Origin of the sequence: Pseudoalteromonas citrea (assembly GCF_000238375.3) — a bacterium.
Classification (GTDB): Bacteria; Pseudomonadota; Gammaproteobacteria; order Enterobacterales; family Alteromonadaceae; genus Pseudoalteromonas; species Pseudoalteromonas citrea.
Genome location: NZ_AHBZ03000023.1, coordinates 346,029 through 387,644, shown reverse-complemented (window position 1 = coordinate 387,644; position 41,616 = coordinate 346,029). Strand labels below are relative to the sequence as shown.

Here is a 41,616-nt window from a genome sequence, read left to right as displayed (position 1 = left end):
TGGGGTCGCATTATAGGGAGATGCAGAAAAAGCGCAAGCGTTTATTTGAAGAAAAGTGATAAAAATAACGTGTTCGAGCAAAATTACATCGAAAGCTTCATTTTTGCTACTTTTATGCACGATATACGCTGTTTAAATCACCGGTGGCCTAACAACGCAGTTAGTTTTACACTAACCCCATTAGAATACTCTCTCAAACTGGGGCATTAAAATGCTAAGAAGCTATAAAGGGATCACACCCACTCTTCATGAATCTACTTATATAGATGAGTCAGCAGTACTCGTTGGTAACATCACGATTGGTAAAGACAGCAGTGTTTGGCCTCTTGTTGCCGCAAGGGGTGATGTTAACTATATAAAGATAGGTGAAAGAACTAACGTACAAGATGGTTCGGTATTACATTTAACCCGCGCAACAACCAATAACCCAAGTGGCTACCCGTTAATCATTGGTGATGACGTCACCGTTGGTCATAAAGTTATGTTACACGGATGCACATTAGGAAATAGAATTCTGGTGGGGATGGGTGCAATTGTTATGGATAATGTCACCGTAGAAGATGACGTGATCATTGGTGGAGGTTCATTAGTGCCACCAAACAAAACCCTAGAAGCAGGCTTTCTCTATGTTGGTAGCCCTGTAAAGCAAGCTCGACCGTTGAACCCTGAGGAACTTGCCTTTTTAAACGTATCAGCACAAAACTATGTACAACTTAAAAATGAATACTTACAAGAAAGCTAATTTAATACTGCCATCGAGTTGATACGCTTCATCCTCGATTAGTTGCTCAGCTTGAATTTCATAGTCAAATTGATGCTGAGCAAAATGGGCCAATGCCTTACTTTGCTCATTTATAGGTGTAGTAATAATGCAAGGTACTATCATACCGGAGACCATCGCATTAAACGTTAGCGTACATGACACCACATCAAACTCTATTTGATCATTAAACAAAACACCTTGATTCATTATTAACTCGCTTCTCTCATCACTTGGTACACTATTTCTGTATCTGGCAGTGTATCTCGCCATAACAGGTAGGCCTCAGCCGCTTGCCCGACCAACATCCCTAGACCATCAACTAACTTACACTGCGCATTATATTGCGATACCCACTTTAAAAAGCTCGTAGTCTCATCAGCATAAAACATATCGTACGCAAATTGACACTGCGCAATCAGGTGAGCATCGATGTTTGGCACTTGCCCTGACACACTCAACGATGTGCTGTTAATCACGATGTCAAAGCGCTCATTCGGAATGTCATCAAGTGCATAACTACTAACGGCGCCATAAGAGTGAAACTCTTTGGCTAAAATAGAGGCTTTCTCAACAGAGCGATTGGCAATTACTATTTCCTTTACACCCGCGCAAAGTAAAGGGTAAATACAGCCTCGTGCCGCGCCACCCGCACCCAACAATAATAACCGAGCGCCATTAAGCTGTGCGCCTTGGTCAATTAAGTCTTTAACTAACCCAGCGCCATCGGTATTGTCGCCCAACAATCGGCCATCCTCTAAGCGTTTGAACGTATTTACAGCGCCGGCTAATTTCGCCCGCTGTGTGAGCGTATCAGCTAACGCATAAGCCTGCTCTTTAAAGGGCAAGGTTATATTAGCGCCACACCCTCCGCTAGAAAAAAATGCTTCAACACTTGATTGAAAGCCGTCTAATGGTGCTAAAATCGCTTCATAACTCAGCGTATCACCACATTGCTTTGCAAATTGCTGATGAATAGCCGGTGATTTCGAATGTTTTATGGGGTGCCCAAACACCGCGTATTTATCCATTTATTTTTAGCCTAGAAGTTAGCAACAATCATGAAGCAGTTAATTAAACGCATCTTTGATAAAGATGCAAGTAAAGTTGCAGCGCAAACCGCTCCAACACCAGAGAAAACCCCTTATGAAATCATTGGTGGTGAACAAGGCGCACGCGCTTTAGCCAATCGTTTTTACGACATAATGGCATCAGACCCTTACGCCAAATCGCTTTATGATATGCACCCGCAACCCTTAGATAGGATCAGGCTGGTATTTTTTGAGTTTCTTTCTGGTTGGTTAGGCGGGCCAGATTTGTTTGCTGAGAAATATGGTCACCCAAGATTACGTCAAAGGCATATGCCCTTCCCTATTGATACGGCACTCAAAGATCAATGGATGTACTGCATGAATAAAAGTTTAGATATGGAAATAGATAACCCTCTATTACGTGAAGGGTTGCGTAACTCGCTTGATCAACTAGCAAGCCATATGATCAATCAACACTAAACATATTATTAATCTGTAAATTAGCGCAATGCTTATTGCGCTAAGTCAAATTTAGTTCGGATAAAAACACGCATAATACCCCTCTGTTTCGATCGAATGAGCGGTGCGTGTGAAATCTATTCAACATAAAATTTATGCTTTACTAGCAATTACCGGCCTTTTGGTCCTAATCGCAAGTATATTAAGTAATAGCCACCAGCAACAAACCCTTGCTCAAGATACTGTTGAAAGCAATATTCGTTTATTAGCAGATAATTATTTCGACTCCATAAATACCATGATGCTTACAGGCACCATGGCAAATCGAGAGATACTCAGTAACAAATTGCGCGATCACCCCAATATTGAAGATGCCCATATTATCCGCTCTACACAGGTCAATAAACTGTATGGACCGGGAAATACAAATCAGTCTCCAGCGAATGATGCTGAAATTGCTGCGCTAAAGGGCGTTGAAACATTAGTTATCGAGCAACGAAACGATGACCGGATCATGACTTATTTGAAACCGATGGTCGCAAGTAGTGATTACAAAGGCACAAATTGCCTTGGCTGCCATCAGGCCAAGGAGGGCGATGTGCTAGGCGTGGTCCGTATCAGTTACTCCTTAACAGAAATAGACAGCACGGTTCATCAAAACACCCTGCTCAGTACCGGTTTGCTCTCAAGTATTTTCTTGTTTACCTTTATCATTCTGGGTGGTTTATTTAGAAAGCTCTTCATTGTTAGATTAAAAAATCTTGGTAAAACCATGCGCCTAGCAACCCAACATAAAGATTTAAGCCTGCGTATTAACGATACGGTAGATGATGAATTGGGCCGCTTAGCCAACAACTTTAATAAAATGATGGCGTCGTTTACTGACAATATTGCACAAGTTTCACACTCGGCTAAAATCCTCATCCAATCGGCTGAAACTATTTATACCTCCGCCGATACCACCGAGCGCGCTATCTTGGAGCAAAAACAAGGTACTGATTCAGTGGCAGCTGCCATTAATGAACTCGAAAGTTCATCGAGTGAAGTAAAAAATACCACACACTTTGCCTCAGAAAAATCAGAGAGCAGTAATCACCTTGCAGAACAAAGCATGGCAATCGCCAACCATACAGAACACAGTATTAATCAACTTGCGATGGATGTGCGCCAAGCGAGTGAACAAGTAAGTCAGTTACAGTCACAAACACTGGAGGTTGGTAAAGTGTTAGAAGTGATCAGCAGTATTGCTGAGCAAACCAACCTGCTTGCGCTCAATGCTGCGATTGAAGCTGCACGAGCTGGTGAAGCAGGCCGCGGATTTGCCGTAGTGGCCGATGAGGTCAGAACCCTTGCGACTCGTACTCATGACTCGACTGATGAAATAAAACGCACCATCGAAAAATTACAAAGTGAAGCCACACAGACTGTACAAGCAATGAATGCATCCTGTGAGGAAGCTGACGAACGTGCACAACAAGTGAAACAGGTTGCGCAGGCGCTTAAAGATATCTCTGCACAGATGCATGAAATTAATGATTTAAACGTACAAATTGCAGATGCTACAGAGCAGCAAAACTTAGCCGCTGAAGAGATAAACCAAAGTGTAGTGGCTATTCGCGATAATGCTGAACAGTCATTGGTTGATGCGCATGCCAGTAAAAATGTCAGTGAAGAGCTGCTAAATCTCGCTCGTTCATTGGATGAGCAAGTTCGAAGTTTCAAGCTCGATTAACTCAGTTCTGATCTATGTTAAGCAAAAAGGCACCATCACTGGTGCCTTTTTTATCTCTTGGTATAATTGAGTTTAGTTTTGCTGACCCAACCAATCTTGGGGTTTTAGGTAGTGATCGTACAACGCAAACTCAGCACTGCCTGGTTCCGGCGTAAAGTTATACTCCCAGCGCGCTAACGGTGGCATAGACATTAAAATAGATTCTGTACGGCCCCCGGTTTGCAAACCGAATAAAGTACCTCTATCCCAGACTAAGTTAAACTCAACATAACGACCACGACGATACAACTGGAATTGGCGTTCATGATCGCCATACGGTGTCTCTTTACGACGTTCAATCAATGGCACATACGCATCTAAAAAACCATTCCCGACAGCCTGCATAAAGGCAAAGCTTTTATCGAAGCCCCATTTATTTAAATCATCAAAAAATAGGCCACCTACACCACGAGTTTCTTGGCGGTGCTTTAAATAAAAATAATCATCACACCATTTTTTATAATCATCATAAATCGTGTCACCAAACGGTTGGCATAAATCTTTTGCAACTTGATGCCAATGCTCCACGTCCTCCAGCACCGGGTAAAATGGCGTTAAGTCAAATCCTCCACCAAACCACCAAATCGGTGCTTCGCCTTCCTTTTCAGCGATAAAAAATCGTACGTTGGCATGACTGGTCGGTATATGTGGATTTTTTGGGTGAATAACCAAAGACACCCCACATGCATGAAAGCTTCTACCAGCCAATTCAGGCCTGTGCGCAGTGGCAGATGCTGGCATTGATTTACCAAACACATGAGAGTAATTGACCCCACCTTGTTCTATTACCGCACCATCACGAATGACCCGTGTTCTTCCGCCACCGCCTTCTTCACGTTGCCACTGATCTTCCACAAATGTAGCTTGTCCATCCGCTTGCTCTAAGCCTGCACAAATGTGGTCTTGTAATGACAATAAAAAAGCCTTTACCGTCTCTAAATTAACATTGGCCATAAACTATTGGTTCCCTCTCAATACCGCACCGGTCAGTGCATGCTTTATTTGACTCGGTGCACTTGCTCCACCTAACGGTGCATCAACATAAAAACCGACTTGCGTCATAAAGACCCGTTTTGCTTCGTCTAAACTTGCCACAGGTTCTTGGCCTGATAAGTTTGCACTGGTTGACACCAACGGCTTACCAAATTGCTGACATAGCGCTTTTACGGTTGGATGAGCCGTCACTCGTACCGCAATCGTACTGTGTGCTCCGGTTAACCATTTAGGCGTGCTCGGTTTTGCTGGTAATACCCACGTCACACCACCAGGCCAAGAAGAGAATATATCTGCGCGTTTATCCATAGGAATTTGCGTATCATCAACGTAAGGCAGGCATTGGCTGTAATTATCAGCTATTAAGATAAGCCCCTTAGCAACATCTCTTTGCTTAATGGCTAATAATGCTTCAACAGCGTGCTGATTATCGGGGTCACAACCTAGACCAAATACGGCTTCAGTTGGATAACATATCACTTGGCCTTGCTGTAGAGCATGAACTGCACTGGCAGGCTCAGTTGATGTGGCATTTTCAGGTGTATTACTCACTGCGGTTTCTCTATTTTGTGCTGGCAGGATTTTTGTGGACATTGTAACACAGCTTTTCCTGCCCTTTGCTTTTCTAACATCACGCCCCAACCGCACTCTGGACAAGTATGTGCAACCGGCTGCTGATTCAAACTATATTTACATTTCGGGTAGCAGTCGCAAGAATAAAAGAACTTACCAAATTTGTTTTTACGTTTCGCTAATTGGCCTTTTTTACACTTAGGACAGCCAACTTCTGCGGGTTGCTCTTCTTGTTCTTCATGCACAATATAGTCACATTGCGGATATCCTGTACATCCGATAAACATGCCATAACGACCGTTACGGATCACTAAAGGGTTTCCACACTTGGGGCAAGGCGACTCATCTAGAACCTTGATATCATGATTGTCGTGTTGAACTAGCGGTGTAATGTGTTCACAAGCAGGATAACTTATGCAGCCTAAGAAAGGGCCATTCTTACTATGCTTCATGACTAATTCAGAACCACACTCAGGGCACGCTTCATGTTCTTTACTTAATGCATGCTGTGAGGCATTGAATAATGAAGAGTCAATTTTGGTCATAGTATCTACCGAGGCTGCACATATTTGCGCCTAATATAACTCCATGACATTTTAGGTCAAGAAGTTATATCCATTAAGCACCCTAAGCCCATCGAGATTAATGCAAATACTCCGTCGGCTCATCAAAAATGAGGTCCTCCATTTGCGCATAAGCGTGTTCTTTACCTGGTACATTAAACAGCACCATTAGAATCACCCATTTTAAATCATCCAGCCCAATGTATGCTTTCTCAAGCGCAAACAACCTATCAATGATCATTTCTCGTGTCACACTGTCAATCACACCGACCTGCTCTACAAACATAATGAACCCTCGACACTCGATGTCTAACATTTGACATTCTTTTTCAGTGTAAATACGAATAGCTTGATCTGCAGTAGCATTCAAATATGGGATTTCATCACTATGTTGTAAATCAGCCAGTTGCTCTAACCAATCCAGTGCTTTGTATATTTCGTCTTGATTAAACCCTGCCCGTAACAACTCGTCAGTTAACTCGTTTTGTTCAACAAAAATATCCGCTTCGCTGTGGATATAGTTTTCAAATAAGTACATTAAAATATCAAACATAACTAGCCCCTCGCTAATTTGATATAGCCGTTCAATACACGCTCTACTTTATCTTCAAGTTCTAAGTCCAGTAATCGCGCGACGACTTGTTCAACTGGCCATTGTGTTCTTTGCGTCAAGGTATCTACGCTGGTTACCTCGAAGCCAAGGTTTTTCAGTATCGGACACGTCTCTTTTGGTACCTCTTTTTCTATTACACTCTCTATACTATATAGACTGTTTTCAGACAAAAAGCTCACTTCTTCAAGAATATCACTCACATGTTCTGTAAGCTTCGCTCCTTGTTTCAACAAGAAATGACAGCCTTGTGATAGTGGGTTTTTTATCGAACCTGGGATAGCAAATACCTCTCTATCTTGCTCTAGCGCATACCGCGCGGTGATCAACGATCCGCTTTTAATCTCAGCTTCGACCAGTAGCACCCCTAATGCCAATCCAGATATAATCCGGTTTCTACGCGGAAAATTATTCGCGTTAGCCAGTGTTCCTGGTAAAAACTCACTTACAATCAAGCCTCGTTCAACTATTTGCTGGTACAGTAAATGGTGACGCTTTGGGTAAATGACATCAGCCCCGGTACCCAGGACCGCAATGGTCTCTCCTGAATTAGCCAGTACTCCTTTGTGTGCAGCACCATCAATACCGCGTGCTAATCCCGATGTCACAACCAAACCCGATTGTGTTAATTGATAAGCAAATTCAGAGGCTATTTCTAATCCAGTGGGTGTTGCGCTGCGGCTACCGACAATCGCAATTTGAGGGCGTCTCAGTAACTCTATATTCCCTTTGCAAAACAATAAAAGCGGGGCTGTAGATATCTGTTTTAATGACAAAGGATAGCGATTATCGAAATATGACACGATAGTGAGCGATAAGTCAGTACAGCGTTGAAGAACATCATCAATATAATGCCAATCAACCTGAGTGAGCTGCTCAATAATAGAATCATTTAGGCCTAATACTTTTAGCTCTTTGGCCGTTGCATCAAACAACGTATTCAAATCGACTTGTTCCATTAAAACTTTAATGCTGGCCAAGCCTAAGCCTTTACATAGATAAAGCGCCAAACAGCGCTTTAATGATAGTTGCGACATGCTCCCTCCTTAGAGCATTCGAGTTTAATCTGCGCTAACAGTATCTCCCACTCGAATCGGTCGTATTGATTTCATCACCATGGCGTAACTAATGTTGTCATATACCTTAAAGACCATCAGTTCACCTGCCTTCTCCTTGGGCATAGTCCAAACGACGCTATTCTCTGTGTTATCTTTACCAAAAAGCTCTCTTACATCCTTCATAAACTTTTCTAAACTATTGGCATCTTCCACATAACGAGGACCATAATCACCTTCGATAACTGTAGGTGATTGCTTCATAATATCAAGGATATACCCTTCTTTTAACTGTGATTTACTCCCTAAATTAAGAACAACTACCGCCGTTGTGCCAAACTCTCTTAATTTATTGGTACTCGCAATAATAGTACCTTCACTGATTTTTTCTGGCCGCTCCATATTGAATTGCACTGTATAACTTTGACCTTGGGAGATAGGCAAAAGTACATCACCGGACTTTATTTCTTGCTTGATCATCTCAACTTCAACAGAGGATGGGGTACCCTGGTCAAGATTTCCTGCACGAGTAACTCGACCCGCACCCACCAGTCGCGTTTCATAAGCCAGTGTTTCACCAGTCGCGGGGTCTATATACGGCTCTCCTTGTCGATAAATTCCATAGCTTGCAGCCTGAGTTAAATTACCTTTTATATATAGAGTATGTCCTAATGTCGTCATTTTTACATTGTGACTTGCGCCCAGTACCATCGGGCTTTGTTGCAAAGCATCTTTGTCGAGTGCTTGCTCATATTCTAAAAAAGGCGCAATCATTGCTAACGGCAGTGTTGGGATTGCTGTATTTTTTTGTACTACAACACGCCCACTAGGTGATAACTTTTTAATGCCTTTATCAAGCACTAATATAGGCCGACCTTGTTGATCATACTTCAACACCAGAACATCCCCCGGATAAATTTTATCTGGGTTGCTCACTTGAGGATTCCACTGCCATAACTGACGCCATTCCCAAGGTGTTTTTAAATATAGGTTAGAAATATCCCATAATGTGTCACCTTTTTTTACCGTGTACTGTGCAGGTGCATTATTTTTCAAATCTAACGACTCTGCCAAAACAGAGAAAGAGGCACTCATGGCCAGTAGTAGCGCAGCAATTGGGTATTTCATTACGGCTTCCTTGAGTTATTTTTAGATATTATCAACCAAAACCTGTTAAAGGGGAACGTGAATGGCTAAAATAAGAACATACAATATCGCATTTTTTGCTCAACTGTAAAAGGTAACCATGGCAAAGTTAGAAGTACTTAGATTTCCAGATGAACGCTTGCGCACTGTGGCGCAACCAGTCACCGATGTAAATGATGAAATTCGTCAGATAATAAACGACATGAAAGAAACCATGTATGACGAAAATGGCATTGGCTTAGCCGCCACGCAAGTTAATATTCATCAACGTATTGTTGTGATTGACGTCTCTGAAGAGCGCAACGAAGCAATGGTATTGATCAATCCTGAAATCATTGAAAAAGAAGGCTCTACAGTTAGTGAAGAAGGCTGTTTATCGGTCCCCTACTCTTATGCAAAAGTCGATCGTGCCGAAAGCGTTAAAGTAAAAGCGCTAGATGAAAATGGCAAGGAGTTTCAGTATGAAGCTGACGGGCTATTGGCGATTTGTACACAGCATGAACTCGACCATTTGCTTGGCAAACTCTTCATCGATTATTTGTCGCCACTAAAGCGCCAGCGTATTCGTAAAAAGCTAGAAAAAGAAGCCAAGCTTGCTTCTCGCGCTTAATTCATATTAATCATTTTTGCATTGGATAATTCAGTGACCTCACCACTACGCATCGTTTTTGCCGGTACGCCCGATTTTGCTGCGCGCCACTTAAGTGCCCTTATTAACTCTCAACATGATGTTGTGGGTGTTTATAGCATGCCTGACCGCCCAGCTGGCCGCGGAAAAAAATTAAAAGCCAGTGAAGTAAAAACATTGGCACTTGAACATGATTTACCCGTTTTTCAACCAGACACATTTAAGTCTGATGAGGCTCAAGCGGAATTGGCCTCATTAAATGCCGATGTGATGATTGTTGTCGCATATGGTTTATTACTGCCTAAAGCTGTATTAGATACACCTAAGCTTGGTTGCTTAAATGTACATGGTTCAATTTTACCGCGCTGGCGCGGTGCTGCACCGATTCAACGTGCTTTATGGGCAGGCGATGCTGAAACTGGCGTGACAATTATGCAAATGGATGAAGGGTTAGACACCGGCGATATGCTGCATATTGCAACTTGCCCAATCACCGCACAAGATACCAGTGCGAGCCTTTATGATAAATTAGCTGAGTTAGGCCCCTCGGCTTTATTAGACACTCTTGATTTATTGGTGACAAATACTGCTCAGCCTGAAAAGCAAAATGATGATTTAGCTAACTATGCTAAAAAGCTTAGTAAAGAAGAAGCTGATATTGATTGGACTATGCCCGCCACACAAATTGAACGAAATATTCGTGCGTTTAATCCGTGGCCCGTCTGCTTTACTTCTATGCAAGCGCAAACCGTCAAAATTTGGCAAGCAACCGTCATAGATGAACAAGGTGAAGCAGGAACAGTACTGCGTAGCGATAAGCATGGCGTTGTTATCGCATGTGGCGAACACGCGTTAGCTATCACTCAGTTGCAACCACAAGGTAAAAAACCGATGTCAGCGCAAGATTTTCTAAATGGTCGTGCTGAGTGGGTTACCGCCGGTACTAAGGTAGGTCAATAATGGCGAACGTACGCGCACTAGCGGCAGAAGTACTTTACCAAGTTGTTGATAAAGGCCAATCACTTAATACTCAATTACCTTTAGCGGCAAACAAAGTACATGGCAAAGACAAAGCACTGTTACAGCAGATCTGTTACGGTGTATTGCGCTACTTACCTACGCTCGAGCACTACTGCCAGCAACTTTTAGAACAACCTCTAAAAGGGAAAAGACGTGTTTATCAATTTGTTCTATATGTGGGTATGTATCAATTACAATATATGCGGGTGCCAGAGCATGCCGCAGTAGCAGAGACGGTTGCTGCTGTAGAATCAATGCGAGCACCAGGCTTAAAAGGGTTGATCAATGCAATTCTACGTACCTTTCAGCGTCAGCAGGAAGAGTTAGAAGCCAGTGCCAATTTAATTCCAGTATGCCAATTTAATCACCCTGGGTGGTTTATTAAAAAACTCCAAGCTGCGTACCCAGATACATGGCAAGATATTTTACATGAGAACCAACAGCAAGCGCCAATGTGGCTGCGTGTCAATCAGCATCATTATACCACCGCTGAATATAGTGAAATGCTTGATGAAGATGGCATAGAGCACAGTGTAGAGTCTGCTTACCCTGATGGTATTTTACTTGATAAGCCTTGTGATGTGTTCACCTTACCTGGATTCAGAGAAGGCGCTTGTTCGGTACAAGACGCTGCCGCACAAATGGCCGCAAGACTTCTAGAGCCACAAGCAGATGAACTTATTTTAGACGCCTGTGCCGCACCAGGTGGAAAAACATGTCATATTCTTGAGTTAGCTGATGCACAGGTACACGCATTAGATGCTGACGACCAACGTCTAGAAAGAGTAGAACAAAACTTAAAGCGCATCGGGTTACGTGCAGAGTGTATTCACGCCGACGCTTCAACCCCTGACACATGGTGGGATAACACCCCTTATGATCGTATTTTGTTAGATGTGCCATGTTCTGCGACAGGCGTGATCCGCCGTCACCCAGATATTAAATGGTTACGTCGCAAAACAGACATTGACGACCTTGCGACATTACAAGCATCGATACTCAACAATATTTGGCCGCTACTCAAGCCGGGTGGCACATTAATTTATGCAACCTGCTCGGTATTACCAGAAGAAAATACCCAGCAAGTCGCTAAGTTTTTAGCCAATAATAGCGATGCAATCCATCACCCGCTTCATGACAATGACACGCCTGAACACCCTGGTTTGCAATTGTTACCAGGCCTCAGTGATGGCTTTTACTATGCCAAGCTAACTAAACAACAATAATTATAAGTAAACCAATATGAAGATCATTATCTTAGGGGCCGGACAAGTTGGTGGCACACTCGCAGAGAACCTCGTGGGTGAACAAAATGAAATCACCGTCGTAGATATCGACGGTAACAGATTGCGTGAGCTACAAGATAAATACGACTTGCAAGGTGTCACAGGTCATAGTGCGCACCCCGATATTTTGCGTCAAGCGGGCGCAGAAGACGCTGATATGATCATCGCAGTAACCAGTTCAGATGAAGTGAACATGGTTGCTTGTCAGGTTGCTTATAGTATTTTTAATACGCCGACTAAGATTGCTCGGATCCGTTCTGAGCAATACTTAAAATACCGTGAAAAGCTATTTCACAATGACGACTTACCAGTAGATCACTATATTGCACCAGAGCAATTGGTAACCAAGTATATTCGTCGCCTCATTGATTACCCCGGAGCTCTACAAGTATTACAGTTTGCTGAAGGCATGCTGTCATTGGTGGCGGTAAAAGCCTATTACGGTGGGCTATTGGTTGGCTACGCACTTTCAGCACTTAAAGAGCATATTCCGAACGTCGATACCCGTGTTGCGGCAATTTACCGTCAAGGCAAAGCCATTAAACCACTCGGTACTACTGTTATTGAAGCCGATGACGAAATCTTCTTCATCGCGGCAACAAAACACATTCGTGCCGTTATGAATGAGCTGCAAAAACTTGAACAGTCTTATCGTAAAATCATGATTGCGGGCGGTGGTAATATTGGTGCCGGACTGGCGCGTTCACTGGAAAAAAATCATAGCGTTAAGCTCATTGAAAGAAACCATACTCGTGCTGCTCAATTATCTGAAATGCTTGATAATACTGTGGTGTTTTGTGGTGACGCCTCTGATCAAGAATTGCTCTCGGAAGAGCATATTGAACAAGTCGATGCGTTTATTGCTGTCACCAATGACGATGAAGCGAACATCATGGCAGCCATGCTTGCAAAGCGCATGGGGGCACAAAAAACCATGGTGCTTATTCAACGTGGTGCTTACGTCGACCTTGTGCAAGGTGGAGAAATTGATATTGCTATTTCTCCGCAGCAGGCCACCATTTCAGCCCTGCTCACACACGTACGCCGTGGCGATATTGTTAACGTGTATTCATTGCGAAAAGGTGCTGCTGAAGCCATTGAAGCGGTGGCACATGGCGATGAAACCACCTCCAAAGTTGTCGGTCGTGCTATCAGAGAAATAAAACTCCCTGTAGGAACTACCATTGGTGCGATTGTTAGAGATGACGATGTGCTGATAGCCCATGACGATACGGTGATTATGTCAGGGGATCACGTCATTATGTTTTTAATCGACAAGCGCCAGATAAGTGTTGTTGAGAAGCTATTCCAAGTCAGTGCGCTATTTGTATAGCGCACTGTGATCTGCACGTTACGAACTTTCTTCGTGCAGTATTGATAAATCAATTAAATACTCTTTCAGAATATTTTCCATCACATGCTGTTCATCAGTCAACCGAATACCCAGCGCAACGGTATCATCTTGCGGGTGCAAGCTGCAAATCGACCCCGACAACGTAATTTGCTGATTGTTTTTACCTTCTAGTAGGACCTTGCAGTCCTGCTCTTTCATACTCGCAGTATCATTACTGTCTTCATGATGAATATCAAACTGTAGGCCAGATAAAGAAATATCCTTAATCACGCCCACGCAGGAGTGATCAGCTAAATTAATAACCGCAGGAATAAGCGTCGGTACGCGAGTTTGCGCGCGTAAACAATAAGTTTGTACTTGAGCTGGCGGCGTTAAAAAAATAAGCCGAGCTGGGTGAGAGGTTATCGATTGAATTGAGGTTTTAAAAGCAATAACCTGACCTTCACCATGCTCTAAGAGCGCTCGAACGATCACCGTACACCCTTCTTTAACATGATCAATTGCAGCACCGAGGCGTTTGGAGCTAGGGTGCTTCAATACTAAGAACTGCCCATCAAGTTGGCCAATATATTCCGTTTTTAAACGCTTTGAGCCTGCAGGCATAACCACTTCAATATCAATTACGCTCCCTGCAGGGATCTGCGCAAGATGGTGTCCGCTTCCTGCGGCACTGGTCTTTAACATCACTAAACCTTAATAATGTAATTATTGGACGGGACTATGCCGTCATAAATAACAAGTACAAACTTGCTTATGTAATTGTCAATTAAAAACCTATATGCCTGTAATTGCAAGCCAGCCTATTCAGTGAGCCCACCGTAAAAACAATAAATTAGAGAGGATTATACGCTCAGTAACCACGGCGCTTAGGCCGTAATTTAAAATGGTGAACCACTATACAGACTATAGATTAGGTCGATTAAGTGACGAAGATATGAACGGGCTAAGAAGATAATAAAAAATGAAACAGAAGCGGTGCCTCTGACCCAGAGGCACCAAAAGAACGGATATTTAACCGCGCCAAAAAGTCGGAGTAAATAACACTAACAGGGTAAATATTTCTAAACGACCAAATACCATCGCGATTGTAAGTATCCACTTGGCCGTATCAGTAATATCACCATAATGCGCAGCCACTTCTCCCAGCCCAGGACCCAAGTTATTTAAACATGCTGCGGTTGCCGAAAAGGCAGTAATGTTATCCATACCCGTGCCTAATAACGCAAGCATGATAATCACAAAGACGAGCGCGTAAGCCGAAAAGAATCCCCATACTGCTTCAACAACTTTATCTGGTAATGCTTTACGACCTAATTTAATAGAGTAAATAGCACGTGGATGTACCAAACGGTTAAGCTCTCTCACTCCTTGTAAATAAAGTAAGAAAACCCGCACGACCTTCATGCCACCGCCCGTTGAGCCAGCACAGCCCCCAATAAAGCTAGAAAAAATAAGTAAAATGGGCAAAAACAATGGCCACGCAGAAAAGTTGTCTGTTGCAAAACCTGCTGTGGTACTAATAGACACCGCTTGGAATAGCGCCTGATCTAAGGTTTCATCACCATTTGGATACACTTGATTTGAAGACAAAACAGCAAAGCACAGTACCACCAATGCCAATTGAATGAATAAAAAGACTTTAAACTCTGGGTCTCGCAAATAGACGCGTACATTTCGGCTCGACACAGCCGCATAATGTAATGAAAAATTCACCGCCGCAATGATCAAAAACACCACACAAATAATGTTTATAAGCGGGCTGTCAAAGTGCCCCATCGACGCATCGTAAGTCGAGAAGCCACCAATGGCGATGGTTGAGAAAGCATGACAAATGGCATCAAACCAGCCCATACCTGCAGCCCAATACGACACCGTACACGCTACCGTCAGCGACACATAAATATACCAAAGGTGCTTGGCGGTATCTGCAATACGCGGGGTCATTTTAGAGTCTTTAACGGGCCCGGGTGTTTCAGCACGATACAACTGCATACCACCCACACCGAGCATGGGTAATACCGCAACGGCAAGTACGATGATCCCCATACCACCAAGCCATTGTAATTGCTGACGGTAGAATAAAACTGACTTAGGTAAATGCTCAATACCAGTCAGCACCGTGGCACCTGTGGTAGTCAAACCCGAAAAGGCTTCAAACACGGCATCGGCAAGAGAGAGGCTTGGGGTTTGTAAAAATATCAACGGCACCGATGCAAAAGACCCCAGTACCAACCAGAACAGCACCACAATTAAAAAGCCTTCTCTGGCTTTCAAGTCTCCTTTTTCTTTACGGTTGGGATAATAAGCAAGCATCCCGATCACAATGCTAAATACGAAAGCCAAAACGAATGGTACACCACCACCGTCTTTATAGATCAATGACACCAATGCTGGCGGTACCATAGTAATACTAAATAATGCCACCAGTTGGCCGAGAATTTTAATGATGGTACGAAATTGCATGCTGCTTTTCGCTTTTTATGGTTATTAAGACTAATTTAGCACCAATTGTCTTATTCTTTGATGGTTAACTCAACCACACCGTTACTTAAATCAAAAATTTCTTGCCGAGCCTGTTGTGCTTGACGGTGATCAAGACTAATTTGCCAACTCACCACAGCCCCATAGTCTTTCTCAATAGATAAAATCGTAAAGTGTGAGTGTAAATACTGCTCAATCACTCCTTGCAAAGCATAATCAGACACACCCGCGAGTGTCAGCGCGGGAATTTTTAAGCTCGTTTGGAGTTGTGCCAAGGCGTTATTTAATGAGCCGCCATACGCACGCACCAACCCGCCGGTGCCTAACTTTATGCCGCCAAAATAACGTGTTGTAACCGCCGTTATCTCACCGAGCCCGGATCCAGTGAGTACATTTAACATGGGCTTGCCTGCCGTGCCGTTTGGTTCGCCATCATCAGAAAACCCATAAACATGACTCCCCCCGGGTTGCCCTGCCACATGCGCCCAACAGTTATGGCGTGCGTCAGGGTAATCCTCATTTATTTTTTTTATGAAGGCTTTAGCATCATCAAGTGTTGGGGTATGGGCAATATGCACGATAAACGTGCTCTTTTTAATTTCTTCATGAAATTTTAGGGTTTCACTCGGAATGTAATATTCTGACATACAAATATTGTGTACCTTAAAAACAAAAGGGAGCATCACGCTCCCTCATTTTAGTTCAAACTCATCGTGTCTTAGTCTAAGTTCAAATCTCGTGTCATATTCTCAAGCCTATCATCATGCACAATGATGTTATCTTCTATTCGAATACCACCGTAAGGCTTAAACTCAGCCACTTTATCCCAATTGATATACTGCTTATTGTCCGTTTCAGCTAAATCACCGAGCAATGAATCAATGAAATACAGCCCAGGTTCAATGGTAAATACTTGTCCCGCTTCAATACGGCGCGTACAACGTAAGAATGGGTGCCCTTCTGGCGGATCTTGATGTGTACCAGACTCATCAGCCATAAACCCACCCATGTCATGTACTTGCAAACCTAAATGGTGACCTAAGCCATGTGGGAAGAACGTTGACGTGATCCCTTTAGCAACAATCTCTTCTGCTGGTAGCTTTACGATATTAAAATCAGCTAACACTTGTGCTACACGGTTATGGCAATCAATATGTAGTTCGCCATACAGTTTACCAGGTTGCAATGCCTTACCTAACGCAATCTGATGCTCATTCATAACAGACACTAAATCGGCAAACTGACCTTGTTTCGCAAAATCATAAGTACGGGTGATATCAGACGCATAGCCATGAAAGTTTGCACCCGCATCAATTAAAAATGAACGATGTTGTGCCGGTGCCTGACGATCAAAATGCGTATAATGCAAAATTGCACAGTTGTCATTTAAGGCCACAATATTGCCATAAGGCGTATCATTTTCCATATGTGATGTGGCATTCAAATAAGCTTGTTGAATGCCAAACTCTGACGCACCAGCATAAAATGCATCACGCGCAGCAGTATGACCAAGCACAGCCAAGCGGTTTGCTTCACGTAAACACACTAACTCATACTGTGTTTTATAGGCACGATGAAAGTGTAAGTAGTTCATCACCGGCTCTGGATTCATTTGTGTAAAACCAAGGGCTTGCGCTACTTCTAAGTACTCACCAATGTAACCATATCCCGCTTTATCGTAAGGCAGAAACTTTTCAACTTGATCTGGTTTTAATAATAATTGGATATCAAAATAATCAGCCCAAAAATCACTTGGCTCATCCGGCACTTTATGCCAAAAATCAACCGGGCGATAAAATATTAACTTAGGCTTGTCTGTGCCATTTACCACTAACCAGCAATGCGGATTATCAATCACTGGCAGCCATGCCTTAAACTGTGGGTTTACCTTGAACGGGTAATACATATCATCTAAGAATTGACGTTTAGCCTGACCTGAGTGGATCACAAGCCCTTCAAGCCCTTCACGTTCTACGATGGTTTTTGTGCGTTGCTGTAACGTTGCAATATGCTCAGCATAATATTGTGCTAGTTGTTCCATGGTGTACCCATTAAGTTTAATCTACCAATAAATCCAGTCTATCATAAGCGCTGAAAGCCAATCCAGCGAAGTCGCTAGATTGACTCAGTGATAACACCAGACTCAGCTCACCCACCAATTTTCATATCCAAAATTGGTGCCAATACATTGCCATCGCGACCCATTTTAGTATGGTAAACTTGGCGATACGCAAAGACATTTTTAACGTAATCACGGGTTTCTTTATAGGGGATCAATTCAATCCACAGCTCCGCAGGTATGGCTTCATCAGGCAACCACTTTTTAATGCGGTGGTAACCTGCATTGTATGACGCGGTCGCCAGGATTTCATTCCCCTGATTTTTCTTTTTCAAATACTCTAAATAATCAGTCCCTAACCGAATGTTCGTAACTGGCTGAAAGAGCTTTTTCTTCGACACTCGCTGTTTACTCACATACCGTGCGGTGCTTGGTAACAACTGCATTAATCCATACGCGTTGGCGTGTGACCTTGCATCTGGTGCAAAAGAGCTTTCACGACGTGCAACCGCAATACTCCACGCCATATCAATATGGTTTTTCTTACTGTAGCGCGTGAATAATTCCTCGTAGGCCATCGGAAAACGCAAATCAACATAATCCCATGCCTTAATTTCAGCAAGCGTAAATATCGTACTGTCGTACCACTGTAAGTCAGCCGCTAACATAGAGGCAGCCAGCTTTTCTGCTGTACTCGAGGTATTGGTTAAATAGTTCCACTCTCTGCGCGCTTGCGTATATCGTTTCATCTCATACAACGCTTTAGCACGTTTAAAACCCGGTGCTTGTGATACTTTTTCTAATAATGAAGGCGGTACATCTAGCGACTTGGTATTCAGTGACACAGGTAAACCAAGCCGTCCGGCGGCTAAAAAGCCATAGTAATCTCGCTTTATTGCAATACTTTGCCACAACTCCCGAGCTTGACCCATATCGCCCCGACGAGCATGGCTGTATGCCAACCAATAGGTTTGTCCATTACTTAAATCATTCATGGGGGCAAATAGCGCAGTGATCCCAGCCCAATCTTGCTCTTTGAGCATATTGCTCATCATCCATTGCTTTAACTTACTATCTTGTTGTGCTGGCGGAACTTTATTAAGCCAAAATTTAGCCTGAGGGTGCCCTTTTGATGCTAGCGCCAAAGCAAACCTGTAAGCCACACTGTCTTTTTGTGCTTGTGTAAAAGCAAACATGGTTTGTAACTTGTCCCATGCTCGAAGCGCCAATTTCTGATCACGCCAAATTAAACGACGCACCCCATACACCGCAATTTCAGCTTCTTTAGCTGAGCGGTTTTTATAACGATATAAACCTGCAGACGCGCTCGGGTCTTGCCGTACCTTGGTATATAAATCAGCCAAATAAGCTTGATTCTTAGGCAGCAGCTTTTTTAAGTAGCGTAACAAAGACGTTTGCCCGCCCTGGGCCGCCTTGGTGATCCGTTGCCACACCAATGCCTCACTCATATAGTTGGCACTCTGCCACTGCTTAAACAAACCATTACATGCACGCGGTTGAGATTTACCCACCACCCATAAAGGTGCTACCTGATCTAAAATCGCTTTTTTAGGTGCGCCCAAATCAAGTTGATATTGCAAATAACTACAGTGTAATTCAGCGTCTTTCGTCGGTTGGTAATATTCTATGAATAGTGCTTTTTTGCCACGCTTTTTCAAATACTTTAACCAGCTTGACCGCACGGGCCACTCTAACGGAGTCCCGTCATATACCGATAAATAATGGGCAATATCAGCTTGATACTTTAGTTTGCTATTGCGCTTATAAAAGGCCATTTCAACATACGGCTTGAGGGGGTGATCTAGCGCTTTTAATGAGTGTTGAAAGGCATTATATTGCCCTGACCACGCGACTCGCTCTGCCGCTTTAAATGTTTTATGGGTGTCTTGTGCACAAGAAAACCAGCTAAATAGCCCAATGCTGGTAGCAGCAACACCTAAGATCCATGCTTTCATAGTGACCTTAATTCAAATTATTTAAGTAACGTGTGGATGCACCACACCAATTGTGTACTACAGTTGTTATCTAAGAAAACGCCTCAGCATAGTGACTTACCTTATCTATACTGAAGGTGAATAAAATCAACACCCCCACCATAGCATCAAAATTTATGCTTTTTAATAATATGAGAAATGCAGCACAAATTTTTCATTGCAATTTTTATTTAAAGCGGCCAAACTGGGTGAAATAGCAACTCATCGTACCAGTGTTACCACACGGGAGAACAAGCATGTTATATAAGAGTGAGTCCTTTGTTGTTGATTTCTGCAAAGGCAAAATCGCTGAATTCAAGTTTTGTATGCCAGGTTCGGTTAATAAACTGTCTCAGCAAACCCTATCAGAATGCGCTAAAGCATTTGCCGAATTACGCCAACGTGACGATATTGATGCGATGGTATTCACCAGTGATAAAGATCACTTCATCATTGGTGCTGATATATTTGAATTTTTACCGACTTTCCAGCGCCCAGAAGAAGAACTTATTGGCTGGATAAAAGACGCAACCGACGTATTTGATGCCATCGAAGATTTACCTTTCCCTACTGCATCAGCAATCAATGGTTTAGCGCTTGGCGGTGGGTGTGAGTGGTTACTTGCTACTGACTACCGCTTAGCCAGTACCTCAGCCAAAATAGGCTTACCTGAAGTCAAACTTGGGATCATGCCAGGGTTTGGTGGCACCGTTCGTTTACCAAGAATTATTGGTGCCGACAACGCCATGACCTGGATCACCACAGGTAAAGAAAACCGCGCTAACGATGCACTTAAAGTTGGGGCTGTTGATGGGGTTGTTGCACCAGAAAAACTATTCGATGCGGCGGTACGCGTATTAGAGCAAGCCGTTGAAGGTAAACTCGACTGGCAAACAAAACGCCAAGTGAAACTTTCACCATTGAAGCTAAATAAAGTAGAGCAAGGCATGAGCTTTGCGATGGCTGAAGGCATGGTCATGGGTAAAACCAAAGGCCACTACCCAGCACCAGTTATGGCGGTAAGAACCATCAAAGCAGCCGCAAATAGCACTCGTGATGAAGCAATGGCCATTGAAAATGCCAATTTTGCCAAGCTTGCGAAAACAGCAGAGGCTGCCGCACAAACCGGTATTTTTTTAGCCGACCAATACATCAAAGGCGTTGCTAAAAAGCAGGCTAAAGCATCACAGCTTGAGATCAAACAAGCAGCGGTACTTGGTGCGGGCATTATGGGCGGAGGCATTGCTTATCAGTCTGCTTATAAAGGCACGCCGATTGTCATGAAAGACATCAACCAAGCTGCGCTTGATTTAGGCATGAATGAAGCAGCCACCATTCTTGGCAAAAAAGTAAAACGTGGTCATATGGCCATGGATAAAATGGTCGCAACACTGGGTAAAATAAAACCAACGCTTGAAGATCGTGATTTAGCCAATTCGGATATTGTGGTTGAAGCAGTCGTAGAACACCCGAAGGTAAAACAGACGGTGCTAGCAGGCCTTGAAGAACAGCTGCCAGAAGGCACTATATTAACGTCAAATACATCCACAATTTGTATTGATGAATTAGCAACTGCGCTAAAACGTCCTGAAGATTTCTGTGGTATGCACTTTTTCAATCCAGTGCCAAAGATGCCATTGGTTGAAATTATTCGCGGTAGCAAAACCTCTGATGCAACCATTAACGCAGTGGTTGATTACGCCTTAAAGCTTGGTAAATCTCCTATTGTTGTCAATGATTGCCCTGGCTTCTTTGTTAACCGAGTTTTATTTCCTTACTTTGCAGGCTTCAGTCAACTTGTGGTTGAAGGCGCTGACTTTAGTAAAATAGATAAAGTAATGGAAAACGTATTTGGTTGGCCTATGGGCCCCGCTTACTTACTCGATGTAGTAGGTATTGATACAGCTAATCACTGTACTAGTGTAATGGCAGATGGGTTCCCTGAACGCATGGCACGCCAAGACAAAGATCCGGTTGCTGTATTAGCGAATGCAGAACGTTATGGTCAGAAAAATAAAGTCGGGTTTTATCAATACGCACCAGACAGAAAAGGCCGCCTGAAAAAATCTCAAGATGCAGCAAGCCTTGAGTTATTGGCAAGTATTTGTGGGTCAAGCCAAGAGTTTGATAAACAAACCATCATTGAGCGCTGTATGGTGCCGATGCTAAATGAAGTCCTGTTATGCTTACAAGAAGGGGTGGTTGCCTCAGCACAAGAAGCAGATATGGCGTTGATTTACGGCATTGGTTTCCCTCCATTTAGAGGCGGTGCATTCCGTTACTTGGATCAAGTTGGACTGGCTAACTTTGTGGCTATGGCAGATAAATATGCGCACCTAGGTGCTATTTACCAAGTATCTGAACAAACCCGAGAGTGGGCAAAACAAGGTAAAGTGTTCTATTCAGTGGAGGGTCAATAATATGTCTGCAATGCAACAAGCTGTAATCGTCGATTGTCTGCGTACCCCGATGGGTCGATCTAAAAATGGCGTATTTAAACATCGTCGTGCTGAAGATTTAAGTGCACATTTAATGAAGGGCTTACTTGAACGTAACCCGGCTGTAGATCCTGCATCTATTGATGATATTTACTGGGGCTGTGTACAACAAACATTAGAGCAAGGCTTTAATGTTGCTCGTAACGCAGCGCTACTGGCTGGTATTCCCCATTCAGTACCGGCTGTTACCGTAAACCGTTTGTGTGGTTCTTCAATGCAAGCTTTGCATGATGCTGCAAGGGCAATTATGACCGGTGCTGGTGATACCTACCTTATTGGTGGCGTTGAGCACATGGGTCATGTTCCTATGACGCATGGCGTCGACTTTCATGCCGGATTATCAACATCAATTGCCCAAGCCTCTGGTGTCATGGGTCTCACCGCAGAATACCTAGCGACACTGCATGGTATCAGCCGTGAACAGCAAGATAACTTTGCATATCGCTCACACCAGCGCGCGCATGCAGCGACGGTTGAAGGCCGTTTTAGCCGTGAAATTTTACCGATGCAAGGTCACGATGATGACGGCGTGCCAGTCCTTGTCGAGCATGATGAAGTGATTCGCCCTGAAACAACCGTAGAAGGTTTGAGTCAATTACGTCCTGTTTTCAATCCAGCCTCAGGCACTGTGACAGCGGGTACTTCATCTGCCTTGTCAGATGGAGCTTCCGCCATGTTGGTAATGAGCGAAGAAAAAGCCAAAGAACTTGGTTTGCCTATTCGCGCACGGATAAAGTCAATGGCGGTGGCTGGATGTGATCCATCCATCATGGGTTATGGTCCTGTCCCTGCGAGTAAAAAGGCGCTAAAGCAGGCTGGAATAAGCATTGACGATATTGACGTAGCCGAATTAAACGAAGCATTTGCTGCGCAATCGTTACCGGTATTAAAAGACTTAGGTCTATTAGACGTCGCAGACGAAAAAGTAAACCTTAATGGCGGCGCCATTGCCTTAGGTCACCCACTTGGCTGTTCTGGTTCACGCATTAGTACTTCCCTAATTCATATTATGGAAGACAAAAACGCTAAGTATGGTTTAGCCACAATGTGTATTGGTTTAGGCCAAGGCATTGCAACCGTATTTGAGCGAGTCGAGTAGACAATACCGACAGACCCTTTCAACTTGGTGACAAAGGCAAAGTGAACACATCGCTTTGCCTTTTTTCGTGCTGATGTAATGCTAAATCCATTTATTTTCAGCTTTTTCTCAGGGGTGGTTTATTTGTCTAAACACACTGGTTAAAATAGCCGACACAATTATTCCGCATCAGCTAAGCGAGTTAACCCATGCCATTCTCAAACCCAGACCACACGTTAGATGCAATTGGCTTACGTTGCCCTGAACCTGTGATGATGATCCGCGGCATGGTCAGAAAAATGAATACCGGTGAAACACTATTAATTGTTGCTGATGACCCATCAACGACCCGAGATATTCCCAGCTTTTGTGCGTTTATGGATCATACCTTAATCGCCCAAGAAACTGCCGAAGCCCCCTATAAATACCTAGTAAAGAAAGGCGTTTAAAACCTAGTCCTTGGTCACCATGACCTTCGGTGATCGGCTATCAGAATAGTCGAGCGTAATTTTATACCAGCCTTTTTGTTTTGGCATAAAGCTAAAATAATTGTAAACCGTATCGCAATCGGCTAGTTCAGGTTGGTTTAATTGTAATACCCCCTGCACTTTATATCCGCAGTTAAATCCTTTAGACCATGCTTCATCCGCGAGTTTAAATTCATACACCTTTCCCGGTGTCATAAACTTTGCTTTAACAGAGTACACTCCCGGCGTAGAGGCTTTTAGCCTATAGTGTGACTCGGCATCCCACAAGGTAAAATCACCTCGTAAATACATTGGTCGATTTAGCTCTTTGGCTACTGTGGTCGTCGTTTGCTGTGTGTCTGTAACATGTACCTGACTGGAGCAAGCCGATAATAACAGTGCCAATACAACTGCACTGAGCTTTTTCATTATACAACTCCCCTATATTTATTTTTCGTCATGAGTAACCATATCAATAGTCTACATAGTAATAAAAAAGCCAGCTCTGGGCTGGCTTTTAACGTAACTAAGTACTTACTTTTGTAACACCGAGATATCTGCGGTATTTAAGAATAATCGACTCAACTGGCTTAATAATGCTAAACGATTATTTTTAACCGCTTCATCATCAGCCATTACCATGACATTATCAAAGAAGCTGTCTACGGCTTCACGTAGGCTTGCAAGACGACTTAGCGCTTGCTGATAATCACCCGCCGCGTACACCGGCGCTAGCTCGGCAGTTAACGCACTCACTTGCTGGGCTAAAACTTGCTCCGCAGGTTCAGCTAACAATGCCTCATTAACTTGCGCATCACTGGTAACATTATTTTTCGCCAAAATATTATTCACACGCTTGTTAGCTGCTGCTAACGCGTCTGCCTCAGCGAGTGTTCTAAAGTGACTAACCGCTTTCACACGTCGATCAAAATCAATCGGTGCGGTTGGCTTGCGTACCAATACAGCTTGAATTACATCAACACTAATGCCTTCATCTTGATACCATGCACGGAAACGACCGAGCATAAATTCAAGTACATCGTCAGCAACTTGATCGTTGCTTAGCTTGTCACCAAACAATGTTTTTGCTTTCGCTACAATGTCGTTAATATCTAACGTTAACTCTTTTTCGACCATGATGCGCAATGCACCAATAGCAGCACGACGCAGTGCAAATGGGTCTTTGTCACCTTTTGGTGCTTGGCCAATACCAAAGATACCCACAAGTGTATCGAACTTATCAGCCAGTGCCACCGCATAGCTAATTGGATTTGATGGTAAGTCGTCCCCCGCAAAGCGCGGCATGTACTGCTCGTTCTGCGCCAATGCAACGTCTTCTGCTTCCCCATCAATACGTGCGTAATGCATTCCCATTACACCCTGTACATCCGTAAACTCCATGACCATTTCAGTCATTAAATCTGTTTTACTCAACAGGCCAGCGCGCTCTGCCAATGCCTTATCCGCACCGACTTGCTCAGCAATATAACCTGCCAATGCCGCAATACGCTCAGATTTATCTTTTAACGTACCAAGCTGCTTTTGAAATAATACTGACTCTAAAGACGTTAACCTGCTTTCAAGTGTTTTCTTCTTGTCTGTTTCAAAGAAGAACTGCGCATCCGCTAAGCGAGGGCGAACTACTTTCTCATTGCCTGCAATGACCACATTTGGATCTTTACTTTCAATGTTAGACACAAACAAGAACTTGTTTATTAAGTTGCCGTCTTGGTCTAACAACGGAAAGTATTTTTGATCGTCTTTCATGGTGTAGATCAGAGCTTCTGATGGTACATCCAAAAAGGCTTCTTCAAATGATGCCGTTAGCGTCACCGGCCATTCAACCAATGAAGTGACTTCATCCAGTAAATCTTCATCCATCGCAACTTGTGCATTGACGGCGTTCGCTGCCGCTGCAATTTGCTCACGAATTAAATTTTTACGCTTATCATAATCTGCAATAACGTAGGCACCTTTTAATACTTCAAAGGCGTCATCCGCATGCTTAATAGTAACGCGTGCTGGATGATGGAAACGGTGACCTTGTAGTTCATTGCTAATAGATTTACCAAGCACTTCACCTGTCACTTGAGTGCTACCAAGTAATGCAGCCACGGTATGTACTGGGCGAATAAATTGTGTTTTATTCGCACCCCAGCGCATTGGCTTGGGAATAGGAAGTTTCGCTAATGCCTTCGCAATTACATCAGCCAATAGTTCAACAGATTGCTTTCCGGATACGGTCGCACGATGTAATAACCATGCACCTTTATCTGTTTCTAATGTTTCTGCTTCACTGACGTCAATACCACACCCTCGCGCCCAACCCTGGGCTGCTTTCGTTGGATTGCCTTCTGCGTCAAATGCAGCCTTAGTAGCAGGACCTCGTTTCTCAACGACTTTATCTTGTTGTTGTATTTCTAATGCCGAAACTTGTACACCCAAGCGACGTGGTGATGCGTACCAATTTACTGATTGAAAGCCTAACTCTAATGACGTTAACTCTGCAGACATGTTGTCTGCAAAAGCTTGTGCAAGCTTACGCAATGCTTTTGGTGGTAACTCTTCAGTACCAATTTCTACTAATAAGTTTTCAGTCGACATTGCTTAATCCTTACAAAGCGGGAAACCAAGGGCTTCACGTGCATCATAATATGCTTGTGCACAGGCTTTAGACAAAGCACGTACACGTAAAATATAACGTTGACGTTCAGTCACCGAGATCGCATGGCGCGCATCTAATAAATTAAAAGCATGTGATGCTTTCATTACTTGCTCATAAGCAGGTAGTGGTAAACTTGCTTCAATCAACTTCTGGCTTTCTTTTTCACAATGGTCGAATTGCGCAAACAACGCATCCACATCTGCATGTTCGAAGTTGTACTTAGATTGCTCGACTTCATTCTGATGGAATACATCACCATAGGTGACTTTACCCATAGGACCATCTGTCCATACTAGGTCGTAGATACTGTCTACACCTTGTATATACATGGCTAAACGTTCTAGACCATAAGTGATTTCACCCGTTACAGGTGCACATTCAATACCACCAACTTGCTGGAAGTAAGTGAACTGAGTCACTTCCATACCATTAAGCCAAATTTCCCAGCCTAATCCCCAAGCACCAAGCGTTGGAGACTCCCAGTTATCTTCAACAAAGCGTACTTCATGGGTTAGTGTATCGATACCCACTGCTTCTAATGATCCTAGATATAGCTCTTGGATATTTTCAGGTGACGGCTTTAACACAACTTGGAATTGGTAGTAGTGCTGTAGTCGATTTGGGTTTTCGCCATAGCGACCATCCGTTGGGCGACGACATGGCTGTACGTACGCACTCGACATTGGCTCAGGGCCAATCGATTTTAAAAATGTAAGCGGATGAAACGTTCCCGCACCTACTTCCATATCCAAAGGCTGAGCAATGATACAGCCTTGCTGTGCCCAGTAATCCTGTAAAGCCAGGATCAAACCTTGAAAGGTTTTAACGTCGTATTTTTGCATAGTTGGCTTAATTATATATTTAGTTCATGACTAAACCCGTATTGCACTGTTTTGGCTTACATCAGTGAAGGGTTTCAAATGTGTGAAAATTATGCTCAGTATACCGCGAGCGCAGCGTGGTTTTAAGCGTTAGACACAAAAAAAGGAGGGAAAACCCTCCTTTTTTTAAATTATTTATGACTTAGATTTATACATCTAAGTTGACTACACGCAGTGCGTTTGTCTCAATAAACTCACGACGCGGTTCAACTTGGTCACCCATGAGTGTTGCGAATAATTGGTCAGCAGCAATCGCATCTTCAATGGTAACTCGTAGCATACGACGAGCACCTGGATCCATGGTTGTTTCCCACAACTGGTTAGGGTTCATCTCACCCAATCCTTTATAACGTTGTGTATACAAGCCACGTTTAGATTCATTGATCAACCAATCTAGACCCTCGACAAAACTACCGACTTCAAAGGTTTTTTCACCGCGTTGAATGTAGCCACCGTCACCCATTAAGTTTGCAATGCCCTTACCTGTTTTGGCAATACGGACATAGTCTTTAGAAGTAATAAAGCTATGATCGAGTGTATAGGCTTTGTCTACCCCATGCTGACGGATCTTAATAACGGGGTAATATAAGCTGCGCTCTTCATCAAACTTAACATCGGCTTCAAATATAGTCGCATCTTCATCACGTGCCACAAGATCTGCAATGAATGACTCTGTCCACTGAGTTACTTTAGTTTGGTCAGCTAACTCTGCTTCCGTGATCTCAGGCTGATAAATCAAGCGATTCGTTACAGACGCTGGGAACTTACGGTTTAAGCGTTCTATGATTTTAACCGTACTTTGATAGTCACTTACCATATCGGCTAACGCTTCGCCTTCAATTGCGGTTGCACCAGCAGTTGGGTAAAGCGCAGCACCATTCAATGCTAGTGCAGTAAGGTAGACAGTAAGAGCTGCATCATCTTTGATGTATTGCTCTTGCTTACCTTTTTTCACTTTATATAACGGCGGCTGTGCAATATACACATAACCACGTTCAATGATTTCTGGCATTTGACGATAGAAGAATGTCAGTAATAAAGTACGAATGTGAGACCCATCCACGTCCGCATCGGTCATGATGATGATACGGTGATAACGCAGTTTTTCAGGGTTATATTCATCACGACCAATACCACAACCCAGTGCGGTGATCAGTGTTGCGACTTCTTGTGAAGATAGCATTTTATCAAAGCGCGCTTTTTCAACATTCAAGATCTTACCTTTAAGCGGCAAGATTGCTTGGTTTTTACGGTTACGGCCTTGCTTTGCCGATCCGCCTGCTGAGTCACCCTCCACTATATATAGTTCAGATAGTGCAGGATCACGTTCTTGGCAATCCGCTAATTTACCTGGTAAACCAGCTAAATCCATCACCCCTTTACGACGTGTCATTTCACGGGCTTTACGTGCAGCTTCTCGAGCACGCGCGGCATCAATAATTTTACTTACAACAATCTTGGCATCACCTGGATTTTCAAGTAAGAATTCACTTAGCTTTTCACCCATGGCTTGCTCAACTGCCGTCTTCACTTCACTTGAAACCAACTTATCTTTAGTTTGAGAAGAGAACTTTGGATCTGGTACTTTAACACTGACAACTGCAGTAAGGCCTTCACGCGCATCATCGCCAGTCGCATTGCTATTGGTTTTGGCTTTTTTGTTAAAGCCTTCTTTTTCCATATATGTGTTTAACGTACGCGTTAACGCAGAACGGAAACCGGCTAAGTGAGTACCGCCATCACGCTGTGGAATATTGTTGGTGAAACAATAGATATTCTCTTGGAAACCATCATTCCACTGCATTGACACTTCAACACTTGTGCCATCTTCACGTTCACTTGTGAAGTGAAAAACACTCTGATGAACAGGTGTTTTTTTACGGTTTAAGTATTCGACAAACGCTTGAATACCACCGTCATATTTAAAGTGGTCACGTTTATTATCTTCACGCTCATCACTTAAGATGATGCTAACCCCTGAGTTTAGGAATGAAAGCTCACGTAAGCGTTTAGCAAGAATATCAAAGTGAAAATTAATATCAGTGAAAGTTTCTGAACTTGGCCAAAAACGTAATTCAGTTCCCGTTGTTTCAGACTCACCAACTGCAGCCAGTGGTGCATCTGGTACACCCATTGAATAGGTTTGCTGATGCACTTTGCCTTCACGGCGTATTGTTAATTGTAGTTTTTCAGAAAGTGCGTTTACAACAGAAACACCTACACCGTGTAAGCCACCCGATACTTTATATGAATTATCATCAAACTTACCGCCGGCATGCAATACCGTCATGATAACTTCGGCTGCAGATACGCCTTCTTCTTCATGAATAGAGGTTGGAATACCACGACCGTTATCGCGTACTGATACAGAGCCATCAAGGTGAATAGTTACAAAGATATCATCACAATGACCAGCTAACGCTTCATCAATTGAGTTATCAACAACTTCGAATACCATATGATGCAGACCGGTGCCATCATCTGTATCCCCTATATACATTCCAGGACGCTTTCGTACTGCGTCCAATCCTTTCAGTACTTTAATACTGGATGAATCGTAATTTTCAGACATGGTTTCTTCCAATTATTTTGTTATTAAGCTGCCATGTTTCACGTGGAACATTCGTAGTTCACGTTTCATCGGTTCCACGACAGCAGAAATACTTTCAGCGGTAATTGCAGTAATAAACAGTTGAGACTGACACTGCGACAATAATGCAGACACATGCTGCATTGTTTCTTCACCTAACTCTGAAGGTAAGTCGTCGATAAGCAGTATCGACTGCTTATCGGTTTCAGATTCAATCAAACTATTCTGCGCAATTTTCAATGCATACAGAAGGAGTTTTAATTGACCCCGAGATAGAATACTTTCAACACTATGGCCATGAATATAAAAACTGAAGTCAGCTTTATGCGGCCCTTTACTTGTATAGCCAAGCTTTGTATCACGCTGAAACTGTTGTTTCAGCGTATCAGCGAGGCTTTCTTTCCACCCTTCATCATAGCGCAATTCAAGCCCTGAGAATACGGGTATTTGACTAACTATTTTATCAAAAAAATGGGCGTTAAACCTACTTATATACTCTTCTCGGTGTTTATTTATTTTCTCTGCTAATCGAACAAACTCTTTGTCCCAATATTGAATTTGTTCGGCATAGTTATTAGGCCTTAACTTTAACAGCGCATTACGCTGTTTGAGTACTTTGTTGAAATCTTTCCACTCTTGAAAAAATTCATGTTCCACGTGGAACACTCCTAAATCCATAAACTTTCTGCGCTCTTTAGGACCGCCAAAAAACAAATCATAGCTTTCTGGTGTGATCACTTGAACTGGGATCAACTGAGCAAGTTCAGAGACCTTTCGACTAGACTGCCCTTGGATCCGTAAAGAGGTCTCTCCTGACGTGTCTTTACCGATTCCAACTGGTATAGACAAGCTAAGGTGCTGTTTTTTAGCATGCACTGCACACCGAGTCTGTTCATGGCGGATCAACAATTTATGCTTATTAGTACGAAAAGACTTACCGTGGGAAAGAAAATATATGGCTTCTAACAGGCTTGTTTTACCACTGCCATTAGCGCCAATGATGACATTTATGTCGGGACTGGGTTCTAAAGAAATCGCCTCGATGTTGCGAAAATCACCGAGGCTTATATGGGTCAAACTCATTTTATAAACGCATTGGCATCACAACATACATCGCTTCATCATCACCAGCACCTTCAATTAACGCACTGCTATTAGAGTCAGCTAAAGTAAACTGCACGTCTTCTGTTTTTAGTGTGTTCAGCACATCCAGTACATATGACACATTAAAGCCGATTTCTAAATCGTCCCCTTCATAGCCCACTTCAACCACTTCTTCGGCTTGTTCTTGCTCTGGGTTATTGGCACTGATCTTTAATAATCCACTAGATAGATTTAACCGTACACCACGAAACTTCTCATTAGATAAAATAGACACTCGCTGAAAAGCGCTGCGTAACCACTCTCGGTTAGCGGTAACTAATTTATCACCACCACGTGGCAGTACGCGTCTATAATCGGGAAAACGTCCATCAACCAGTTTACTGGTAAAAGTAAACTCGGTATCGATGATACGAACATGATTTGCGCCAAATTGAATACTTAGCAGCTCGTCATCTGCAGGTAATAAACGCATTATTTCCTGTACGCCCTTGCGTGGAATAATAAGCTGACGCTGCATATCAACAGATTCAGATAATTTCTTCTGCGCAATCGCCAGCCTGTGTCCATCTGTGGCCACAGTTTTAATTTCACTGTTATCCACTTCGAACGACATGCCGTTTAAATAATAGCGTACATCTTGATTCGCCATTGAAAAATGCGTGCTTTCAAGCAGCTTACGTAACTCTAAACGAGTTAGCTGAAATTCAACCTCACCATCCCACTGCTCTAGATTAGGAAAGTCTTCTGCTGCCAGCGTCGTCAAAGAAAAGCGACTTTTACCGCTTGTCAGTAATAATTGGTGCTCTTGGCTCGCTAACTTTATATCAGACCCATCTGGCAAACTTTTACAAATATCTAATAGTTTCTTTGCTGGCAGCGTAATTTTAGCGTCACTCACAGACCCTTCCAATTGTATAGCTGCGACCAACTCAATTTCCAAATCGGTTCCTGTCATCGCTAACGTACCGTCTTTAATTTCGAGTAATACATTAGATAAAATAGGTAGAGTATGTTTGCGCTCAATCGCACCGGAAACCTGTGTTAACGGTTTTAAAAACTGCTCTCTTGAAATGGTTATTTGCATAATAAAAACGAGCCCTTAAGACGACAATGTTCTGATCAAATTTTGATAATCTTCTTTTACTTCGTGTGATTCATCACGAAGTGCCTTCACTTTACGACATGCATGCAACACAGTTGTATGATCTCGGCCACCAAATGCATCACCAATCTCCGGCAAGCTATGATTGGTAAGTTCTTTTGACAACGCCATCGCAACTTGGCGCGGACGAGCTACGGAACGGCTACGGCGCTTTGATAATAAATCAGACACACGGATACGATAATATTCTGCAACAGTACGCTGAATATTATCTATCGTGACTAATTTATCTTGCAATGCCAATAAATCACGCAGTGCTTCTTTTACGAAATCGATAGAGATCGGACGGCCAGTGAAATTTGCGTTAGCAATAACCCGGTTTAATGCCCCTTCTAACTCACGTACATTCGAGCGCAATTTTTTCGCAATAAAAAATGCCACTTCATGGGGCAAATTAATATTACTTTGCTGTGCCTTCTTCATTAAAATCGCTACGCGCGTTTCCAATTCAGGCGGCTCAATTGCAATGGTTAAGCCCCAACCAAAGCGAGATTTAAGACGGTCTTCTACCCCTTCAATTTCTTTAGGGTAACGATCTGATGTCAAAATAATCTGCTGATTACCTTCAAGCAATGCATTAAAGGTATGAAAGAACTCTTCTTGAGAGCGTTCTTTATTTGCAAAGAATTGAATGTCATCGATCATCAACGCATCCACACTGCGGTAGTAACGTTTAAATTCTTCTATCGCATTATTTTGTAACGCTTTCACCATATCTTGCACAAAACGCTCTGAATGCATATAAACAATTTTTGCGTCTGGCTTTTTCGCCAAAATGCCATTACCAACAGCGTGTAACAAATGCGTTTTACCTAAACCCGTTCCACCATAAATAAAAACGGGATTAAATGCCGATCCAGGGTTATCAGACACCTGAGTCGCAGCAGCCTTCGCTAATTGGTTAGACTTACCCTCAACAAAATTATCAAAGGTATAGTTTTCTTTGATATTGGGGCGATATGCTGACTTTGGAGCCGGCTCAACCTTTTCAACAATCGGCGCGGCAACACTCTGCGTACTTGCTGCGGAGTGTGCACTTACAGCCGGAGCTTGTTGACTATCAACAATCGGTTGTTGGCCTAAAATCGGTTTACTGCCTACATCAAAATGCAATTTTGGTGCTTCATCACCACAAATCTCAATCAGTAATTCATTAATTCGATTTAAATACTTTTCTCTCACCCAATCCAATACAAACCGGTTAGGCGCATAAATCGTTAAGGTATCATCGGTACTTTCTGCTTGTAGTGGTCTAACCCACATACTAAATTGCTGAGATGGCAGTTCATCTTGCAACACATATAAACAACTTTGCCAAACCGACAGATACACGCTGAACTCCAGTACACAGTTAATATTCCCGGGCATCAATAAAGATGTAAATTCACCCAGAAATTTTCGTTTATTATCATTAAATTAATAATGGAAGCCGAGTATTATGAATGGATCTTATCCACAACTTCAATATTGACTTTTCAAAAAATGAGGATCCTGTTGATAAAAAATATTAAACACCTGTTTTAAAAGCGTTTTTATTTTAGATCCAAGAGTTAGATCATAGCAAAAAATAGACAAGATCTCACTGCTAATTTACGATCATTTTTAGTTTTCCCAAGGTTTTTGCCATATTCCCCCCATAGCCTGTGGAAAACTTCAATTAGATCAGATCGATCGAGATCTACTGGTGTGATCGAAAGATCGCCTTTATAATGCGGCAGCTTTATATAATAGCGACTATTACTAATTACCCTATGTAACCTTATATTAGGTATTAGTTAAAAAACCACCAGCGCCTGAGATTATTATTGACTTTCTTGGCTATGGGCATTACTATCTCGCGCTCGCAATGGCACCTGTGCCAGGATCGCGACCTGCATAGGATGTTTTAAACTTAACCGATCGGACGGAATTGTTATGAAAAGAACTTTTCAACCTAGCGTTCTTAAACGCAAACGTGCTCACGGTTTCCGTGCTCGCATGGCAACTGTAAATGGCCGTAAAGTACTAGCACGTCGTCGTGCTAAAGGCCGTAAAGTACTTTCTGCTTAATATAAGTGGAAAGCTTTAGCTTTGGCAGGGAGTTACGTCTGTTAACTCCCTCGCATTACTCTCGAATATTCCAAGAACCTGCTCGTGCAGCAACTCCTTATTTTACTCTTCTCGCTAAGCCAAATGATATTGGACGTCCTCGTCTAGGTCTTACTGTCGCTAAAAAACGCTGTAAACTGGCTTGCCAACGTAATCGCATTAAACGACTTGCTCGCGAAAGTTTTCGTTTAAATCAACACAAGCTCGATAACATTGATATTGTATTAATGGTTAAAAGTGGTGTTGATGAACAAAGTAATGCAGAGTTAACGCAACAACTTAATAAGATGTGGCGAAAACTCAATGAACGTTGTAAACCTGGCGCGCCAAAGCCTAAACCGTTTAAAAAGCGCCCAGCAAAGAATGTAAAAAAAGCAAACACGCCGCAAAAGCGCGATAATACACCCCGTTCATAGCTTTAACCCTTGATTTAGGGTATCTTTAGCTCACCTTTTGAACATTAATAGTGTGGCAATGATAATTAAAGTGCTTAAGCCTTGGTTCACCGTATTACTCAGTGCTCCAAAGCACACCTTGATACTTTTGATTAAAGGTTACCAACACTTTATTAGTCCTATGCTAGGTCCACACTGTCGTTTTAATCCAACTTGCTCTAGTTATGCCATACAAGCAATTAATTGCCACGGTTTGCTAAAAGGGAGTTGGTTCGCGGTCAAACGCATATTAAAATGTCACCCTTTAAGTGCAGGCGGGGATGACCCCGTACCTGAGAAATCAACCCAAGTTAAACATCAACACGAGAAATAAGAGCTGTTATGGAATCACAACGCACGTTTTTATTTATCGGTTTATTGCTTGTGTCGTATTTATTGTTCCAAGAGTGGAATAATGATTACAACCAACCAAAAATCGATACCAGTGCCACAACACAAGTAACTACCCAAAATACACCATCGGCTACGTCACAAAATGATGTACCAGTATCAAGCCAAGGCGATGTGCCAATGGCTGCCACTAAAGCGATCCGTTCGGTGATCACAGTAACGACTGACGTTTTAGCTGTACAAATTGATACCAAAGGTGGTGATATTGTTGAAGCCAAACTTCTAAAGCATGCTGAAACGCATGGCAGTGAAGACCCATACTTACTTCTGGGTGAGTTTGAAGGTAAGCAATATATCTCGCAAAGTGGCTTAATTGGCTTAAACGGCCCAGATGCCTCACAAGATGGTCGTCCTGTATATACAAGCTCAAATACGCAATACCAATTAAATGGTGATGAATTGCGTGTGCCTTTAACGTTTGTTGATGCTAAAGGCGTTGAGTTTACCAAAACATACGTCTTTAAAGCTGGCAAATACGATGTAAACCTTGAGTATAGTGTTAACAACGCAACCGCTGATCCAGTACAAGTACAGTTATACACTCAGGTTAAGCGTACTATTCAGGCCAAAGGCAGCATGGTTGATCAAACCTACCTTGGTACTGCATACGGTACTGCAGAAGAGCCTTATGAAAAATACAGCTTTGATGACATGGTTGAAGCGAACCTAAATAAAAATACACTCGGTGGCTATGTTGCCTTTATTCAGCACTACTTTGTAAGTGCCTGGGTACCAGCGCAAGATTCAAATAACACCATTTACACTGCGGTTCGCAATGGCCAAGGTATTATGGGGTTAAAAGGCGAACCCGTTAATGTACAAGCTAATAGTACAGCCAATATTTCTGCAACCTATTATATGGGCCCTAAAGACGGTGATGCTTTAGAAGCCATTCATCATAACTTAGATTTAACTGTAGACTATGGTTGGTTATTTTTTATCTCTCAGCCATTGTTCATATTACTTAAGTTCTTATACGGCCTGATCGGAAACTGGGGTCTCGCTATTATCGCCATCACTATTTTGGTGAAATCTGCACTTTACCCGCTGACTAAAGCACAATACACGTCAATGGCTAAAATGCGCATGCTACAGCCAAAAATGCAGGCATTAAAAGAACGTTACGGCGATGACCGTCAGAAGTTTGGTCAAGCTACGATGGAGTTATACCGTAAAGAGAAAGTGAACCCGATGGGTGGCTGTTTACCTCTATTACTACAAATGCCAATTTTCTTAGCATTGTTCTATGTATTCTTAGAGTCAACTGAATTACGTCACGCTGAATTCATGTTCTGGCTTACTGACTTATCAGCAGCAGACCCTTACTACGTTCTACCAATCTTATTTGGTGCGAGTATGTTCCTAACGCAAAAGCTGCAGCCGATGACAGTCACAGACCCGATGCAGCAAAAGATGATGACGTATATGCCTGTGGTATTTACCATATTCTTCTTAATCTTCCCTTTCCCATCAGGTCTCGTTTTATACTGGCTAGTATCAAACCTGATCACCATCGCACAGATGCTAATCATCTACCGCGGTATGGAAAAGAAAGGTCTAAAAGTAAGATAATTACTCAGTACTAAAAAACGCCCGCTGCATCGCGGGCGTTTTTGTTTGTGCTCATAACAAACATTCACTCTCTCACAACTGACTCCTTCTTGGTCAGGTTACACCTTGTAAATACCTCTATATAAATCAATATTGAGCACCAATAATCCCACCGAATAACCTTTTCGTGCCCTGCTCGTGAACAACATATGCGGCTTCTCTATCAATCATTCTTTCTATATTTTATATCGTGCTAAAGGCACGGCAAAACATACAATAAACACATGATTTTTATGCTTTTTGTTTTTTTATATATATTTCAGTCATTCTTGATGGTGTTCTGTGCCAATTCAATTAATTTTGCTAACACTGACATTTATAGAGAACATCATGACCGAATCAGTGTTCATTGAGTTATTACAAAAAAGCCAACCAAGCTTCTATTGGATATTGCTGGCATTCTTTATGGGACTATTAACCAGTCTCTCTACGTGTATCTACCCATTATTACCCATTACCGTTGCGACATTAAGCCAAAATAGTACTTCAAGCGTCGCTCTGCGGGCATTACTGTATTGTTTGGGCTTAGCCTCTGTGTACGCAATACTCGGGGCCACAGCCGCACTGAGTGGGCAATTCTTTGGTGCCATTGCCAGCCACCCAATCACCCAAATCGTATTCGCCAATTTGCTATTACTATTTGCCTTTGTACTGAAAGGGTGGATACCACTGCCTGCATTTTTATATACGTTCTCGCAAAAACAAAATTCACATTCCGCTTTACTAATGGGTATAGCTAGTGGCTTCGTTGCTGCACCTTGCAGCTCACCAATATTAGCGGCCATTTTACTTTTCGTCGCTGAGCAACAAAACCTACCTTGGGGTATTGCTATCCTCTTTTCATTTGCAGTTGGTATGTGCTTACTTCTATTTTTTGCCGGTATTTTCAGCGGCTTCATTTCAAGAATCCCCAAATCTGGCCGTTGGCTACACACCATTCAATGGTTCATGTTTTTATTACTGCTCATGATGAGTCAGTACTACTTATTGCGGGCAGGACAACTTCTTTATATCTAAAAGGAAACATCATGACACACACAACACTTTCCGCTGCTATTTTAGTGCTCGGTAGTCTCAGCACGTTGGCACACGCGACCCCTTCAAATACCGCAGTATTCTCTGCGACTTCTATAACTGGCAAACAATTACCAGAAGGTGATGCGCCAATCTATTTAAAATTTTGGGCAACATGGTGCAGCTACTGCATAGAGGAAATGCCGCATTTACAAGACACCTATCAAGACACTAATGACAAATTACAGGTTATTGCTGTGAACGTTGGTTTTAACCAAAACATAGGCCTCGTCAGACGTTACATGCAGAAGCATAACTATACGATCCCAACTATTTTTGATGCACAGGGACAGTTAGTACAGCAATTTAAAGTCACGGGTACACCCACACATATATTACTTGATAGTGATGGTAACGAAGTATATCGCAGCGCTCTGCTAACTGATGAGTTAAAACAAAGACTTGAAGCACTTAAATAAGGATTCTATGATGACTCGATTTCACTACTTCCTACTATGCCTTTTTTCACTGGTACTCCACCTACCGACCTACGCAATGACCCTGCCAGAGCGTGGACCAGTAGAGATCATATTTATTAATCTTTGGGATGAATACTATACGCCAACCACGATACCTGACAAAGAAGCAGGTGTTACCCGAATTTACTTGCAACCCGACATCAATATCGACACACAAGTGGTATCGCAGTTTGTTAAAAGCAACCCACAGTTTAAAGGATTGAAAATTGATAAGAATCAACGTATCGCACTTTCTTTAGGCGTATGGAAAACGCCCTCCAAGGTGTTCATGTTCGATGGTAAAGCTAAAAGAATTAGCTACCTAGGTACTGATACAGAAAATGCCACTGTGAGTCATGATGGTATTCTTACGCCATTAACAGCAAACCAATCGGTAAAACTCACCGATATTGATGGTAACAGTCATGTATTTGGTCAAAAGCGTTCGCCCCAAGTACTCTTTTTTAGTGACGCTCTATGCCCTTTTCAACACCTGCCATTATGTGAACAAAAAATCGCAGCGAACAATCAGTTGGTAAACATCACCACACTGCCTGTCAAAACAATTATCAAACCTTTCTATATTTCTATGGATGATGTGCGTGCCTATAAAACGCGCTTTTCACTCAAACACCCTGTGATACTTGATCAAAAAAATCAACTATTTCAGAAATATCAGATAACAAGCTTACCTTACTGGGTAGTGTTAAATGCCCAAAACGAAATAATATTCAGAGGCGCAAAGCCACCTAAACGTTTATAAATTAAAAAAGCCTCGCAATGCGAGGCTGTTTCAAAACACGAATAAAGATAAGGGTTAAACTGCAACATTACTGGGTTGTTGTCGATAGCTTTGCTCGGTATTACTGGCAAAACATCGCGTTAAACCATAGTCGGTTAATGCCAATATTTTCAGCACTGAGTTACCTGTATTCGCAGTATAATGATCATACCATCGCGGTACATAGGCTAAATCTCCCGCTTTTACAGTAATTTCCTTATCATCAACATGTACTATCCCTTCCCCTGACAGAACATAAAATATCGATTCATGGGCATGTCGATGTTTTTCATTGCGCTTTCCAACGGGGATCTCCAGTAAACGCGGATCAATCACCTCGCTGGCGACTTTAAAACGAGTTACCTCAAAGTTAACCCGTTGGTCATTACTATTTTTATACAGTGGCACACCAGACTGACTATCTACATGTGTATACAACCCACTTAATTGCGTGAGATCCGCATAGGGCTGTGCGTTAGTCACTTGACCAACGAGCGCTTTAAGTGGTTGACTTTGTAACTCTTCATGCAGCTTTTTAAAATACCTATCTCGCAGTGTAAGCGAGTGATCAATGGCTTCCTCAATGGCCAACCAGTGCGACTCGGTATCACCACCACACGCATCTAAAGCAATGGCCTCAATCACTTCTGAGTGCTCATCATCACACTCCATATGTAAACTTAAATACAGTAACTCTTCTTCAGGTACTCCTTTAGCCACTAGCCCATTAAATAAGTAACTATAGATCCGAGGAACAACTCCTTCCGTTCCCCAGCCAAGAAACGCTGCGGCCCGAACTAAATCACAGTTTTTTAAATAATTTAAGCACTCATTAAAGTACTGAACGGTATAGTCTCTAAACTGAGTTTGATCAGGGTTTTCCAAGCCAAAAGTCTCGGTGATCATCCGTCTTAGCAAATTAGAGTGGCAATTCTCTTGCTCTTCCTCGCCTGCTTCTTCCCATAAGTTATGAGATAGCTCAACTCGGTAGTAGTCATTATCACACTGCATCATTAACGCACTCAGTAAACGCGTAAAGCCACGCGAATAATAAAAGTGCTGACTGATCACAAACCCATAATCGTCGATTTCTAGCTCATTATTAGCGCAGCCCTGTAATAAAGGGTTTTGCCAAATCGGGTGTTCTTCAACAAACGAGGCAAATCGTTCACCAATACGTTGCTGACTGTGCTGAGTACTTTGCTTATTCATGCTCATAATCTTTTCCTTAATTACCCACTATTACCAAGCCAATATTTGGCCATCTAACACAAACTTTCCGTGAAACTGAGTCGACTGCGCTTGCGCCACTTCCACAATACTTTTTGCTCCTTGTTCAGGTGAACGAGGCGCAGCATCAGTTCCCATATCGGTTTGACACCATCCTGGAGACACAACACTCACCACGATATTGCTTGCATCGAATTCTTTTGATAAGGCGATGCTATACATATTCAACGCAGCTTTAGACATTCGATATGCCACACCAGACACCGAGTAATATTCGTTCTCCGTATCGCTGGCAAAACTTAGAGACCCTAAATCGCTACTCACATTTATTATTTTTCCTTGCGCTGACTTATTAAGTAACGGCATAAGGTGTTGAGTCACATTGATAGTGCCCCACACATTGGTTTGAAACGTTGAGTGCAACTCTTCAAGCTGTACTTTTGATGCTGATATTTCCCAATCAAAAAATACCCCGGCATTGTTAATAAGCACATCACACCGTTGATACCGAGCAGCCATGGCGGATGTAAAAGCAGCAATACTGGCTGTCTCACTGATATCCAAGGGTAAAAAGTCTACTTCTAGCCCTTTTTCTGCAAGTGCCATCACCGCGGCTTGGCCTGCCTGTTCGTTTCTCGCAGTTAATACTACGCGGTAGCCTTGTTCAGCCAGTTGCTGCGCTGTTGCAAACCCCAGTCCTTTGTTAGCACCGGTGATCACAGCAATTAATGGTTTTTCTTGGTATTTCATATTCATTCCTTACGACAAAGCCAGCTCACTATCCGGCACAACGCCCGTCAACTTGAGCATAAATAACGTGCCATTGTAGTGAAGTTTTTTAGATACAAATGCTGCCGTAGAATCACGGCTTGATTCAGATATGTGTTGCGCAGTTTGTGCTACATCTTGATCATATTTATGAAAAACTTGCATAGCATTATCTATAAATTGATAGACCCCCTGCTCAGCAAGCGCCGGGGCTTGCTGAGCTAAGTCACCATACAAAACACCATGATGACCTAATACAAGTTGTGCAATGTCTAACTGCTGTAACCGTTTTAATGATGCGATATACATCTGATAGTCTTGAAAAATAAGCGGCTCCCACTGACTAGGAGATACCATTTCGCCCAAGGAGTCAGATACATATAAACGCTTAAATTTTGGCTCATAGAAACTCAATAAACATTTCGCATGACCAGGTGTTGCAATGGCTACGATACAATGAGATTCATCAAAATCGACTTGCTGGCCATCCTCTAATATCTCAACCGGGATATCAGCAAACAGCACTTTAGTTG

At 42.7% G+C, this 41,616-nt stretch carries 40 protein-coding genes (1 of these 40 cut by a window edge); 17 read left to right on the top strand and 23 right to left on the bottom strand.

Annotated features, from left to right (window positions below):
• Window positions 1-211: 211 nt before the first annotated feature.
• Window positions 212-742 carry a gamma carbonic anhydrase family protein gene (locus tag PCIT_RS17620; RefSeq protein ID WP_010366332.1) on the top strand — a complete coding sequence of 177 codons (531 nt, stop codon included), beginning with the start codon at window positions 212-214 and terminating at the stop codon, window positions 740-742.
• Here the strand turns inward: PCIT_RS17620 and PCIT_RS17615 are convergent.
• Both PCIT_RS17615 and aroE read right to left on the bottom strand, forming a co-directional pair.
• Entirely contained in the window at window positions 728-970 is a 243-nt protein-coding gene (locus PCIT_RS17615) for a DUF1488 family protein (RefSeq protein WP_010366330.1), read from the bottom strand. The two genes, PCIT_RS17620 and PCIT_RS17615, sit on opposite strands and share 15 nt — an antisense overlap.
• A 2-nt stretch (window positions 971-972) precedes the next feature.
• Window positions 973-1,791 carry a shikimate dehydrogenase gene (gene aroE, locus PCIT_RS17610; RefSeq protein WP_010366328.1) on the bottom strand — a complete coding sequence of 273 codons (819 nt, stop codon included), beginning with the start codon at window positions 1,789-1,791 and terminating at the stop codon, window positions 973-975.
• 30 nt (window positions 1,792-1,821) lie between these two features.
• Here aroE and PCIT_RS17605 point away from each other — a divergent pair, with 30 nt between their 5' ends.
• Both PCIT_RS17605 and PCIT_RS17600 read left to right on the top strand, forming a co-directional pair.
• A complete protein-coding gene (locus tag PCIT_RS17605) occupies window positions 1,822-2,271 on the top strand; it encodes a group II truncated hemoglobin (RefSeq protein WP_010366327.1) in 450 nt (149 codons plus the stop codon).
• A 103-nt stretch (window positions 2,272-2,374) separates the two neighbouring features.
• A complete protein-coding gene (locus PCIT_RS17600; protein ID WP_040698359.1) occupies window positions 2,375-3,982 on the top strand; it encodes a methyl-accepting chemotaxis protein in 1,608 nt (535 codons plus the stop codon).
• A gap of 72 nt (window positions 3,983-4,054) precedes the next feature.
• Here the strand turns inward: PCIT_RS17600 and hemF are convergent, their stop codons facing one another.
• From hemF to PCIT_RS17570, 6 genes are all read right to left on the bottom strand, one after another.
• Window positions 4,055-4,975, bottom strand: coding sequence for an oxygen-dependent coproporphyrinogen oxidase (hemF, locus tag PCIT_RS17595; protein WP_010366323.1), 921 nt, complete (start codon window positions 4,973-4,975; stop codon window positions 4,055-4,057).
• Window positions 4,976-4,978: 3 nt separating this feature from the next.
• Window positions 4,979-5,608: an L-threonylcarbamoyladenylate synthase type 1 TsaC gene (gene tsaC, locus PCIT_RS17590; RefSeq protein ID WP_084622709.1), complete on the bottom strand. Its 630-nt coding sequence runs from the start codon at window positions 5,606-5,608 to the stop codon at window positions 4,979-4,981.
• On the bottom strand, window positions 5,563-6,132 hold the full coding sequence (locus tag PCIT_RS17585; RefSeq protein WP_010366318.1) for a DNA topoisomerase family protein: 570 nt from the start codon (window positions 6,130-6,132) through the stop codon (window positions 5,563-5,565). The genes tsaC and PCIT_RS17585 overlap by 46 nt, the downstream gene beginning before the upstream one ends.
• A gap of 97 nt (window positions 6,133-6,229) precedes the next feature.
• Window positions 6,230-6,703, bottom strand: coding sequence for a DUF494 family protein (locus PCIT_RS17580; protein WP_010366316.1), 474 nt, complete (start codon window positions 6,701-6,703; stop codon window positions 6,230-6,232).
• A gap of 2 nt (window positions 6,704-6,705) precedes the next feature.
• The gene (gene dprA, locus PCIT_RS17575) at window positions 6,706-7,797 is read right to left on the bottom strand and encodes a DNA-processing protein DprA (protein ID WP_010366314.1); all 1,092 of its coding nucleotides are present in this window, start codon (window positions 7,795-7,797) and stop codon (window positions 6,706-6,708) included.
• A gap of 24 nt (window positions 7,798-7,821) precedes the next feature.
• Window positions 7,822-8,943 (bottom strand): LysM peptidoglycan-binding domain-containing protein, encoded by a 1,122-nt coding sequence (locus PCIT_RS17570; RefSeq protein WP_010366311.1) that lies wholly within the window; start codon window positions 8,941-8,943, stop codon window positions 7,822-7,824.
• 118 nt (window positions 8,944-9,061) lie between these two features.
• On the opposite strand from PCIT_RS17570, the gene def reads away from it, so the two are divergent.
• The 4 genes from def to trkA are packed head-to-tail and all read left to right on the top strand — an operon-like array spanning window position 9,062 to window position 13,228.
• On the top strand, window positions 9,062-9,571 hold the full coding sequence (gene def, locus PCIT_RS17565) for a peptide deformylase (RefSeq protein WP_010366309.1): 510 nt from the start codon (window positions 9,062-9,064) through the stop codon (window positions 9,569-9,571).
• 33 nt (window positions 9,572-9,604) lie between these two features.
• Entirely contained in the window at window positions 9,605-10,549 is a 945-nt protein-coding gene (fmt, locus tag PCIT_RS17560; protein WP_010366307.1) for a methionyl-tRNA formyltransferase, read from the top strand.
• Window positions 10,549-11,835, top strand: a complete 1,287-nt coding sequence (gene rsmB / locus PCIT_RS17555; protein WP_010366305.1) for a 16S rRNA (cytosine(967)-C(5))-methyltransferase RsmB — start codon at window positions 10,549-10,551, stop codon at window positions 11,833-11,835. The genes fmt and rsmB overlap by 1 nt, the downstream gene beginning before the upstream one ends.
• A 16-nt stretch (window positions 11,836-11,851) precedes the next feature.
• Window positions 11,852-13,228: a Trk system potassium transporter TrkA gene (gene trkA / locus PCIT_RS17550; protein ID WP_010366303.1), complete on the top strand. Its 1,377-nt coding sequence runs from the start codon at window positions 11,852-11,854 to the stop codon at window positions 13,226-13,228.
• Between the two features lie 18 nt (window positions 13,229-13,246).
• On the opposite strand, the gene PCIT_RS17545 is transcribed toward trkA, so the two are convergent.
• The 5 genes from PCIT_RS17545 to PCIT_RS17525 form a co-directional block, all read right to left on the bottom strand.
• Window positions 13,247-13,933, bottom strand: coding sequence for a flagellar brake protein (locus PCIT_RS17545; protein ID WP_010366301.1), 687 nt, complete (start codon window positions 13,931-13,933; stop codon window positions 13,247-13,249).
• A gap of 327 nt (window positions 13,934-14,260) precedes the next feature.
• Entirely contained in the window at window positions 14,261-15,712 is a 1,452-nt protein-coding gene (locus tag PCIT_RS17540) for a TrkH family potassium uptake protein (RefSeq protein WP_010366299.1), read from the bottom strand.
• Between the two features lie 50 nt (window positions 15,713-15,762).
• Window positions 15,763-16,377 carry a YigZ family protein gene (locus PCIT_RS17535; RefSeq protein ID WP_040698371.1) on the bottom strand — a complete coding sequence of 205 codons (615 nt, stop codon included), beginning with the start codon at window positions 16,375-16,377 and terminating at the stop codon, window positions 15,763-15,765.
• A 71-nt stretch (window positions 16,378-16,448) separates the two neighbouring features.
• Window positions 16,449-17,771, bottom strand: coding sequence for a Xaa-Pro dipeptidase (gene pepQ, locus PCIT_RS17530; protein WP_010366295.1), 1,323 nt, complete (start codon window positions 17,769-17,771; stop codon window positions 16,449-16,451).
• Window positions 17,772-17,878: 107 nt separating this feature from the next.
• Window positions 17,879-19,765: a transglycosylase SLT domain-containing protein gene (locus PCIT_RS17525; protein WP_010366293.1), complete on the bottom strand. Its 1,887-nt coding sequence runs from the start codon at window positions 19,763-19,765 to the stop codon at window positions 17,879-17,881.
• A 275-nt stretch (window positions 19,766-20,040) separates the two neighbouring features.
• On the opposite strand from PCIT_RS17525, the gene fadB reads away from it, so the two are divergent.
• The 3 genes from fadB to tusA all read left to right on the top strand — a co-directional run bounded on the left by fadB (window position 20,041) and on the right by tusA (window position 23,808).
• Window positions 20,041-22,203 carry a fatty acid oxidation complex subunit alpha FadB gene (fadB, locus tag PCIT_RS17520; protein ID WP_010366291.1) on the top strand — a complete coding sequence of 721 codons (2,163 nt, stop codon included), beginning with the start codon at window positions 20,041-20,043 and terminating at the stop codon, window positions 22,201-22,203.
• 10 nt (window positions 22,204-22,213) lie between these two features.
• On the top strand, window positions 22,214-23,380 hold the full coding sequence (gene fadA, locus PCIT_RS17515; RefSeq protein ID WP_010366289.1) for an acetyl-CoA C-acyltransferase FadA: 1,167 nt from the start codon (window positions 22,214-22,216) through the stop codon (window positions 23,378-23,380).
• Window positions 23,381-23,568: 188 nt separating this feature from the next.
• Window positions 23,569-23,808, top strand: a complete 240-nt coding sequence (tusA, locus tag PCIT_RS17510) for a sulfurtransferase TusA (protein WP_010366287.1) — start codon at window positions 23,569-23,571, stop codon at window positions 23,806-23,808.
• 3 nt (window positions 23,809-23,811) lie between these two features.
• Here the strand turns inward: tusA and PCIT_RS17505 are convergent, their stop codons facing one another.
• The 7 genes from PCIT_RS17505 to dnaA form a co-directional block, all read right to left on the bottom strand.
• Window positions 23,812-24,255, bottom strand: a complete 444-nt coding sequence (locus PCIT_RS17505; RefSeq protein WP_010366285.1) for an early set domain-containing protein — start codon at window positions 24,253-24,255, stop codon at window positions 23,812-23,814.
• Between the two features lie 105 nt (window positions 24,256-24,360).
• A complete protein-coding gene (gene glyS / locus PCIT_RS17500; protein WP_010366282.1) occupies window positions 24,361-26,430 on the bottom strand; it encodes a glycine--tRNA ligase subunit beta in 2,070 nt (689 codons plus the stop codon).
• 3 nt (window positions 26,431-26,433) lie between these two features.
• On the bottom strand, window positions 26,434-27,333 hold the full coding sequence (gene glyQ, locus PCIT_RS17495; protein WP_010366281.1) for a glycine--tRNA ligase subunit alpha: 900 nt from the start codon (window positions 27,331-27,333) through the stop codon (window positions 26,434-26,436).
• Between the two features lie 187 nt (window positions 27,334-27,520).
• On the bottom strand, window positions 27,521-29,944 hold the full coding sequence (gene gyrB, locus PCIT_RS17490) for a DNA topoisomerase (ATP-hydrolyzing) subunit B (protein ID WP_010366279.1): 2,424 nt from the start codon (window positions 29,942-29,944) through the stop codon (window positions 27,521-27,523).
• Between the two features lie 12 nt (window positions 29,945-29,956).
• The gene (recF, locus tag PCIT_RS17485) at window positions 29,957-31,045 is read right to left on the bottom strand and encodes a DNA replication/repair protein RecF (protein WP_010366278.1); all 1,089 of its coding nucleotides are present in this window, start codon (window positions 31,043-31,045) and stop codon (window positions 29,957-29,959) included.
• 1 nt (window position 31,046) lies between these two features.
• The gene (gene dnaN, locus PCIT_RS17480; protein ID WP_010366277.1) at window positions 31,047-32,150 is read right to left on the bottom strand and encodes a DNA polymerase III subunit beta; all 1,104 of its coding nucleotides are present in this window, start codon (window positions 32,148-32,150) and stop codon (window positions 31,047-31,049) included.
• Window positions 32,151-32,165: 15 nt separating this feature from the next.
• Complete coding sequence (gene dnaA / locus PCIT_RS17475) at window positions 32,166-33,560, bottom strand: chromosomal replication initiator protein DnaA (protein WP_010366276.1); 1,395 nt, start codon at window positions 33,558-33,560, stop codon at window positions 32,166-32,168.
• Between the two features lie 582 nt (window positions 33,561-34,142).
• Between dnaA and rpmH the strand changes: the two genes are divergently transcribed.
• The 7 genes from rpmH (at window position 34,143) to PCIT_RS17440 (ending at window position 39,067) form a co-directional block, all read left to right on the top strand.
• Complete coding sequence (rpmH, locus tag PCIT_RS17470) at window positions 34,143-34,277, top strand: 50S ribosomal protein L34 (RefSeq protein WP_004335215.1); 135 nt, start codon at window positions 34,143-34,145, stop codon at window positions 34,275-34,277.
• 5 nt (window positions 34,278-34,282) lie between these two features.
• Window positions 34,283-34,732: a ribonuclease P protein component gene (gene rnpA, locus PCIT_RS17465; RefSeq protein ID WP_010366262.1), complete on the top strand. Its 450-nt coding sequence runs from the start codon at window positions 34,283-34,285 to the stop codon at window positions 34,730-34,732.
• 64 nt (window positions 34,733-34,796) lie between these two features.
• On the top strand, window positions 34,797-35,084 hold the full coding sequence (gene yidD / locus PCIT_RS17460; RefSeq protein WP_040698368.1) for a membrane protein insertion efficiency factor YidD: 288 nt from the start codon (window positions 34,797-34,799) through the stop codon (window positions 35,082-35,084).
• A gap of 8 nt (window positions 35,085-35,092) precedes the next feature.
• Complete coding sequence (yidC, locus tag PCIT_RS17455) at window positions 35,093-36,733, top strand: membrane protein insertase YidC (RefSeq protein WP_010366259.1); 1,641 nt, start codon at window positions 35,093-35,095, stop codon at window positions 36,731-36,733.
• A gap of 369 nt (window positions 36,734-37,102) precedes the next feature.
• Window positions 37,103-37,789, top strand: a complete 687-nt coding sequence (locus tag PCIT_RS17450; protein ID WP_010366257.1) for a cytochrome c biogenesis protein CcdA — start codon at window positions 37,103-37,105, stop codon at window positions 37,787-37,789.
• Between the two features lie 11 nt (window positions 37,790-37,800).
• On the top strand, window positions 37,801-38,265 hold the full coding sequence (locus PCIT_RS17445; RefSeq protein ID WP_010366255.1) for a TlpA family protein disulfide reductase: 465 nt from the start codon (window positions 37,801-37,803) through the stop codon (window positions 38,263-38,265).
• A gap of 7 nt (window positions 38,266-38,272) precedes the next feature.
• Window positions 38,273-39,067 carry a thioredoxin domain-containing protein gene (locus PCIT_RS17440; RefSeq protein WP_157592910.1) on the top strand — a complete coding sequence of 265 codons (795 nt, stop codon included), beginning with the start codon at window positions 38,273-38,275 and terminating at the stop codon, window positions 39,065-39,067.
• A 54-nt stretch (window positions 39,068-39,121) separates the two neighbouring features.
• Here the strand turns inward: PCIT_RS17440 and PCIT_RS17435 are convergent, their stop codons facing one another.
• The 3 genes in view from PCIT_RS17435 to PCIT_RS17425 are tightly spaced (at most 24 nt apart) and all read right to left on the bottom strand, a layout consistent with a single transcriptional unit that may run on beyond the window.
• Complete coding sequence (locus PCIT_RS17435) at window positions 39,122-40,303, bottom strand: cupin domain-containing protein (protein ID WP_010366251.1); 1,182 nt, start codon at window positions 40,301-40,303, stop codon at window positions 39,122-39,124.
• 24 nt (window positions 40,304-40,327) lie between these two features.
• Window positions 40,328-41,065 (bottom strand): SDR family oxidoreductase, encoded by a 738-nt coding sequence (locus PCIT_RS17430; RefSeq protein ID WP_010366249.1) that lies wholly within the window; start codon window positions 41,063-41,065, stop codon window positions 40,328-40,330.
• A 9-nt stretch (window positions 41,066-41,074) separates the two neighbouring features.
• Window positions 41,075-41,616, bottom strand: the 3' portion of a protein-coding gene (locus tag PCIT_RS17425) for an MBL fold metallo-hydrolase (RefSeq protein ID WP_010366247.1). It continues 403 nt past the right edge of the window; the window shows 542 of its 945 coding nt (coding positions 404-945); the start codon falls outside the window, past its right edge — the gene reads right to left on this strand; its stop codon occupies window positions 41,075-41,077.

Excerpts from the sequence above, each read along its gene's own strand:
- PCIT_RS17620 (WP_010366332.1), top strand. The coding sequence starts at position 212 with ATGCTAAGAAGCTATAAAGGGATCACACCCACTCTTCATGAATCTACT.
- PCIT_RS17615 (WP_010366330.1), bottom strand. The coding sequence starts at position 970 with ATGAATCAAGGTGTTTTGTTTAATGATCAAATAGAGTTTGATGTGGTG.
- aroE (WP_010366328.1), bottom strand. The coding sequence starts at position 1,791 with ATGGATAAATACGCGGTGTTTGGGCACCCCATAAAACATTCGAAATCA.
- PCIT_RS17605 (WP_010366327.1), top strand. The coding sequence starts at position 1,822 with ATGAAGCAGTTAATTAAACGCATCTTTGATAAAGATGCAAGTAAAGTT.
- hemF (WP_010366323.1), bottom strand. The coding sequence starts at position 4,975 with ATGGCCAATGTTAATTTAGAGACGGTAAAGGCTTTTTTATTGTCATTA.
- tsaC (WP_084622709.1), bottom strand. The coding sequence starts at position 5,608 with ATGTCCACAAAAATCCTGCCAGCACAAAATAGAGAAACCGCAGTGAGT.
- PCIT_RS17585 (WP_010366318.1), bottom strand. The coding sequence starts at position 6,132 with ATGACCAAAATTGACTCTTCATTATTCAATGCCTCACAGCATGCATTA.
- PCIT_RS17580 (WP_010366316.1), bottom strand. The coding sequence starts at position 6,703 with ATGTTTGATATTTTAATGTACTTATTTGAAAACTATATCCACAGCGAA.
- dprA (WP_010366314.1), bottom strand. The coding sequence starts at position 7,797 with ATGTCGCAACTATCATTAAAGCGCTGTTTGGCGCTTTATCTATGTAAA.
- PCIT_RS17570 (WP_010366311.1), bottom strand. The coding sequence starts at position 8,943 with ATGAAATACCCAATTGCTGCGCTACTACTGGCCATGAGTGCCTCTTTC.
- def (WP_010366309.1), top strand. The coding sequence starts at position 9,062 with ATGGCAAAGTTAGAAGTACTTAGATTTCCAGATGAACGCTTGCGCACT.
- rsmB (WP_010366305.1), top strand. The coding sequence starts at position 10,549 with ATGGCGAACGTACGCGCACTAGCGGCAGAAGTACTTTACCAAGTTGTT.
- trkA (WP_010366303.1), top strand. The coding sequence starts at position 11,852 with ATGAAGATCATTATCTTAGGGGCCGGACAAGTTGGTGGCACACTCGCA.
- PCIT_RS17545 (WP_010366301.1), bottom strand. The coding sequence starts at position 13,933 with ATGTTAAAGACCAGTGCCGCAGGAAGCGGACACCATCTTGCGCAGATC.
- PCIT_RS17540 (WP_010366299.1), bottom strand. The coding sequence starts at position 15,712 with ATGCAATTTCGTACCATCATTAAAATTCTCGGCCAACTGGTGGCATTA.
- PCIT_RS17535 (WP_040698371.1), bottom strand. The coding sequence starts at position 16,377 with ATGTCAGAATATTACATTCCGAGTGAAACCCTAAAATTTCATGAAGAA.
- pepQ (WP_010366295.1), bottom strand. The coding sequence starts at position 17,771 with ATGGAACAACTAGCACAATATTATGCTGAGCATATTGCAACGTTACAG.
- PCIT_RS17525 (WP_010366293.1), bottom strand. The coding sequence starts at position 19,765 with ATGAAAGCATGGATCTTAGGTGTTGCTGCTACCAGCATTGGGCTATTT.
- fadB (WP_010366291.1), top strand. The coding sequence starts at position 20,041 with ATGTTATATAAGAGTGAGTCCTTTGTTGTTGATTTCTGCAAAGGCAAA.
- fadA (WP_010366289.1), top strand. The coding sequence starts at position 22,214 with ATGCAACAAGCTGTAATCGTCGATTGTCTGCGTACCCCGATGGGTCGA.
- tusA (WP_010366287.1), top strand. The coding sequence starts at position 23,569 with ATGCCATTCTCAAACCCAGACCACACGTTAGATGCAATTGGCTTACGT.
- PCIT_RS17505 (WP_010366285.1), bottom strand. The coding sequence starts at position 24,255 with ATGAAAAAGCTCAGTGCAGTTGTATTGGCACTGTTATTATCGGCTTGC.
- glyS (WP_010366282.1), bottom strand. The coding sequence starts at position 26,430 with ATGTCGACTGAAAACTTATTAGTAGAAATTGGTACTGAAGAGTTACCA.
- glyQ (WP_010366281.1), bottom strand. The coding sequence starts at position 27,333 with ATGCAAAAATACGACGTTAAAACCTTTCAAGGTTTGATCCTGGCTTTA.
- gyrB (WP_010366279.1), bottom strand. The coding sequence starts at position 29,944 with ATGTCTGAAAATTACGATTCATCCAGTATTAAAGTACTGAAAGGATTG.
- recF (WP_010366278.1), bottom strand. The coding sequence starts at position 31,045 with ATGAGTTTGACCCATATAAGCCTCGGTGATTTTCGCAACATCGAGGCG.
- dnaN (WP_010366277.1), bottom strand. The coding sequence starts at position 32,150 with ATGCAAATAACCATTTCAAGAGAGCAGTTTTTAAAACCGTTAACACAG.
- rpmH (WP_004335215.1), top strand. The coding sequence starts at position 34,143 with ATGAAAAGAACTTTTCAACCTAGCGTTCTTAAACGCAAACGTGCTCAC.
- yidC (WP_010366259.1), top strand. The coding sequence starts at position 35,093 with ATGGAATCACAACGCACGTTTTTATTTATCGGTTTATTGCTTGTGTCG.
- PCIT_RS17450 (WP_010366257.1), top strand. The coding sequence starts at position 37,103 with ATGACCGAATCAGTGTTCATTGAGTTATTACAAAAAAGCCAACCAAGC.
- PCIT_RS17445 (WP_010366255.1), top strand. The coding sequence starts at position 37,801 with ATGACACACACAACACTTTCCGCTGCTATTTTAGTGCTCGGTAGTCTC.
- PCIT_RS17440 (WP_157592910.1), top strand. The coding sequence starts at position 38,273 with ATGATGACTCGATTTCACTACTTCCTACTATGCCTTTTTTCACTGGTA.
- PCIT_RS17435 (WP_010366251.1), bottom strand. The coding sequence starts at position 40,303 with ATGAGCATGAATAAGCAAAGTACTCAGCACAGTCAGCAACGTATTGGT.
- PCIT_RS17430 (WP_010366249.1), bottom strand. The coding sequence starts at position 41,065 with ATGAAATACCAAGAAAAACCATTAATTGCTGTGATCACCGGTGCTAAC.